Below are 57,346 nucleotides of genomic sequence, written 5' to 3' on the forward strand. Positions count from 1 at the left end.
TGACCATAGCGTCTGTGACCCACCCGATCCCATCCCGAACTCGGCCGTGAAACCAGACTGCGCCGATGGTACTGTGGCTCAAGCCCCGGAAGAGTAGGGCGTCGCCAGGCATTGAAGCTTGCGCTTTAGGAAATAAAACCCAATCACATGTTCACAAAAGGGCGGCCCATAAAGCCGCCCTTTTGCCTTTGGTGGCGCGGGATGGAGCAGCCCGGTAGCTCGTCAGGCTCATAACCTGAAGGTCGCAGGTTCAAATCCTGCTCCCGCAACCAACATTCCCACAACAAAAGCCCCAGCGCTCAAACGCTGGGGCTTTCGTGCGTCTCCGGCCTCACCCACGCACACTGATCGCAGCGGCTCCCGCAACCTCCAACTGCCAAAACAACCCACCACAACCCAAAGGCCACCGAACCGATACCGCTACCGCTACCGCCCCATGACGCAGTCCAATGCCGCAGATGCTGGCAATACTGCCCGGTTCCAGGCGGCCCGCCTGCCCCACCGCCGCGCAGGTAGAATCTTCGAGCCAACGGTTAACCGCGCAAGGTGCGCTGCATTTGATAAGACTTCTCTTCCTGCCCGGAAGCTGCTGCTCAACTGCGTACTGACGCCATCTGCCCGCTTCTGTCGAGTGAATGGCCGTGGCTAGAGCGCGCTGCGTTTAATCGGACGCAGGTCGCGTGCTCCAGTTTTTTGTTATCGCATCCTTTTTAAGCGCGTTCCCACTTTTTGCGCACGATGCTCTACCGCAATCCGTGATCAGGCGCCGCTCCCCTTATCTGAGCCGGGCACCTGTCCAGGCCTAGGGCATGCTCGGTTCACTCCGCCGCCAGCAGCGCCTCTGCTCCGTTCAGGTTCACCGACACCAGCCGACTGACTCCGCGTTCCACCATCGTCACGCCGAACAGCCGGTGCATCCGCGCCATGGTGACCGCATTGTGGCTGACGATCAGGTAGCGCGTGTCCGTCTGCTCCACCATCGCGTCCAGCAGATCGCAGAAACGCTCGACATTGGCGTCGTCCAGCGGCGCGTCCACTTCATCCAGCACGCAAATCGGTGCCGGGTTGGTCAGGAACAGGCCAAAGATCAGCGCGACCGCCGTCAGCGCCTGCTCCCCGCCTGACAGCAGCGTCAGCGCGGCAAGTTTCTTGCCCGGCGGCTGCGCCATGATTTCCAGCCCCGCCTCTAACGGATCGTCGCTGTCGATCAGTTCCAAATGCGCCTGCCCACCATTGAACAGGGTGGTGAACAGCCGACGGAAATGCCCATCCACCGCTTCGAAGGCGGCAAGCAGCCGTTGCCGACCTTCGCGATTGAGGCTGCCGATCGACCCGCGCAGCCGGTTGATCGCCTGCGTCAACTCCTCGCTTTCGGCGCGGCTCTTGGCCTGCGTCGACTCCAGTTCATCCAGTTCCTGCGCCGCCACCAGATTGACTGGCCCGATGCGCTCGCGCTCCGTCGACAGCCGGTCAAGCTCTGCCTGCTCCGTCTGGGCTATCCGTACGTCAGCGCTCGCAAAGCCCAGCTTTTCTGGCAGCAGCGGTGGCGGACATTCAAATCGTTCGCCCGACATGCGGGTGGCTTCGACCCGCTTTTCGTCTGCCGCCTCCGCGCGGGCGACGCTTGTCGCGCGCCGTTCACGCGCCTCGGCAAGTTTTTCCGCAGCATCGGCAGCGCGCCCTTCCGCGATGCGCAAGGCGGCCTGCGCCTCCGCTTCCACAAGCTGCGCTGTTTCGGCTGCCTGAGCCAGTCCGCTGTCCCGCTCGCTCAACTGGGCAATCGCGGCGGCCAGCCGGTCGGGTTCAGCGGCGATGTCGGCGCGTTCCTTCGCCAGGGCTTCGCCACGATCGACCATTGCGCCGATCCGCTTGGCGGCTTCCCCCGCCCGCGCCCGCCATCCCTTCGCTTCGGCGTCGGCGGCGGCCATGCGTTCGCGGTCGGCGGCCAGCGCGCGGTCGGCCAGCGCCTGATCCGCCTGAAGCTGTCCGACCGACGTCCGCGCCCTTTCACTCTGCTGCAACAGCGATGCCACCAGCGCGCGGGTCTCTGCGCCATCGGACGTGACGGCGCGGGCCGCCTTTGCCCGGTCATGTTCGACCCTGGCAGCGTTCAGGTCGGCCTGAGCCTGGCAAAGCCTTTCTTCAATGGCCTCGCGGCGTCCCGACAAACGTTCCAGCGCGGTCGTCGCTTCATCGCCTGCGCGCAAAGCGGTGCGTAGCCGTTGCTCCGCGCTCGACAGCGCGGCGCGTCCATCGGTCAGCGCCTGCGCCGATTCGCGCTCACGGGTCGCCGCTGCGTCTTGCGCGGCGCGTGCCGCCTCCACCTCTGCCTGTGCGGCAGGGTGAGCCGCTGCGATCGCTTCCAACCGGTTGAGCCGGATCAGCCGTTCAGCCGCAGCCGCGCCGCCTTCAACCGCGACATAGCCGTCCCACCGGCGCATCTGGCCGTCTTTGGTCACCAGCCGCTGGCCCGTGGCAAGTGGTTGCCCTTCATCCCTGTCCGCAACCGCGATCTGCGCCAGCCTGCGGCCCAGTTCGGCAGGCGCGGTTACATGATCGGCAAGGGGCGAGCAACCTGACGGCAGGGGCGGATCGCCCTCCAACGCAACGGACCCAGCCCAGCGCCGCGCGCCATCGTCCCCGATCCCCGCTTCCAGATCGTCGCCCAGCGCAGCGGCCAGGGCCCTTTCATAGCCGGGGCTGGCCTTCAGCCGATCCAGCGCCCGCACATGGGCGCTGCTGCCCAGATCGACCGCGCGCCGGATCGCCGCCGCCTCACTGTCCAGCGCCGCCAGCGCCGCACGTGCCGACGCCAGTCTGGATTCGGCGTTGGCCCGGCTTTCCGCAGCGGTCTGGCGCGCTGCGTCTGACCGCTGAATTGCGGCCTCGGCGGCGTCGCGATCGGCGGACGCACGCTGCTGCTCGGCCAGCGCCTCTGCGCCCTTTTGCTTCAGAGGTGCGATGTCCGGCAGAGCCGCCGCTTCGGCCTCCAACCGCGCAGCATCCCGCTCGGCCCGCTCCATCTGGCTGCGGGCCGCGGTCAGGGCGGCTTCGGCAACGCGAAGTTCCGCTTGCTCACCCGCCTGGCGCGCCATCGCCTTGGCCAGTTCCAGTTCGGCGTCGCGCGCTGCATCTTCGGCCCCCGCGATCCGGGCGGCGAAGTCGGGGCGCTTTGCTTCGGTTTCCGCGATGCGCGCTTTCAGCTTACGGGCTTCATCGCCCAGGCGCGTGATCGCATCCGCCGCGTCATTGGCCAGCGCGCCTTCGCGCAGCCGGTCCTCTTCCAGCCGGTCGGCCTGCTGCGCCAGGTCATGCAGCCGCCGGACCACGCCGTCGCGCTCCGATCGCAGCGCCGCCAGCCTGTGCCTTGCCTCATTCGCCTCATCGCGGGTGGCCTGTGCTGCTGCGCGCCTGCGGGCCAGTTCCTCCACCGCCGCGTCGGCGTGGACGGCGGCTGCCCGCTGCGTCTCCTGCGCGGCGATGACGGCGTTCTCGGCTTCCTTCGCCTCCGTCCGCGCAGCCTCGGCGCTTGCCGCTGCTTCACGCCAGCGGGCGAACAGCACGCGCCCTTCCGCGCTGCGTATCTGTTCCGACAAGCGGATATAGCGCTCAGCGGCCTTGGCCTGGCGGCGCAGGCTGCTGGCCCGCGCCTCCATGTCGGACATGATTTCGTCCAGCCGGACCAGATTGGCCTCTGCCGCGCGCAGCTTTTGTTCGGCATCCCTGCGGCGAACGTGCAGGCCGGAAATGCCCGCCGCCTCCTCCAGCATGGCGCGCCGTTCCTGCGGCCTCGCGGCGATGACGGCGGCGATCCGCCCCTGGCTGACCAGCGCCGGGCTGTGCGGCCCGGTGGCGGCGTCGGCGAAGATCAGCGTGACATCCTTGGCCCGGACATCGCGGCCATTGGCGCGATAGGCGCTGCCTGCGCCGCGCTCGATCCGGCGCGTGACTTCCAGCTCGCCGTCATCGCCGACCTCAACGGCGTTGAACAGTTCGCCCTGTTCCTGCACCGTCAGCAGCGACACTTCGGCAAAGTCGCGCTGCGGCCGGGTTGATGTGCCCGCGAAGATCACATCTTCCATGCCGCCGCCGCGCATGGAGCGGGCGCTGGATTCGCCCATCACCCATCTTATGGCTTCCAGCAGGTTGGACTTGCCACAGCCATTGGGACCGACAATGCCTGTCAGCCCCGGCTCGATCCGCAGTTCCGTGGAGTCCACGAAACTTTTGAAGCCGGATAGTTTGAGCCGCTTTATCTGCACGGGGCGGCTTCAGGGCAAGGCTGCGCAGCCACGCGCCCTGCCGAACAGGAACAGTGGAATGTCAGCCCCCCGGATGACAATCAGAGACCCGCTTGCTTCAACTTGGACTGCAAAGTCGCCCAATTTGCGGTGTTTTCCAGCACGGTGCCGTTCAGGATGAAGGTCGGCGTGCCTTCGATCTTATATTCCGACGATGCGGTTTCGACGCCCTTCGCCAGCTTTTCGGCGGCGGCGGTGTCGGCCAGGCACTGCTTGGCCTGATCTTCGGCGATGCCGCGCTGCTTGGCGAAATCGATGAGGCCGATGGCGTCGGCAAGCTGGCCAAAGCGCTGCGCAGGGGGCGCGCTCATCAACTGCTGATATTGCGCGTCACCCAAAGCTTGCGCCTTTTCGAACATCGCATTCTGGTTGGCGAAAAACTGATCGGACAGCGGATAGAACAGGTCCTTGCCGCCGCACCGCGCCAGCAGAGACGTGGATATGTCGATGGGATCGCGTACGAAGTTGCGCAGTTCATAACTCATCTTGCCGGTGTCGACGATCTTGCGGATTTCGTCCGATGCTTCGGCGGCGAAGTCGCGGCAGTGGCTGCATGTGTAGGACGCGAATTCCAGCAGCTTCACCTTCGCCTGCGGGTTGCCCATGACGAAGTTGCCGTCCGGCGTTGCCGTCACCGTCGATGACCAATTGGTGCCGGCGGGGGCCGCAACGGCGTCCACGGGGCTGGCGGCGGTCGAATTGCCCGCGTCCGTTTTGCCGCAGGCGGCCAGGGTCAGGGAAAGGGCGATCAGGGCGATTCCGGCAATGGCTTTCACGTAATTCAGGCTCCGCTTGTGGGCGTGTCGTTCGGCTTGTTTAGTTTACTGCGCGGTGGTCGGCAATGCGGCGCGCAAGTCCGTCCAGCTCGATCCGCCAGCCAGTGCCCCGTTGATGGTGAAGGCGGGCGTGCCGCCAATCTTCACCTTTTTCCAGGCTTCGTCGGTCATCGCTAATATCTGCTTCATCGACGCTGCATTGCCGATACATGCGTTGAGTTGCGCGGGGGAAAAGCCGCGCTTCGCCATCAGCGCATACAGCCCGGTCTTCTGCCCGATGTCGCGCAACGCCGCCTTCTGCTCCTGCGGCTTGGCGGCGTCCCGGTCATAGACCTGCAGCTTTTCCATCCAGGCATTCTGGTTGGCGAACAGGGCCTCATGATTGCCAAAGAACCGCTTTGGCCCCCCGCACCGCGCCAGCAGGGCGGCGGTCAGGTCATATCTGTCGCGAACCGCGTTGCGGACCTCCACGCTGACCTTGCCGCCTTGCACATAGCCGGTCTTGAGCGGCCCGCTCGCCTCCGCCACGAAATGGGCGCAGTGGTTGCAGGTGTAGCTGACATATTCGACCAGCTTGGTCGGCGCTGCCGGATTGCCCAGCACATGGCCGCCGATCGGCGACATGGCGACGTGGCTGGTCCACGCGCCCGGCGCTGCGGCCAGCGTGGCGGGAATAGCAGCCAGGGCAAGCGGCAGGATAAATTGTCTCATATGCCGGTTCATAGGGCGCGCGTCCTGAATGGAAGCCGAAGCATTGCTTACGTGATCTTGGGCAAGCCGCTGGAATTGACAAGCCCCTGGGCCAGCGATTCCAGCACCGCGCGCAGTTCGGGGTCGCCGATGCCACGCAGCGAATCGCCCAGTTCCACCGGCACGGGTTTCAAATTGCGGGGCGGCGGGCGGCGCTCGCCGGGCGTGGCGCGCACCTCCCCCTGCCGCATCGCTATCTTGGCCACGGCGGCATAGCCGAAAAAGCGGTTCACCCGTTCGATGATGTCGGGCAGCACATGCTGGATCATCGGGGCATAGCCGCTCATCACCGTCAGTTGCAGCGTGCCTTCCGCCTTTTTTCCCACCGGAAAACGGATCGATTCGGGCGCGGAAATATCGGCATAATGCGCGCCCACGATTTCGGCCCATCGCGTCACGATGCTGGACTGGACGAAACCGAACTTGCGGAAAGCGGCGGCGCCGATCTGGGGCATCAAATCGGCAATCTGCCTTGGCCCGCCCACGCGCGGGCGATCGCTGCCCTTGGCATCGCGGTTTTTCATTTTCGGCGTTACGGGGCGTTCCGTCATCGCTCGCTTAATGGCATAGCGCCGCCATGCGCGTCGAGGGTCGTCACATAAAAATCGCCGGGGACCTGCTGGCGCATTATGACCTTCATGCCCGCCGCCTGCCGTGGCGCGCGCCACCGGGAAGCAACGCCGCCGACCCCTATCGCGTGTGGCTTTCCGAAGTCATGCTGCAACAGACGACGGTGGCCGCGGTCATCCCCTATTTCAGGAAATTCACCGAACGCTGGCCAACGGTCGAAGCGCTTGCCACTGCCGATGATGCCGACCTGATGGCGGCATGGGCTGGGCTTGGCTATTATGCACGGGCGCGCAACCTGCTCGCCTGCGCCCGCGTCGTGGCGGCGGAGCATGGCGGCGCTTTCCCATCGACCGAAGCAGGCCTGCGGGCCTTGCCGGGCATCGGCGATTATACCGCCGCCGCCGTCGCTGCGATCGCCTTTGGCCGCCGGGCGGTGGTGGTGGACGCTAATGTCGAACGGGTGGTGGCGCGGCTTTTTGCCATCGAAACGCCGATGCCCGCCGCCCGGCCGGAAATACGCGCGGCGGCGGACCGCGTAACGCCCGACAGCCGCGCAGGCGACTTTGCGCAGGCGATGATGGACCTGGGCGCGACCATATGCACGCCGCGCAATCCTGCCTGCGGTATATGCCCTTTGCGCCCGGACTGCGCCGCGTTCCGCACTGCCGATCCTGCCGCCTTTCCGGTCAGGCTGGCGAAGAAGCCACGACCCCACCGGCTGGGCCATGGCTGGTGGATCGAACGCGCCGACGGGCATGTCTGGTTGGTCCGCCGTCCTGCCAGGGGCCTGCTGGGCGGGATGCGCGCATTGCCGTCGTCGGACTGGAACGCCGCACCCGAAGCAGCCCCGCCGCTGTCCGCGAAATGGACGACAATCACCGACCCCGTGGCCCATGTCTTCACCCATTTTTCGCTCAGCCTGACCGTGCACGTGGCGCATCTGCCGCTGGACATCACGCCGCCGGGCGATGGCGAATGGTGGCCGCTTGATCAAATTGCGGAGGCAGGACTTCCAACCCTGTTCCGTCGCGCGGCAGAGGTCGCGATGAAGGAGAATCAGCTAAATGCCTGACCACAGCCGCCCCTTGCGCGAACAGCTTGGGTTCGTCGGGGGACAGATCGACCGCGCCGATCATATCCGCACCCGCTCGGAACTGGTCGCGCAGGCCTTTGCATCGCCCCAGGCGCGGCTTGTGATGCTCGACGGGCTGGACCCGGTCACGGCGGACGGGCATCTGGCGATGGCAGCGCTGCAGCCGGATGCGAAGGCGCAGGACCATGTGCTGCTGGGCCTCGATGAAGACCAACGCCCCATCTTCGTCCGTCTGTCGAACGTGGAAGGCGGCTTTTTCCCCACCGAACGCAGCCACGCCATCGCAACCCAACTGTCCGCGCACGAGGTCGCGCTATATGGCACGGCCCGCAGTCTGGTTCACTGGCATGCCCGCCATCGCTTCTGCTCTGTCTGCGGGTCGCCGTCTCATCCTGAAAAGGCAGGCTGGGCGAGGCGCTGCGGCGCCTGCAATTCCGAACATTTCCCGCGCGTCGACCCAGTCGCGATCATGCTGGCCGAACATGACGGACGGGTGCTGGTCGGGCGGCAGCATCGCTGGCCGGATCGCTTTTATTCAGCGCTCGCCGGTTTCATCGAACCGGGCGAGACGATCGAGGAAGCGGTCGCGCGTGAGATCAAGGAGGAAGCGGGCGTTACCGTCCATTCCGTCCGCTATGTCATGAGCCAGCCCTGGCCCTTCCCATCGTCGCTGATGATCGCCTGCATTGGTCAGGCGCAGGATGATGCGCTGACGCTGGACGAAACGGAAATCGAACATGCCTTCTGGTGCGATGCGGCTGGGGTGCGCGCGGCGCTTGCCAATGATCCCGCCGCGCCCTTCATTGCGCCCCCGCCCATGGCCGTCGCTCACCATCTTCTGAAACACTGGCTCGACGCACAGCTTGTCCCGCCCGGACCAAGCGCGTAAGGCCCTGAGCCTCCACCCCGCCCCAAACAGGATCATCGCAAAGCTATGCTCAGCCTCGAAGAAGCCCAGTCGCGCACGCAGGATCTGGTGACGGCGGCACGCAGGGCCGGGGCGGACGCGGCCGATGCGGTCTATTCCGGCAATGCATCGACCACCGTGTCGGTCCGTTTGGGCGCGCTGGAAGATGTGGAGCGGTCGGAAGGCGAAGAAATCGGCCTTCGCCTCTTCGTCGGTCAGCGGTCGGCCAGCATCTCCGCCTCCGACATGAACCCGCAGACGCTGGGCACATTGGTCGAGCGCTGCATCGCCATGGCGCGCGAGGCGCCGGAAGACCCCTATGCAGGTCTCGCGCCTGAAGATCGCCTGCTGCGGCAACCGCCTGCCGACCTTGACCTGGCCGACGCATCGGAACCTGAACCAGCGGCGCTGCGCGAACGCGCCCATATTGTCGAGGAAGCCGCGCGCGCCGTATCCGGCGTAACCAATAGCGAAGGCGGCGGCGCATCCAATGGCCGCAGCCAGATGGCGCTGGTCACCAGCCATGGTTTCGCCGGGGCCTATGCGGGCACCAGTCATTCGACATGGGCCAGCGTCCTGGCCGGGACCGGCGCGGACATGCAGCGCGACCATGCCAGCCATGGCGCACGCTATCTGCAGGATCTGGAAGATGCGGTGGCGATCGGCACCAGGGCCGGGGAAAGGGCGGTCGCGTCGCTCAACCCGGTCAAGGTCGAAAGCAGCGTGATGCCCGTGATCTTCGATCCTCGCGTCGGGTCCAGCCTGATCGGCCATCTGATCGGTGGCATGGTGGGGCCAGCCATCGCGCGGCGGTCCAGTTTTCTGCTCGATTCGCTGGGCCAGACGCTGTTCGACAGCGCCGTCACCATCATCGATGATCCGCTGCGGGTGCGCGGCTTGCGGTCGCGGCCATTTGATGGGGAAGGGCTTCCCGTCGCTCGCACGGCGCTGATCGAACGGGGCGTGCTGACCGGATGGCTGCTCGACAGCGCATCGGCGCGCCAACTGGGCCTTGAACCGACCGGCCATGCGAGCCGGGGCGGCGGGTCTGCCGGGGTCAGCAATGTGCATATGGAACCGGGCAGCCTCTCGCCCACCCAGTTGATGGCGGACATCAGGCGCGGGCTTTATGTCACCAGCCTGATCGGCATGGGCGTCAACGGCGTCACCGGCGATTATAGCCGTGGGGCAGTGGGCTTCCTGATCGAAGATGGCGTGATCGGTCGGCCTGTGTCGGAAATCACCATCGCGGGCAATTTGAAGGACATGTTCCGCGCGATGACGCCCGCGAACGACCTTGCATTCCGCCACGGCATGAATGTTCCCACGCTTCGCGTTGACGGCATGACCATTGCCGGGGGCTGACATCGACCTGCGCGCTATCGTCGGCGCGGTATCGGACGCGGCGGACCGCGCGTTGACGCTCTGGGCGGGCGGGCAGACGCTCGTGCGCCAATGGGAAAAAGTGCCCGGCCATCCCGTCTGTGAAGCGGACCTGGAAATAGACGAAATGCTGCGGCGAAGCCTGGGCGCGATTGATCCGGGTGCTGGCTGGCTTTCGGAAGAAACTGCCGACACGGTGCACCGGCTTGACCTGTCGCGTGTGTGGGTCGTCGATCCGATCGATGGCACCCGCGATTATCTGCGCGGTCGCACCGGCTGGGCCGTGTCGGTGGCGCTGGTCGAACGGGGCGCGGTGCGCGTCGGCATCCTCGCCGCGCCCGCCCGCAACCAGCTGTGGCTGGCGCAGGCGGGGCAGGGGGCAAGCCGCAATGGGCGGGCGCTCACCGCCGGGACGCGCAACCGCCTGCCCGGCGCTCGCGTCCCCGCCGATCATCTGCCCCGCTACGACAGCGACCTTGTCACCGTTGAAAAGCCCAACAGCATTGCCCTGCGCATGGCAATGGTCGCCGCGGACGAGGCGGATCTGGTCGCCACCGTGCGTTGGGGCAATGAATGGGACGTCGCCGCCGCCGCCCTGATCGCGCAGGAATCGGGCGCGATCGTCACCGATGCTCTGGGCGACCCGCTGTCGTTCAACCGTCCACAGCCCACCGCCTTTGGCCTTCTCTGCGCGGCCCCCGGCATCCACCGCGCCGCCGCCGACCGCCTCGCCCCCCGCGCCCGCGACCTGCTGGCGCGCGGCTGATGGGCGGGTCTTAACCTAAACAAAAGCGTCTCGCCTTAATGTCCCGCCTTCGTAAGGCATGGACATCTGACTTGGCGAAGAACACCCCCTCTATCGATCTGCTGAAAGGGCTGCTCATCCTGCTGGTGATGGGTGGCCACGTGATGGAGATCACCCACGTCAGCAACTCGGCCTTCTGGATCGGGTCAGGCTTCCGCATGCCTTTGATGGTCGGCATTTCAGGTTATCTTCTGAACGTCGCACGAACACGCGAAGACGCGCCCGGCACTTTGCTGTTTCGCTACGGTCGCCGGATGCTGCTCCCTTGGGCGGTCGCGACGTCCATCTATGTGACGGTCAGCCATGTCCCCCTGTCCTGGACCGCGCCCGTCGACCTGTTTCTGCGCCCGGTCTTCCACCTCTGGTATATCCCGGCATTATTCTGTTTCATTCTTTCAACACGACTCCTGCCCTTTTCCCCGCTCACACTTCTCGCGCTCAGCGCCCCCGTCAGCCTGGCGGCGATGTACGGATTTGGCCTTGGTCACGCAGCGGTCGGGCAGGGGCTGTTCGCTCCCGACAGTCGTTTCCTCTATTATCCGGTCTATTTCTTTTTCGGCATGTGGATGGCCGCGCGTCCTCTCTCGCGGCAGCATATCTGGATGGCATCGATCGCGGCGGGGCTGGGGCTTGTCTGGTGGGCGGCGCTTTATGGCAGCGGCGATCAACTCGCCTATGTTCCCGCGCGCCTGTTGATGTGCATCGGCCTTATTGCCCTCCTGCGCAGTTGGACAGAGTGGCACTGGCGCTTTCCGGCGGTTGAGGCGATTGGGCGCGGCAGCCTGTTCTTCTATCTATGGCATCCGCTCGTCATGAGCCTGGCCATATTTGCAGGCTGCAACGCCCTGACGACGTTGGCGCTGGCCATTCTGCTGCTCGCCATGGCGCACGTCGCTACCGGACGCAGTCCTCTTCTCGCCTTACTATTGGGCGCTCGGGAACGGAGCAGCGTAAAGGCGTCGCGCCAGCTTTCGAAACTTCAGCCAGCGGACGCCTGAACCGTCAGAGTTTGCCGTATTTGGCTTCGAATCCTGCGAGGTCGCCCGCCGCCAGATATTTCGCCTGGTCGACCCATTGGTCACGCACAGGCCGCCCCTTGAAGTTGCCGAGCTTCCCATCGATCGCCGCAATGTCGGCGTCGGTCCAATTCGCAATCTGGGCATAGCGCGTGACCCCCAGGTCAATCAGTTGCTGGTTGAGCTTGGGGCCGACGCCCTTCATCCGCAGCAGATTGTCACCTTCCCCCGCAGGCATGGCGACCGACGGAGAGGTTGGGATTGTGGTCGGCGCTACCACTGATTCCACCGCAATCACTGGCTCTGGAGCCGGAGAGGCAACTGGTTCAGCGACCGGCGCGCGCACCGGGGCAGTGGGGACGGGGGCTGTGTCGGGGGCACTTGCCTTCAGCGCTGCAACCTGCGCATCCTCCCCGCGAACATCGGCTTTCCCGCGTCCCGCCAGCAGGAACACCAGCGCGATAATGACCAACAGCCCGACCAGCAGCCAAAGGCCGTAGTTCATGAAGAATTCCTGCATTTCTTGGGTCCTCCCTGTTCTGGCGGCTATCTAAGAACGCCCGGCGGTCTGTAGCAAGTGCGGTCTTGCCTTTTATCGCGTCTCTCTTTCGACTTCGCGCCAGCCAATGTCGCGGCGGCAGAACCCGGTGGGAAAGTCGATGGCGTCAACGGCACGATAAGCGGCGGCCTGCGCAGCGCCGACTGTATCGCCGGTCGCCGTGACATTCAGCACGCGTCCGCCATTCGCCACCAACGAACCATCCTGTTGCGCGGTCCCTGCGTGGAAAACCCGTGCGCCGCTGGCCTGCGCTGCATCTATTCCACGAATCTCGCCGCCTTTTTCGGGCGTACCGGGATAGCCATTCGCCGCCATGACGATGGTGAGAGCGGCCCGGTCCGCCAGTTGCACCGGCCCCTGATCCGCCAGTTGACCCTGCGCGACAGCAAGCAGCAGCGCGGCAAGGTCGCCGTCAAACCGCATCATCAGCACCTGGCATTCCGGGTCGCCAAAACGCGCATTATATTCGATCAGCTTGGGACCTTCGCTGGTCAGTATCAAACCGGCATAGAGCACCCCGGAATAGGGCATGCCTTCGGCGGCCAGCGTATCGACGGTCGGCCGGATGATCTTTTCCATGACCTCCGCCTCCAATTCGGGGGTCAGCACGCGCGCCGGGCTGTAGGCGCCCATGCCGCCCGTGTTGGGCCCGGTGTCGCCGTCGCCTACCCGCTTGTGGTCCTGCGCCGAACCAAAGGGCAGGATGGCGCTTCCGTCGGTCAGTGCGAAGAAGCTCGCTTCCTCGCCCGTCATGAATTCTTCCAGCACGACTTCCGCGCCCGCTCCGCCCAACGCGCCGGAAAACATGAAGTCCAGCGCATCTACGGCCTCTTGCCGCGTCTCCGCTATGATCACGCCCTTGCCCGCCGCCAGACCGTCGGCCTTGATGACCACGGGCAGCCCGAAGTCATCGAGCGCGGCCATTGCGCCGCCCTTGCTGTGGACTCGCTCATAGCCCGCAGTGGGGATGCCCGCCCGCTTGCACAGGTCCTTGGTAAAACCCTTGGACCCCTCCAGCTGCGCCGCCTTCTTGCCCGGCCCGAACACTGGATAGCCTTTGACCCGCAGATTGTCGGCAAGTCCGTCGACCAGCGGCGCCTCCGGCCCGATCACGACCAGCCCAATCGACTGGCGCAGGCAGAAATCCACCACCGCGCGATGATCGCCCACGTCAAGGTCGACCAGCGTGGCGTGCTGGGCTATGCCCGGATTGCCCGGAGCTGCATAAAGGGTCTTTAGCAGGGGCGATTGCGCCAGCTTCCAGGCCAGCGCATGTTCGCGGCCACCACCGCCAAGCAGAAGGATGTTCATTTCGCCCATGTCCCCGGAATTTGAAGCTGGTATCGATGCGTCGGGCCGCCTGTTAGCCGAGGAACGGGCAGGGGACAACGCGCCGCCGCTATCGGTGAGCGAATTGTCCGCGATATTGAAGCGCACGGTGGAGGATCGTTTCGGTCATGTGCGGCTGCGCGGTGAGATTTCCGGCTTCAAGCGGGCTGCGTCGGGGCATATCTATCTGTGCCTTAAGGATGACAATGCCGTGATCGACGGTGTGATGTGGAAGGGCGGGGCGGCCCGGCTTCCTTTCGCACCGCAGGACGGCGTTGAAGTGATCGCCACCGGCAAGCTCACCACCTATCCGGGCCGGTCCAAATATCAGATCGTCATCGACCGGATGGAACTGGCGGGTGAAGGCGCGCTCATGGCGTTGCTGGAAAAGCTGAAGGCCAAACTCAGCGCCGAAGGATTGTTCGACGGCAGCCGAAAGCGGCAATTGCCCTTCATGCCCCGGACCATCGGCGTGGTGACGTCACCTACCGGCGCGGTCATCCGCGACATCCTCCACCGGCTGGAGGACCGTTGCCCCACCCATGTGCTTGTGTGGCCTGTGCTGGTGCAGGGGCAGGGCGCCGCCGAACAGGTCGCGCGGGCGGTGCGCGGCTTTAGTGCGATGGAACCAGGGGGGGCGGTGCCACGTCCTGACCTGGTGATCGTGGCGCGCGGCGGTGGATCGATAGAGGATCTTTGGAGCTTCAACGAAGAAATCGTCGTCCGCGCCGTGGCTGAATGCTCGATCCCCATCATCTCTGCGGTGGGCCATGAAACAGATACTACGCTGTGCGATCATGCCGCCGACATGCGCGCGCCGACGCCGACGGCGGCAGCTGAAATGGCGGTCCCGGTGCGCGCCGACCTTATGGCCATGTTGAAAGAGCAAGGGCTTCGCATGGAACGCGCCGTGCGCCGCTGCGCCGGACAGGCGCGAGAGCGGCTGGACATGCAGATTCGGTTGATGCCGACGCTGGACACGCTGCTCGCCCCGCAACGGCAAAGGTTGGACCAGCTGTCGGACAATCTGGGCAATGGCCTGCGCCACCGCCTCGCCGACGCCCGTGCGGCCCTGAACCAGGCGGGTGGCGCCCTTCGCCCGGCGCTGCTGCACCAGCAGCTCAGTCGGGCCAGGGAGCGCGTCGACCGCCTTCGCTTGCGCCCTGATTATCTCACTCGCATCGTCCATGATCAGGCGACGGCATTCGACCGGCTGTCGCGGCTATTTATATCCGTCAATCCCGACCTGCCGCTTCGCCGGGGTTTCGCGCGGGTCATGGCGGGCGGGCAATTGGTCAAATCGGTAGCGGGGGCGCAGGCCGCCGGGACGGTAACACTGCATTTCTCCGATGGCGCGATAGGCGCGGCTATCGAAGGAGGTCCGCCGTCCAGCCCCCTTGAGAAGCCGCAGCCTCCGGCTATATCCCCTGCAACCCGTCCGTCGCGCAAGCCGCGTGAGGGCGAAGAACGGCGACAGCAGGACCTGTTTTCTTGATGCCGCATGATTTGGAAAGAGGCCGATTGAACCCATGCTGATGACCGACCGCGATCGCCCGGCCCGGCTGCATTACATGGCCTACAGCTTCCGCGTGCTGCAGGCGGGCGACCATGTCGTCTGCGCGGTGACAGGCCAGAAAATCGCGCTCGATGACCTGCGTTATTGGAGCATCGCTCGGCAGGAACCTTATGCAAGCGCTGAAATCTCTGCCCAGGCCGAATTGAAAGCGCGGGGTGAATAGACGGTTGGGAATTGCCGGGACCTACAATCGATTTGCTATGCTGCTGCGGATATTGGTCGCGGCGCTGGCGGTTTCGGCGATTGTCGCGCCATCATCGGCCTCACCGACGGCGAGCGTGGCGGACATCATCCTGTCGGGGCCAGCCTTGCAAGGCGGCGTTCTTCAGGGAACAGCGCCAGCTGGCACTGTGGACCTGCGGCTGGATGGTCAGCCAGTGCCGATAGATACAGATGGCCGCTTTCTCATCGGGTTTGACCGTGACGCCTTGCCTCAGGCACGTCTTGCGGCGCGCTTTGCTGACGGACGGACGACAGACCGTTTGATCGCGGTGTCGCCAGGAAGCTGGCGGATCGAGCGGGTGAACGCGCCCTTGCGTGCAGGCCGGAGCAGTGAAGCCTTCCTTGCCTTGCGCCGATCCGAACTTGAACAGATCGCTGCGGCCCGAAAGAAGGTCACGGGCGCGCAGGGGTGGCGTCAGCCATTTAAGTGGCCGCGTGTCGGACGTATAAGCGGCCTGTTCGGGTCACAGCGCATATATCAGGGGGTGCCGGGCTCTTATCACGGCGGAATCGATATAGTTGGCGCGACCGGAGAACCGGTCGTTGCGCCTGCCGATGGCGTGGTCATACTGGCCGCCGATCACCCCTTCACTCTGGAAGGGCGTTTGCTGATGATAGACCATGGCCACGGCCTCAGCAGCGCTTTCCTGCATCTTTCCAGAATCGACGTGAAATTGGGCGATGCGGTGCGGCAGGGGCAACGGATCGGAGCGGTCGGCGCGACTGGCCGGGCCACGGGACCGCATCTTCACTGGGGTCTGCGCTGGCACGAAGCTCGGATCGATCCGCTGCGCCTCGTGGGCGCAATGCCTTCTCAGTGACAGCTTAGTTCACCCGCAAAGCAATTTTATCGCATCTGCGGGTAGCCTGCCGAGCTCAAAATTTCCTCGACCTTGTCAGCGATATAACAATGTTATTGAACTGCTGCACAACAGGCCTGCGCGCCACTTGTGGTAAATTTACGACAGTATAATAGCAAAGTGTGCAGGCTCGCCTGACGTTGCTTTACACTCTTAAAACGACTGCGCAGACTGCCCTGCAGCGCGCATGGGGAAGGGTTGCTGTCGGGCTTTCCATCCTTTTCCAGCGCCAATAAAAATGCCGCAGGACTCCCCTGCGTGCTTCCAGAGCAAGGGACTGGATCGTGAAACATTTTATCAAGTCAGCGCTGCTGTCCAACGGCGCCGCTGCCACCGCCATCGCGGTGGCGACCCTGGGACTGCTTACGTCCTTCGAAGCAGTTGCGCAGGACATTGCGCAAGCTGGCGCCGTAGAGGAAGAGCCTGCAACCATCATCGTGACCGGATCTCGTATTGCCCGGCCCGACCTGACATCGAACTCCCCCATTTCGGTGATTTCGGCCGATACGATCAAATTGTCCGGCGCCACATCGGTCGAAGATGTGCTGCGTGACATCCCCCAGGCGGTTCCAGGCATCGGCGGCCAAACGAACAATGGCAATGAAGGCGCGGCGACGATCGATCTGCGCAACCTGACTGAGCAGCGGACGCTGGTCCTGATCGATGGCAAGCGATTTGTGCCATTCAACAATGATGGCGTTGTCGACGTCAACATGATCCCCGCAGCTTTGATCAAGCGCGTGGACGTCGTGACCGGCGGCGCTTCGGCTGTTTATGGGTCCGACGCGGTGGCGGGTGTCGTCAATTTCATCCTCGATGACGAGTTCAAGGGTTTCAGGGCGGACGCGCAATATGGCATCACCAGCCGTGGTGACGCGCGGACGTTCGACGCCAGCCTGACCTACGGCACCAGTTTCAACGAAGGGCGCGGCCATATCGTCGTGAACGGAGGATATACCAAGCAGGCCGCTCTCAGCCAGGGGCGGCGCAGATTCTCCGAATTCGCGTTGGGGCAGGCGGATCTTCAACCCTCAGGCAGTCTGACCGACACGCCGGGCAATATCTCCGACAGCTTCCCCACCATTTGTTCGCAGGCCGATATCGACGATGGCAACTGCTACGCCCAGTTCAGGCCGAATGGGGATTTGGGGCCGCTTGTCGGATCGTTCAATTTCAATCCCTACAATCTCTTCCAGGTGCCGCAGGAACGATATCAGGCGCACGCCCTGCTCAAATATGAATTTTCCGACTTTGCCCGTTTCTTTGGTCGGGTTTCCTATATCGATACCAAGGTGCAGACGGTCCTCGCGCCGTCGGGCACCTTCTTCTTCCCCTTCACCGTGAACCTCGACAATCCCTTCCTGTCTGATCAGGCCCGCAGCGTTCTGTCGCCACTGGATACCGATAATGACGGCAATGTAGACATCGCGTTCGGTCGTCGCACCACCGAACTGGGCACGCGCGATTCCATCTATCGCAATAAGGCTCTGCAATTTGTCGGTGGCCTGCGCGGAGATATTACCGATTCCCTCAATTATGAAGTCTTCGCGCAATATGGCCAGGTGAAGCGCAGGCAGCAGTATCTGAACGATATTGATTTCGCCAAGACGCAGCAGGGGCTGCTGGTCCGCAATGTGAACGGCGTGCCCACCTGCATCGACCCCAGCAATGGCTGTGTGCCCGTCAACCTCTTCGGTGCGGGCAATCTGACGCCAGAAGCGGGGCAGTTCATCCGCCTCGACCTCGAAGCGAATGACAAGACGACGCAGTTCGTGGCTGGCGGCTCGCTCGCGGGCGATCTGTTCACGCTCCCCACCGCGACGTCCGCCGCTGGTTTTGCGGTCGGCGCGGAATATCGCCGGGAAAAGACGGTATCCCGCCCGGACGCAAATCTGGTCGCGGGCAATTCGCCTGGCTTCGGGTCGCAGTCGCCCATCGACGCCAAATATACGGTGAAGGAACTGTTCGCGGAAATCCGTGTCCCCCTGCTTGAGGACATGCCCTTCGCGCAGGCCCTGACATTCGAAGGTGGCCTGCGTTATTCCCGGTATAACAGCGATGTCACCAACCTCGTCACCGGGGGCACATTTGCAAACAGCTTCACCAACTGGACGTTCAAGGCTGGCGGTGAGTGGGAACCGATCCAAGGCCTGCGCGTGCGCGGTCTTTATCAGCGGGCGGTGAGGGCGCCCAATCTGCAGGAACTGGGTGAACCGCGCACGTCCAGCACCGGGGACCTTGAAAGCGATCCCTGCGCGGGCGCCAACCCCGTGGGCAACGCGGCCCTGACGCAGCTATGCCTCGACACCGGCGTCCCTGCTGGGCGCATTGGCACGGTCAACGGCCCGATCGCCGGACAGATCAACAATTATATTGGCGGCAACCCCACCCTGACGCCGGAAAAGTCCGATACGTTCAGTATCGGTCTGGTCCTTGAGCCGCGTCAGCTGCCCGGCTTCACTGCCTCGGTCGATTATTTCGACATCAAGGTGAAGAATGCCATCACCCAGTTTTCCGAACAGGTCATCGTCGATGCCTGCTATGAACAGGAACAGGATCCCAATGGATTCTTCTGTCAGCTGATCAGCCGCAACCCCATCAACGGGTCGCTTAGCGGAGGCACGGAAACCGGCGTGGACGCCAGCACGCTCAATGCGGCATCGCTGAAGCGCACGGGTATCGACTTCGCCGCCGCCTATCATTTCAAGATCGGCGAAGATGCTCGTCTGCAATTCGGCATCAACGCGACCCGCGCGATCAAGTCGGTGGATCAGCCAGCCGCTATCTTCCCCTCCTATGACTGTGTCGGCCTGGTGGGTAAGACCTGCTTGCGCCCCCAGCCCAAATGGCAGTTCGTTCAGAATACGCAGCTTGATTACGGTCCGATCAGCCTGCTGCTGCGCTGGCGCTATATCGGCAAGCTGACCAAGGATGACATTGTCCTCAATGGAGCCGACCCGGCCGACTACGTCGTTCCGGTGATCGGCGCCCGCAGCTATTTCGACCTCAGCGGCACCGTTCGCGTCGCTGAACGCTTCCAGCTGCGCGGCGGCATCAACAACCTGTTCGACAAGCAGCCGCCGATCGTTGGCAATGATTATGGCGGCACCGCCGAAAACAGCGGAAATACATTCCCGGCCACCTATGACCCGCTCGGCAGGTCATTCTTCATCGGCGCATCGGTCACATTCTGATGGCCTGAGGGTCGAGCTAGGGAGGGGCGGCAGCACGACTGCCGCCCCTTTTTCATGCGATGCTCAGCTTTAAGGCGCCGTCACCTTCATCCACCTTCACCGTCGATCCATCGGGCACTTCGCCGCGCAGGATCAGGTCGGCGAGCGGATCTTGCAGGTAGCGTTGCACTGCCCGCTTCAATGGCCGTGCACCATAGACCGGATCATAGCCGACCCGTCCCAGCCAGGCCCGCGCGCCATCCGTCAGCTCCAGCGTCACCTTGCGGTCCTTCAGCAGCTTGCCGATCCGCGCGACCTGAATATCCACGATCGGCGCCATATGGGCCGCGCCCAGCCGGTGGAACAGGATCACCTCATCCAGCCGGTTGAGGAATTCCGGCCGGAAATGGGCGCGGACGATGTCCATAACCTGATCCTCGACCTTCTCCACCGGCTCGTCATCGGCAAGGCTGGCGATGAACTGGCTGCCCAGGTTGGACGTCAGCACGATGATCGTGTTGGTGAAATCAACCGTGCGCCCCTGCCCATCGGTCAGGCGGCCATCGTCCAGAACCTGCAGCAATATGTTGAATACGTCGCCATGCGCCTTCTCGACCTCGTCGAACAGGATGACCTGGTATGGCCGCCGTCGCACCGCTTCGGTCAGCACGCCGCCTTCCTCATAGCCGACATAGCCCGGCGGCGCGCCGATCAGCCGCGCGACCGAATGCTTCTCCATGAACTCGCTCATGTCGATCCGCACCATCGCGCTGTCGTCGTCGAACAGGAAACCGGCTAGCGCCTTGGTCAGCTCGGTTTTGCCGACGCCGGTCGGCCCCAGGAAAAGGAAGCTGCCCAGCGGCCTGTTCGGGTCCTGTAATCCCGCGCGTGAACGGCGCACGGCGGTCGACACGGCCTTCACCGCATCGGCCTGGCCAATGACGCGCTTGCCCAGTTCCTCTTCCATGGCCAGCAGCTTTTCGCGTTCGCCTTCCAACATCTTGTCGACCGGGATGCCGGTCCACCGGCTGACGATCGATGCGATGTCTTCGCTCGTCACTTCCTCGCGCAGCATCGCGCCTTCGGTAGCGCCTTCCGCGTCTGCGATCTTGCGCTCCAGGTCGGGGATGCGCCCGTAAGCCAGCTCGCCCGCTTTCGCCAGGTCGCCAGCCCGCTGCGCCTGCTCCAGCTCCATTCGCGCGGCGTCCAGCTGTTCCTTCAACTTGCTTTCGCCTGCGATCTTGTCCTTTTCCGACTGCCAGCGCTGGGTCAGTTCCGCCGACTGCTGTTCAAGGTTCGCCAAATCCTCTTCCAGCGACGCCAGGCGATCCGCCGACGCCTTGTCGCTTTCCTTCTTCAGCGCCTCTCGCTCGATCTTCAACTGGATGATCCGCCGGTCAAGCGACTCGATTTCCTCGGGCTTGCTCTCCACCTCCATGCGCAGGCGGCTGGCTGCCTCGTCCATCAGGTCGATGGCCTTGTCGGGCAGGAAGCGGTCGGTGATGTAGCGGTTGGACAGCGTCGCCGCCGACACGATCGCGCCGTCGGTGATCCGCACACCATGATGCAGCTCATATTTTTCCTTCAGGCCGCGCAGGATGGAGATGGTGTCCTCCACCGTCGGCTCGCCCACGAACACCGGCTGGAATCGCCGCTGCAGCGCCGGGTCCTTTTCGACATGCTTACGATATTCGTCGAGCGTCGTCGCGCCGATGCAATGCAGCTCGCCCCGCGCCAGCGCTGGTTTCAACAGGTTGCCCGCATCCATCGCGCCTTCGGATTTGCCCGCGCCGACCAGCGTGTGCATTTCGTCGATGAACAGGACGATCTGGCCTTCCGCGCCCTTCACCTCGTCCAGCACGCCCTTCAACCGCTCCTCGAACTCGCCGCGATATTTTGCGCCCGCGATCAGGCTGCCCATGTCCAGCGCCATCAATGTCCGGTCCTTCAGCGTATCGGGCACGTCGCCGTTGGCGATGCGCAGCGCAAGGCCCTCGGCAATGGCGGTCTTGCCGACGCCGGGGTCGCCGATCAGCACAGGATTGTTCTTGGTCCGGCGGGCGAGAATCTGGATCGTGCGGCGGATTTCTTCGTCGCGACCGATGACGGGGTCCAGCTTGCCCTCGCGCGCGGCCTCGGTCAGGTCGCGAGCGAATTTCTTGAGCGCATCATAGCGATCTTCCGCCCCTGCCGTATCGGCCGTGCGCCCGCCGCGCAGATTGTTGATCGCGGCGTTCAACCCTTCGGCGGTGACGCCCGCCGCGTTCAGCGCCTTGCCTGCCGCGCTGGTGGTGGCAAGGGTCAGCGCAAGCAACATCCGTTCGACGGTGACGAAACTGTCGCCCGCCTTGGCTGCCACCTGTTCGGCACTGTCCAGCACCCGCACGGCGTCATTGTCCAGGCCTGGCGTCTGTTGAGCGCCGCCGCCCGAAACCACGGGCACCTTTGCCAGCGCGGCATCCGTTTCTCGCAGGGCCACGGCGGGGTCGCCGCCAGCGGCCTTGATAAGGCCGGACGCCATGCCCTGCTGATCCTCCAGCAACGCCTTCAGCAGATGCTCCGGGCTGATCCGCTGATGACTCATGCGGATCGCGACGGTTTGCGCCGACTGGAGAAATCCCTTGGCGCGGTCAGTGAATTTTTCGAGGTTCATAGAGAAGCCCTTCGTGAAACTTGCCACGATGTAATGTTGCATAAAAGCAACACAAGAGGCGTTACGCAAATATCCTTAGCCCCATTCTAGCAGCAGACTGACTTATTGGAAGGAAAGCCGGTGGCCGAAGGCGCGGGCAAAGAAATTCCCCTTGATTGAAATGGATAAGCTGGTCGCGAGGAACAGGGGGAGGGGCCTAAAGCGTATTGCGCCGCTAAAGCGCCTTGCTATGCTGCCACCGTTCGCAGCTGCTTCTGGCGGCATGATCCCCCGGATCTTTGATGAAGGCGCTCATGACATCTTCCTTCCTGTCGGGCCGTCTGGCTCTGTCGCTCGGCCTCTCCTCATTCGCGTTGGCGATCCCCGCCGTGCCAGCCCTGTCGGCTCCGGCAACGCCCGCGCCGCTCTCCCAGTTGGTGGCGGCAGTGGACATCCCGTACGAACAATTCACATTGAAGAACGGGCTGCGCGTCATCGTCCATACCGACCGCAAGGCCCCGGTGGTGGCGGTGTCGGTCTGGTATCATGTGGGGTCGCGTTTCGAACCCAAGGGCAAGACCGGCTTTGCGCATCTGTTCGAACATCTCATGTTCTACGGGTCGGAAAATGCGGACGGGCCGTTTTTCGGACGGCTGGAGGATATCGGCGCGACGGACTGGAACGGCACGACCTGGTTCGACCGCACCAACTATTTCGAAACGGTGCCGACGGGCGCGCTCGACCGGGCGCTGTTCCTGGAATCGGACCGCATGGGCCACTTGCTGGGCGCAGTCACGCAGGCGAAGCTCGATACGCAGCGCGGCGTGGTCCAGAATGAAAAGCGCATGGGCGAAAATGAGCCCTATGGCCTAGTGGAATATGCGCAGCTGGCCGCCATGCTGCCGGAAGGGCATCCCTATCGTCACTCCACGATCGGATCGATGGCGGACCTGAACGCCGCCAGCCTTGCCGATGTGCAGAACTGGTTCAGAACGCATTACGGGCCGAACAATGCCGTGCTGGTGCTGGCGGGCGATATCGATGTGCCCACCGCCAGGGCAAAGGTCGAAAAATGGTTCGGTAAAATTCCGGCGGGTCCGGCACCCGTGGATGTCGACGCGACGGTCCCGACGCTGGACCAGGATGTTGAAAAGCTGATGCACGACAATGTCGCGGCGACCCGGCTCTACCGCAACTGGATCGTGCCCGGCGTCAATTCGGACGACCTGCCGCAGCTCGACCTTGCCATGTCGGTGTTCGGCGGGCTCAGTTCGTCGCGGCTCGACAATATATTGGTGCGCGGCGAAAAGGTAGCGGTGGGCGTGAAGGCCAGCATCCAGTCCTTCGAAAAACTGTCGATTGCCGAGATAACCGTCGATGTGAAGCCGGGCCAGGACCCGATAGCCGTCGGCAAACGGCTGGACCAGCTGCTCGCCGATTATCTGAAAAATGGCCCCAGCGCTGATGAAGTCCGGCGCGCGGCGACACGCCAGCTCTCCGGCACGATCGGCGGATTGGAAAAAGTGGGCGGCTTCAGTGGCAAGGCGGTGACTCTAGCCGAAGGCGCGGTCTATTCCGATGACCCGGCCAAATATAAGAAGGACCTGGCCGCCTACGCCGCCGCGACGCCGCAGTCGGTGGGCGGCGCGGCGCGCAAATGGCTGGGGCGACCAGTATTCCGCCTGACCGTGGCACCGGGGCAGCGGTCACCAGAGGATAATGCGCTGGCAGGCAATGCGACCCACCACCCCGCCTATTTCCGTGACCCCAATAAGCCACCGCCTGCTGCCGCAGCGCCGCCAACGCCAACCAAAGTCGCGGAGCCGGAGATTCAGCCGGTCAAGGACCTGGATTTTCCGGCTGTCGAACATGCAAAGCTGAAAAATGGCATTCCGGTGCTTTTCGCTCGGCGCGCCACCGTGCCGGTCGTACGCGTATCGGTATCGTTCGACGCCGGTAATGCGGCGGATGACAAGGCGAAGCTGGGCGTTGCGGCGCTGACGACCGCATTGCTGGACGAAGGGACGGCGACCCGCACCTCCATCCAGATCGCCGAAGAGCAGGAAAGGCTGGGTGCCTCGATCAGCGCGGGCAATGGCATGGATAGCACCACTGTCGGGCTATACGCGCTCAAGCCCAATTTGGACGCGTCGCTGGGCCTACTTGCCGACGTCATCCGTAACCCCGCCTTTGCACCGTCAGAGGTGGAGCGGCTCCGGGGCCAAATGCTGACCCGCATCGCGGCGGAAAAGACCGAACCGATGCCAATCGCCCAGCGGCTGCTACCGCCCCTGCTCTATGGACAGGCGCATCCCTACGGCATTCCTTTCACCGGGTCCGGCACCGAAAGCGGCGTGAAGGCAGCGACGCGGGCCGACCTCGTCGCGTTCCACGACACATGGATGCGGCCCGACAATGCGACCATCTTCGTAACGGGCGACACGAACCTGGCGGACGTCATGCCCCTGCTCGAAAAGCGCTTCGGCGACTGGAAGGCTCCAGCAGTCGCCAAGGGTAGCAAGCTGTTCCGCATGGACCGCATGATGCGTCCGGCGCGCATCATCCTGGTGGACAAGCCGCAAAGTCCGCAGTCGATGATCCTGGCGGGCCTGCTGACCAACAAGCGCGGCATCGATAATCCAGTGACGCTGATCACCGCGAATGAAGTGCTGGGCGGCAGTTCGACATCGCGGCTGATCATGAACCTGCGGGAAACGAAAGGCTGGGCCTATTATGCGGGCAGCGCTCTGCCCGGCGTGAAGGAAACCATTCCGTTGCTGATCTATGCGCCGGTGCAGACTGACAAGACTGGTGAATCGATCATCGCGGCACGCCAGGATGTGACGGATTTCCTGACGGCGAAGGGCACGACGCTGGCTGAGCGCAACCAGACGATCAACAGCCAGATACTGTCGCTGCCCGGCAGTTTCGAAACATCGTCCGACCTGCTGGGGGCGATCATGCGCAACCGCCTGCTGGGGCGGCCTGACGACTTCTATGAAAAGCTGCCTGATATCTACCGGGCCATGACCCCGGCGGACCTTGACGCGGCGGCGCGGGAAGCGATCAATCCTGACCGGCTTATCTGGGTCGTGGTTGGCGACGCAAAGCTGGTGCGCCCGCAACTTGACGCGGTGGGCCTGCCCGTTGAAATGGGTACACTTGCCGATTGATGGCAGCAGAGGAGATTGCATGATGCCGAATGTCGATGGCGCCTATGACTGCGTTGCGAAAACGCCCTTGGGTGATCAGAAGGGCGTTTTCACCGTCATCAGCAATGGGGGCAGCTTTAACGGCACCTTTGCCGGCATGATGGGGTCGCTGGACGTGACCGAGGGCCAGGTCGACGGCGACAAGCTGACGTGGAAGATGAACATGACGATGCCCATGCCGATGACCATGGATTGCGAGGCGGTCGTGGACGGCGATGCGATCAACGGCACCATGCAGCTGGGCGCTTTCGGTGCGGCTGGCTTTTCCGGTACGCGGCGCGCGTGAAGGGGTGCGGCGGCGCGGCGAATAATATCGCCTCTCCCTTGCGATAATGTCCCGTTCTGACCTGACAAATTCGCTGGTTCAGAAAATGCCGCAGGTGGCGCGCAGCTGGCGGCACCTGACGGACGAAGCATTGGCGCAATTCCGGGTGTCGGCCAGCGCGGGCTGGTGCCTTGTGCACCTTGCCCGCCTGGGTCCCGATGTGCGGCAATCGGACCTTGCCGAACAGCTGGGCATCACGCAGCCATCGCTGGTTCGAACGCTGGACCAGCTTGCCGCATCGGGTCTGATCCAACGCCTGCCACATCCCACGGATAAGCGATCGAACCGCGTGCAATTCACTCCTGAGGGCAGCGACCTGGCCGCGCGGATCGAGGCGCGGCTGAATGACCTGACGCGCGATTTGTTCGACGGTCTGCCCGACACAGCCGTCGAAATTACCGTGAATGTCATGGAATTGATCGAACGCCGCATCGCGGAGCGCCGCAAGCTGCCGTAGCAGGTTCATCGCGCGGCGAGCCGGAATAGAAAAGCCCGCCGGTCGGCATGACCGGCGGGCTTCCTGGAGCAAGCAGCGGGATATGTGAATCGCGCTGCTTGCTATATCTTTGTTGCCGCATCGCTTTTTGCGGAAAACCGGTTCCCACTTTTCCGCGCGATGCTCTAAAGCCTGGTGCGACCCGACGGCTTCAATATTGGACGGTGACGGTCACCGCGCGGCGGTTCTGCGCCCATGCAGATTCGTCGGAACCCAGGGCAGCGGGGCGTTCTTTGCCATAGCTCACCGTGTTGATCCGGCTTGGGTCGATGCCCAGCGATGCCAGATAGTTTTTCGCGGCATTGGCGCGGCGCTCTCCCAACGCGATGTTATAATCGCGCGTACCGCGTTCGTCGGCGTGACCTTCGATGGTGACACGGACGTTGGGGTTCTGCTGCAGCCATGCGGACTGGCTCTGCAACGTCTGTTGGTCCTGCGCATCGACATCATATTGATCGGTATCGAAGAAGATGCGGTCGGAAGAGACTGACGCGACGAAATCTTCCTGGCTGCCCTTGACCGGGCCGGTGGGCGTCGTGCCGATGCCGGTCTGCGCGCTCGTGTCACCGGCGGGCGGGGGTGGCAGGTCCTTGGGCGCCTTCTTGCCGCAAGCGGCGAGGGCAAGGACCGAAACGGCAATCAGAAGCGGGCGGGACAGTTTCATCGGGATCTCCTGTGAAGCGAGTTGAAATCCGCAGCGTTGATCATGTCGTTACGCTGTCGGGACGATCTGGTTCCATATCAGGGAAGCAATGGACCCCAGGCGGGGTCCGAACCGCTCAGCGGCGTGGGGATGCGGCGTTCGTTGACGCCGGTCAGATCGACCTGCCAGACTTGACTGCTGCCCTGGCGACCGGCGCTCGTGCGGAAAAATTGCAGCACGCGCCCATTGGGCGACCAGCTTGGCTGTTCGTCCTGCCAGCCATTGGTCAAGATACGCTCATTGTCACCGGTCGGCGTCATGACCGCGATCTTGAAATCGCCCGCGATCTTGGTGAAGGCAATCAGGTCGCCGCGCGGGCTCCATTCCGGCGTCGCATAGCGGCCACCGCCATGGCTTATCCGGCGCTGGCCCGATCCGTCAGCGCTCATAACGTAGATTTGCTGGCTGCCCGACCGGTCGCTTTCGAACACGATCTTCGTCCCGTCAGGGGAATAGCTGCCGCCAACATCGATGCCGGGCGCGGTGGTGAGCCGCACCGGCGTCCCTCCACCGGCAGATACGCGATAAATGTCGGTGTTCCCTGCGACGGCCATGGAAAACAGGATGTTGCGGCCATCCGGGGACCAGCGCGGCGCAAAGGTCGGATTGTTGCTTTCTGTCACCAACCTCTGCCTGCCGGTGCCGATGTCATAGACATAGATGCGCACCTTGTTGTTCAGATAGCTGACATAGACGATCGACTTATAGTCGGGGGAAAAACGGGGCGTGAGCGCGAGCGACTGGCCATTGGTGATGAAGCGGTGGTTCGCACCATCCGAATCCATGATCGCAAGTCGCTTGGTGCGGTTCCCCTTCGGCCCGCTCTCCGCGATATAGGCGATGCGGCTGTCGAAAAAGGGGCTTTCCCCCGATAGCCGGGCGTAGATGGCGTCGGCGCATTTATGCGCGGCCCGCCGCCAGTCGCGCGGGGCGACGACATAGCCCTGACGGGTCAGTTCCTGCTTCAACGCCACGTCATAGAGATAACAGCCGACGGTGATATCCGCTTCGCCGCCGGCGGTGCGCACGAACCCCTGCGCCAGCGCCTGATAGGCGCCCCATTTATCGTAAGCCGGGTTGGTGACTTCCGGGAAAGCGATGGTAGGGATGCCGCTTGGCCCGGAAGGGTCGAACAGGCCGGACCCCTTGAGGTCGGTCGCGATAACCTCGGCGATCTTGCGCCCCAGTTCGGTCGATGATCCTGCGGGCGTGGAAACTTCGGCCTGCGCGGGAAGCGCCGGGACAACGATCTTGAGATTGCTGTCAATCTCCCCCGTAACATCGACGGACAACTGGGCCAGGGCAGCGGGTGCGATGGCCAGGGCGATCAGGGCGGCGGCGGCCGCGCTCAGGCGGTGCAACAGGGTCGTCTTCATCGGTTCAGCCTCGCATCAAAACGAAGTGGCCGCAGCCATTTCCATTGTTCGTAAAATTCGGACGGCAAGTTGCGAAAGGGCGAAGCCAGCTTCACTGCCTGGATTGCGCGTTCCGCATGGATTTGTGCCTGCGGGCGGTTGCTGGCCGTCACGCCGCGCTGCTCGATCACCTCCGGTGAGCCGACGACACGGCCATTTTTGTCCAGCCGCACTTCCAGCAGAGTGATGAGCTGATCCGCATCCGCGCCAGAAGGCGGACGCCAGTGGGGTTTAAGCTGACGGCGGATTTCCGCATCCAGCGCGGCCTTTTGCGCTGGACCCAGCGTTGCGGCCGGGGCTGGCGCAGGCTTGCGCGGTGCGTCGGCTTCGGTGTCGATGCCCTTCAGAAAATCCTTGCCCAGCAGCGATCCGCGCGGTTTCTGCGCCTTCCCCTCGCCAGACGCGCGCGCGGGTGCGTCCGCCTTGGGCTTGGCCTTCGCCTTTTGCTGCGCTGGGACCGGCGCTGCTGCGGCCTTTGGCCTCGGCGGCGTCGGCTTGGCTTTTACAGCCGGTTTTTCGGGCGCAGCTTTGGGTTTGGGCGCAGCCTTGGGCACGTCCTTGCGCGGTGGCGAGGGCTTTTTGGGCGGCGGCGCGGGTGCGGGTTCAGGCTCCGGCGCGGGAGCAGGCTCTGGCATCGCAGCAGGCGCGGCGTCTTCGGTCGGCCCTTCGTCCGGCGCGACACTGGGCGGCGGCGGTTGAGTGGACAGGCGGGGTGCCATCGATTCCAGCGCGACCTCGTCGACCAGGCTCACGTCCATCGGCGGCGAATTGAGCTTCAGCGGATTGGGCGTGGCAAGGAAACCGGCGGACAGGAGCCCGAACAGCAGGACATGTCCTGCCGTCGCCACGCCAAGGCCGATTTTCTCTGCGCGCTCCATCCTCGGTCCCTATGGCCCCTATTCTGAAACGCTGCTGACAGGGGCGGCGGGGGTGTCGCCGCCATCGGCACCCGTGCTGACGAGCGCGACCTTGTTCAGGCCCGCGCGGTTCAGTTCCCCCATCACCCGCATCACCCGGCCATAATCGAGCGCGGTGTCGGCGCGCAGGAAAATCTGCGGCGGATCAGGTTGTCCCGCATTGGCCGACACGATCTCAGCGAACCGGTCGGGCAGGTCGGCGTCGCTCACCTGATCGTCGTCAATGAAGATCGCGCCATCGCGATCGACGGACACCACCCTGGGCTTCTGATCCTGGTCCAGGCCCTTGGCGCGCGTTTCGGGCAGGTTCACGGGCACGCCGGTCACCAGCAACGGGGCCGTCACCATGAAGATGATGAGCAGCACCAGCATGACGTCGACCAACGGGGTGACATTGATGTCCGCCATCGGCGCACGACCGCGCCCCCGGCGGCCGGAAGGAGGTCCCGACATGGCCATCAGGCGTGCCCTCGCTCGATCAGATGCAAATCTCCCCTCGTTCGGGCTGAGCCTGCCGAAGCCCTCTCCTTTCGCTGAAGATAAGGAATGGGCTTCGACAGGCTCAGACTGAACGGAAGGAGGAAGTCGTACATCACCGCTGCGCCTCCAGCTCGCGGCTCAGCGTCGAATAGAAGCTGTCGGCAAAGCGGGTCAGCTTGGCTTCCATCCGGTTGATGCCGTGACTGAAGCGATTATAGGCGATGACCGCCGGAATGGCCGCGAACAGGCCGATGGCGGTCGCGAACAATGCTTCCGCAATGCCGGGCGCGACGACGGCAAGCGAGCTATTCTGTTCAGCCGCGATAGCGGTAAACGCGCGCATGATGCCCCATACCGTGCCGAACAGGCCGACAAAGGGCGCGACCGCACCGATGGTGGCAAGGATGTTCAGCCGGTCGGACAGGCGATCGATTTCCGCCGCGATCGTGCTCGACATGCTGGTCGACAGGCGATCGCGCGTGCCTTCCCGGTCGATGACCTTCTGCGCGGTTGAGCGCCGCCATTCGGTGACGCCTGCGGCCATCACCTTGGCAGCGGGGAAATCCGCCTTCCCCCGCGCTTCAAAGAAGCGGTCGATATCCTCGGCTTTCCAGAAATCATCCTCGAACGCGCTGCTCTGGCGGCTGGCGCGGCGCAGGGTAAAGGTAAAACCGATGATCATCGCCCAGGTCCAGATGCTGGCGAGCAAAAGCCCCAGCATCACCACCTTCACGACAATGTCAGCCTGCAGGAACAGGACGAGCGGCGAAATAGTGGCGGCTTGCGCGGCGGCCCCGGCTGCTGCGCCGATGTCGGGCATCATAAGGCTCATGGATTGATGTCTTCCCCTGTCATCAAACGGCTAAAAATGTCGATCCAGGGCCTGGGTTGCCGCTGCGGGCGGCCCTGTTGCGTAAGGAAGGCGACCGAAACTTCGCCATCCGTCAGTATTTCCTCGCCGCGCCTGACTGTCTGATGAATGGCGCAGGTCGCAGCGCCAAAACCAGTCACGCGGCTTTCCACCATCAGGTCATCGTCCAGCCGCGCCGGACGGCGATAGCGGACCTTTATGTCCGTGACAGCGTAAACGCCATCGCCTGCTTCATGTGTCGCTCGCTGGTCGATCCCGGCGACGCGCAGCATGTCGGATCGTGCCCGCTCCATATAGCGCAGGTAATTGGCGTGATAGACCAGACCCGACAGATCCGTATCCTCGAAATAGACGCGCAGGGGAAAATGATGCGTCGCGCCGATGAACCTTCCGGTCGCCGGCGCGGGCATTGGCACAGAAGCGGACATGCGCGGCTTTTAGCCATCATGCAGCCGCAGCGCAAAGACGGAAATAACCGTCATGAAACCAATTAGCCGGGCAGGTGGGGCCTTTTGTCGCACAGCATCTTATGCTGGGCTCTACGAGCCGACGCCAGATCGCAAAACCGCTGGCCGCGTCTGCGCCTTGTCGCTAGGGCAACGTCCAAATCAATCAGGGCAGAGGTAAGGCTGTGACCGAAATCCGGGTAATAGGTATCATTGGCGCCGGTCAGATGGGCGCAGGCATTGCGCAGGTTTCGGCTCAGGCCGGTTATGACGTCATATTGTGCGACGTCGATCTGGCGCGCGCTGAAACGGGCCGCGATGGCGTCGCCCGCCAGCTTGGCAAGGCGGTGGAAAAGGGCAAGCTGGCCCAGGCCGAAGCCGACTCCGCCATGGCGCGCATCCGGGCCAGCGGCGAACTTGCCCCGCTGTCGCAAGCGCAACTGGTCATCGAAGCAGCGACCGAGCGGGAGGATATCAAGCGCACCATTTTCGCCAATGTCGGCGGCGTGCTGGCCCCCGGCGCGATCATGGCGTCGAATACCTCGTCCATCCCCATCACGCGCCTGGGGCAGGCTGTGCCGGACAAGGGACGCTTCCTGGGCGTTCACTTCTTCAATCCGGTGCCTGCCATGGCATTGGTGGAGGTCATCCGCGGACTGGCCACGTCGGCGGAGGCGGTCGCCGCGGTCGAAACCTATGTGAAGCGCCTGGGCAAGAAGGTCGTGCACGCGTTCGACGCGCCCGGCTTCGTCGTCAATCGCATCCTGCTGCCGATGCTCAATGAAGCTGTGTTCGCCCTGGGCGAAGGCGTGGCCAACATGCAGGACATCGACACCGGCGTCCGCCTTGGGCTCAATCATCCCATGGGTCCGCTGACCCTTGCCGACTATATCGGCCTCGACACCTGCCTGGAAGCGCTCAACGTGCTGCAGACGACGACGCGCGATCCCAAATATCGGCCCGCGCCGTTGCTCGTCAAATATGTCGAAGCCGGTTGGCTCGGTCGGAAAAGCGGGAAGGGCTTCTACGATTATTCGGGTGCGGAGCCGGTGCCGACGCGCTGAAATAGCCTATTCGCTGGTTGGAGGCGATTGCCGCTGGCGTCGACATCTGATCGGGAAAAGCGGCTTTCGCGCGCCGCTTTTCCCCCTATATGACGGTTATGACCGATCTACCCGCCCTTGCCGATCTCCAGGAAGAATATGAATTTCTGGATGCTGACGATCGCTATCGGCTGCTAATCGACCTTGGCAGGGCGCTGGAACAGATGCCCGACGCGCTCAAGACGGACACGACGCTGGTGCGCGGCTGTTCGGCGGCTGTATGGGTCTATCCCACGGTGCTGGATGACGGGCGTCTCCATTTTCTGGCGGACAGCAACGCTGCCATTACCAAGGGGATAATCGCCCTGGTGCTGCTGACGGTGCAGGACCGTCCGCCCGCCGCGATTGGCGCGACCGATATTGAAGGCGCGCTTGCCCCCTTCGACCTTAAAAATCAGCTCAGCTCCAATCGGACCCAGGGCATTCCCAACATGATCGCCCTGATCCGCCAGACGGCTGCGCGCTACAGTTGAACCGAGGAAACTCGTCAGCCGTCGCGCGTTCTCCTTCCGTAACGAAACGGAAGCGAGGAGAAGGCTGATGCGCGGCATCATGGCGCTGGCGACAATCGGGTTGATGACGGCCTGTTCTCCAGCAGAGAAGGAACCGACCCAGCGCGACCAGATCGGCCAGCAATGGAAATATGAAGGCGGCGAAGGCGCGAAGCCCAGGGTCGCCTATATCGGCAGTACCAACAGCGTCTCCACCATGACGGCGCCGGACAGCTTTTCGGTGTTGCTGGTCCAGCCGATGAAGGAGGGGGGAGCGCAGGTGACCGTCAAGCTGGTCGGCGCGCCTTTCACCTGCGATCTTTCCAACTGCAGCGTCACGGCGACGACCGACGACGGCAAAACGCATGAATGGAAAGGCCGGATGACCGAGAATAAGGACGGCATCGCAGTGCTGCCCGCGTCGAAAGCCTATGAGGCGATTCAGGGTAGCGAAACCCTGAAGGTCAATCTGGTGGTCGGTCCCAAGGACGCAACCTTTCCCTTCGCATTCGACGTTGCCGGTCTGAAACTCGATTGAGCAGACTTGCTCCGCCCCAGGTCCCGCTATTCCTGCAAGGATACGCCGGGGCTGCGCGGATCGGCAGCGCCGACCCAGCGCCCGTCATCCCCACGCTCCGCGGCGTTGGCTTTCAGGCCCATCGGTGCAATCGTCACCCTGTGGCCCAGCTTTTCCAACGGAACCTTCAGCGCTTCGAGAGACGTTCCCTTTTCCAGCACCAGTCCGTCGACGTTATAGAACTCCAGTCCCAGCGCGATTGACTCCTGCGCCGACAATCCCCAGTCGAAATGGGCGATCAGCGCCTTGGCGACCTGCATGATGATGGTGCGCCCGCCTGCTGCGCCGATGGTGAAAACGGGCGTGCCCTGCTGGTCATAGACAATGGTTGGCGACATGGATGAAAGCGGCCGCTTGCCCGGCTCCACCCTATTGGCGACCGGCGCGCCGTCCTTTTCGGGCGTAAAGCTGAAGTCGGTGAGTTCATTGTTCAGGATTACGCCCTGGGCAATCAGCTGGCTGCCAAAAAAGCTCTCGATCGTCGATGTCCAGCTGGCGATGTCGCCATCCCGGTCCACCGCCACGAAATGACTGGTGCCGCTCTCAGGCTGGGGAACGGTCGTGGTGCGGGGGGCGGCGGTCGGCGGCGTTCCGGGCATGTAGCTGCCCAGCGCGCGGTCCATCGAAATCAGCGCGGATCGACGCTTCAGATAAGCAGGGTCGATCAGGCCCGCCACGGGCACCTTCACGAAATCGGGGTCGCCCAGCCATGTGTCGCGGTCGGCATAGGCCAGGCGCATCGCTTCGCCGATGACATGCCAGGACCGCACATCGTCCTTGCCCCAGCGCGCCAGCGGGAAATGTTCGACCATGCCCAGAATCTGCAACACTGTGATGGCGCCAGCGGAGGCCGGCCCCATGCCGCATATGCTATAGCCGCGATACGGTCCGCACACGGGTTTGCGCGGCTTGGCACGATAGGACGCCAGGTCCTCCTGCGTCATGGGCACCGGATTTCTGGGTGCCGACGTGACGGTATCCGCGATCGCCTTGGCTGTCTCTCCACGATAGAAGGCGTCCGGCCCTTCATCGGCAATGCGGCGGAACAGGGCGGCCAGAGGCGGATTTTTGAGCGTTGTCCCGATCGGTGCGGGCGCTCCGTCGATCCAGAAATATTTCTGAATCTCCGGGAAATCCACCCAGACCGGCGCTACCGCCTTCATCGCGGCCGCCAACCGCTGCCGCACCTCGAACCCCTCGCTGGCCAGGCGGATCGCAGGGTCGAACAGCGTCGCCCAGGGCAGCTTTCCCCATTTCCGGTGCGCCATCCAGGCGAGCCGCAAATTGCCCGGCACGCCAACGGAATAGCCGCCGGGCCAGGCATTGCGGAAGGTCATCGGCTTGCCATCGGAATCCAGAAATCGGTCGGGCCGGGCGGCGGCGGGTGCGGCCTCCCGCCCATCGATCGATTCCAGCACCCCCGTCTCACCATCATGGTGCATCAGGAAACCGCCGCCGCCGATGCCGCTATTGTGCGGTTCGACGACGTTGAGCGCCAACATCATCGCAATGGCGGCGTCCGTCGCGCTCCCCCCCTGACGCAATATGTCCTGACCAGCCGCCGCCGCGCGTGGATCGGCGGCGGACACGGTGGCGTTGGTAGACACAGGTTCCCGCGCCTGAACGGGTCCGGCGGGAAGGATGATAAGGGCGAAGGCAGCGGCCAGCGGGCCGACAAGGCGGAACATCATGGCCGCACCTTATCGTTGCAACCATTTGGGGCAAGCCACTGATCGTCCTGACGGAATCAGGCGTCGACCCCCACGGCGTCGCTCACATGGGCAAATCCGTCCCGCGCCAGCAGGGCTTTAAGGCCGCTGTTGATCCGCCGGGGCAAGGTGGGGCCTTCATAGACCAGGGCGCTGTATATCTGGATCAGGCTGGCCCCGGCGCGCAGGCGGGCATAGGCCTGCTCCGCCGTCGCGATCCCGCCCACGCCGATCAGCGGCACACGCTTGCCCAGGATGCGACGGAAGTCGCGCAGCCGCTGTAAAGACAGGTCCGTCAGGGGCGCGCCCGACAGCCCGCCTGATTCGCCCGCATCGCGGGACTGCAGCTTTGGCCGCGATATGGTCGTGTTGGATATGATCAGGGAATCGACGCGATGGTCCAGGCAGGCGGCGGCGATATCTTTCACATCCGCCTGCTCCAGATCCGGCGCTACCTTCAGGAAAATGGGCGTGCGATCGGCCCCCCGCGCCGCCATGACCGCGCCCAGCAACTGGTCCAGCGCTGCGCGGTCCTGCAAGGCCCGCAGGCCTGGGGTGTTCGGGGATGAAATATTGACCGTCAGATAGTCGGCCAGGGGGGCCATGCAGACGACACCGGTGACATAATCGGCGATTCTGTCCGCCGCATCCTTGTTCGCGCCGATATTGATGCCGACAATCGGCCCGCCATCCCTGCGGCGCTTAGCGACTCGTTCCGCTGCCGCTGCCTGGCCGCCATTGTTGAAGCCCATCCGATTGATGACGGCACGGTCCTGCGCCAGCCGGAACAGTCGGGGCTGCGGATTGCCCGGTTGGGGCAAGGGGGTCAGCGTCCCAAGTTCGGCAAAGCCGAAGCCAAAGCCGTGCATCTTGTGCGCGACCAGTCCTTCCTTGTCATAGCCGGCGGCAAGGCCCACCGGATTGGGGAAGCGGAGGCCCGCGACGGTTTGCGCCAACATCGGGTCCGCCTGCGCCATTGCGGGCGTGGGCATCATTCGTAGCAGCGCGATGGACAGATTGTGCGCGCGCTCAGCGTCCATCGAGAAGAAAAGGGGGCGGATCAGGTGGTAAAACATGGCCGCGCTATGCCAGCGCATCTTGGCCGCGTCGAGTCGCTGTTGCGCTGGTGCAACAGTCGCCTCAGAATGGCGAACATCGTCCAGATTCTGCGTCTATCGTCCCGATTCGATCCAGCGAATGTCCGATCCATCCAATCATGATTATCCGATTCGGACGTATGAAAGCCATGCGACCCGAAGGCTCTAAGCCATTATGGCAGACGAGACCTTTCACTGGCTCGGCAGCATTGCTGCCGAGCCTTCTTTTTTCCAGCATCAGAAAAAGTTAGCGGACGCTGACATCCCCTCTTGCACGTTCGGCGCTATGGCTCATAGTGAATGCAAGGGGTGAGTATGAGCCGACTTTATGGCGATGCGCCCGGGGGGGCGCGAAGTGTATCGGAAAAGGATGGCGGCCCGCCGCTCTCCTATACTGTGGAAGCTTCAGACGGCCCTGTCCGTTTACAATATTTTTCTCCACCCGAACATTTGCGGCCCTATTTCGGGTCCTTCTATCTCTTCAGCGAAACGCTTGATTCATATTCGGATGTGACCCGCGCCGACGTCCCGCAATTGCGCCTCATGTTGAACGGAGGCGGCACATATCATTTTCACGATGAAACAAGCGCCGTCACTCCCGAAATCTGCCTGTTGGGTCCCACGCTTGGCGCGACCAACTTCCGTCTCGACGGCCCGGCGCATGTCGCTGGCATTTCCCTGCTACCCGCAGGCTGGCTTAGCCTGCATGGCGGGGACGCCAGCATGCAGGCGGACCGGCTTTCCACGATGAGCGGCGCGAAGATTCGCATTTTCGAAGATTTGCTTCGCCAACTGCGCGAGATGGACGATGCCCCAGCCATGGCCGCTCTATGCTGGTCAGTCCTCACGGATCTGGTGAGCCTGCTTCCCGATTCCACCTGGAGGCTGCTGGAAGCAGTCGATGGCTGGCTGATGGGGGAAGGGTCGCCGCGAATCGAGGCGCTGGCGCAAAAGACGGGGTTGTCGCCGAGGCAACTCGCGCGCTTGACCAATCGCCATTATGGCTGTCCGCCCAAACTGCTCGCCCGGAAATACCGCGCCTTGCGTTGCAGCGCGCGGATCGCGCTCGACGGGCATAGCTGGCAGGAGCTTTGCGAGGATGGCCGTTTCTACGACCAGTCGCACTTTATCCGGGAAATCAAGCATTTCATCGGCTTGACTCCCCACCAGTTGCAGACCGAACCCACCGCGGTCGCGCAACTGACATTGTTGCGCCGCTCGCTGGGCGGCGATGTCGCGACATTAAACCGGCTGAGCTGAACGCCACTCGAAAAATCCCTTGATTCCCGGCACGGCTGGGACCACATGCGCAATCGGATGGATTCGATCCGATTTGAGAATGGTTCGCAAGGTGGAGCGCTCGTTACCGGCATGAAGCTTTCGAGTTTTGCAGATTATGCCGTGGTGCTGATGTCGGCCGCCGCGCGTCATTGCGGGGCGACCCGCATGAACGCGACTACGCTGGCCGCTGAAACGGGGATTCCGCTTCCGACGGCGCAAAAGCTGGTAAGTCGGCTGTCGGCTGCTGGCCTGCTTGAATCCAGCCGGGGCACGGGCGGCGGTGTGCGGCTGTCGCGCCCGCCAGCGGCGATCACCCTCGCTGACGTGGTGGAGGCGGTGGAGGGTCCCATCGCTATGACCGCCTGCGCAGATCATGGCGCGCATGATTGCCTGCTGGAACAGGATTGCCGGGTGCGTGCGCATATGAATGTGGCGAACAATGCGATTCGTTCGGCTCTGGCCGGGGTGACGATCGCCAGTTTGACCCGAGAATTGGCCTGACACGAGAAATGGCATGACCGAAGAGACGACCACGATCCGTAATCAGGAAGCACATGACGCGGCAGACCGCGCCTCCACCTATGAGCATGGCTGGTCCTCCGCCATCGAGCAGGATTTCGCGCCCAAGGGGCTGAACGAGGACACGGTCCGCTTCATCTCTGCCAAGAAGAACGAACCGGAATGGCTGCTGGAATGGCGGCTGAAGGCTTTTGCCCTGTGGCAGAAGATGGAATCGCCCGACTGGGCCAAGCTCAATATTCCCCCGATCGACTATCAGGACGCCTATTATTACGCCGAGCCGAAGAAGAAGGCGGAGCTGAATTCGCTGGACGAAGTCGACCCGGAAATCCTGGCCACCTATCAAAAGCTGGGCATCCCCATTGCCGAGCAGGAGATGCTCGCCGGGGTGAAGGGCAGCCGCAAGATCGCGGTCGATGCGGTGTTCGACAGCGTCTCGGTCGCCACCACCTTCCGCAAGGAACTGGAAGAAGCGGGCGTCATCTTCCGCTCCATCAGCGAAGCAGTGCGCGAATATCCTGACCTGGTGAAGAAGTGGCTGGGCAAGGTCGTGCCCATGCATGACAATTATTTCGCCACGCTCAATTGCGCGGTCTTTTCGGACGGGACGTTCGTTTATATCCCCAAGGGCGTGCGCTGCCCGATGGAGCTCTCCACCTATTTCCGCATCAACGCGGAAAATACCGGGCAGTTCGAACGCACCCTGATCGTCGCGGATGAGGGCAGCTATGTGTCCTATCTCGAAGGCTGCACCGCGCCGATGCGCGACGAAAATCAGCTCCACGCCGCCGTCGTGGAACTGGTCGCGCTGGACGATGCGGAGATCAAGTACAGCACCGTCCAGAACTGGTATCCCGGCGACGAGAACGGCAAGGGCGGCATCTATAATTTCGTGACCAAGCGGGCGCTGTGTCAGGGGCGGAACAGCAAGGTCAGCTGGACACAGGTCGAAACCGGGTCTGCGATCACCTGGAAATATCCGTCTTGTGTACTGAATGGCGAGAATAGCGTCGGCGAATTCTACTCGGTCGCGCTGACCAACAATCTGCAACAGGCCGACACGGGCACGAAGATGATTCACAATGGCAAGGGGTCGCGATCGACCATCGTATCCAAGGGAATCAGCGCGGGCCGGTCAAACAACACCTATCGCGGCCTGGTGCGCGTGGCGCCGGGCGCGGAGGGCGTGCGCAACTTCACCCAGTGCGACAGTCTGCTGCTGGGCGACCAATGCGGCGCGCACACCGTCCCCTATATCGAAGTGCGCAACCCCAGCGCGCAGATCGAGCATGAGGCGACGACCAGCAAGATCAGTGACGACCAGCTGTTCTACGCGATGCAACGCGGGCTTGATCAGGAAACGGCGGTAGGCCTGATCGTCAATGGCTTCGCGCGCGAAGTGCTGCAGCAATTGCCGATGGAATTCGCCGTCGAAGCGCAAAAGCTGCTGGGCATCAGCCTTGAGGGGTCGGTTGGATAGGCCCTGCTTAACACCGTCATGCCGGACCTGATCCGGCATCCCGCTGATCTTGGACGGCAGCGGGACCCCGGATTGAGTCCGGGGTGACGAAAGACAGACAATGAGGACGGTAATTTGAGCGACGAAGACGATATCCAGGATGCCCTCGCCGATTTCGCGGAGGATGTTGGCAACGGCCAGTCATGGACCGCCGCGATCCGCATCCTGACCGAGGATTATGAACTGGAAGAGGGCGAGCTGGAACCGCGCGCGCGCGCCGATTTCGGCGATCTCGACGCATTTGAGGCGGAAAGCCGCGCGGCCCTGCAAAAGGCGGACGCGGCCATGACCGAGAAGCTGCGCACCGACAAGGCTTTCCACAAGGCGAAGGCCCCTAATCTCGCCCGCATGGGTCCGGTCAGCGAATTTGTTGTCGCCCTGCTGGAAAAGGGCGCGCCCGAACCCGGTGCCGACTGGTGGCCTTACATGCCGATCAAGCGCCACATCGACACGCTGTTCCCCGCGCCGGGCGACGTGCGGGACATGGCTTTCTGGACCGCGCGGACGCTGCAACGCGCGCATAAGGGTTGAACGATGCTGACGATTGAAAATCTGACCAACGAGATCGACGGCAAGGCAATCCTGAAGGGGCTTTCACTTTCGATCAACGCGGGTGAGGTGCACGCGATCATGGGGCCGAACGGGGCGGGCAAATCGACCCTTGCCTACACGCTGGGCGGCCGTCCGGGTTATGAAGTCACTGGCGGCAGCGCCTCTCTGGACGGTGTGAACTTGTTCAGCTTGGACCCGCATGAGCGCGCTGCCGCAGGCCTTTTCCTGGGCTTCCAATATCCGGTCGAGATTCCCGGCGTGTCCAACCTGCAGTTCCTGCGCGAAAGCCTCAATTCCCAGCGGCGCGCGCGCGGTGAAAAGGAACTGAACGGCGGAGAGTTCATCAAGCTCGCCAAGGAAAAGGCAGCTCTGCTAGGCTTGGATATGGAAATGCTGAAGCGGCCGGTAAATGTCGGCTTTTCAGGCGGTGAGAAGAAGCGCGCCGAAATGGTGCAGATGGGCATTCTCGATCCTAAGCTCGCGATTTTGGACGAAACGGACTCCGGGCTCGATATTGATGCGCTCAAGGTCGTGGGCGCGGGGATCAACGCGATCATGCGTCGGCCGGACAAGGCAGTGCTGCTCATCACCCACTATCAGCGCCTGCTCGACTATGTGAAGCCGGACTATGTCCATGTGCTTGCTGGCGGCCGGATCGTGAAGTCCGGCGGCCCTGAACTGGCGCTGGAACTGGAACGCGAAGGCTATGCCGATGTCGTCGGGGCAGAGGTGGAGGCGGCGTGACCACGCTCACCCTTCCCACGCGCAAGGCAGAGGAATGGCGCTATAGCGACCTGGAAGCGCTGGCGACCATCTGGCCGACACGCGCGCCCACGCGCATCGACGTGGGTGCTGGCGAAACCGCGCACCATCATCTGTTGCAGGATGCAGGCGAAGGTGCGGCGGCGGTGCATGACTATGTCATCAGCATTGCGGACCGCGCGCGTTGCGATTTCCATGTCCTCAACATCGGCGGCAAATTTGGCCGCGTGACCTTCGCCGTCACGCTGGGCAAAGGGTCCCATTTTGAACTCAACGGCGCGATCATCGGCGGCGGCGAACAGGTGCTGGAGATCATCACTACCGTCACGCATGCCCAACCCGATGCGACCAGTGGCCAGACGATCCGATCGATCCTTGGCCAGCGCGCCACGGGCAGCTATCTTGGCTCGATCAACGTCGCGCGCAATGCGCAGCGCACCGACGCCTTTCAGTCGGTCAAGGCGATGCTGCTCGACCGCACCGCTACGGCGAACGCCAAGCCGGAACTGGAAATCTATGCTGACGACGTGAAATGCGCCCATGGCGCCACGGTCGGCGAACTGGACCGCCAGGCGCTGTTCTACATGGCGTCGCGGGGCATGGACCCGGCGACGGCCAAGACCCTGTTGCTGAAAGCCTTTGTCGCGGGCGTGTTCGACGATGTCGCCGATGAGGCGATCAAGGACCGCTTCGAAGCGGCTGCGATCGCCAAGCTGGAGACCCTCGTATGACCGTCGGCACCTTCGACCGACTTTCGCTTCGCCATGATTTCCCCGGCGTCGGCGACTGGCACTATCTCGACAGCGCCGCCACGGCGCAAAAGCCCAACGCAGTGATCGACGCCATCGCCCGTGCCTATGGCCCGGATTATGCGACCGTCCATCGCGGCGTTTATGAGCGATCGGCGAACATGACGCTGGCCTATGAAGCCGCGCGGCGAAAGGTCGCCAGCTTTATCGGCGCAGGCTCGGACAGCGAAATCGTCTATGTCCGTGGCGCGACCGAGGGGATCAATCTGGTCGCGCACAGCTGGGCGGGAACGCAGTTGAGGGCAGGCGACCGCATCCTGCTGTCCATGCTGGAACATCATAGCAATATCGTGCCGTGGCAGATCGCCGCCGAAAAAATGGGGGCGCAGATCGACGTCGTACCGTTGACTGCGGATGGCAAAATCGACCTCGACGCCATGGCCGCGATGATCACGCCTGCGCACAAGATGGTGGCGCTCGCCCATGTGTCGAACGTGCTGGGCAGCGTGCTGGACGTGCGCCGCGCCGCCGACATCGCGCATGGCGTGGGCGCAAAAATCCTGATCGACGGCTGCCAAGCGGTGCCGCGCCTGGCCGTCGATGTGCAGGCGCTCGACTGCGATTTCTACGTCTTTTCCGCGCACAAACTTTATGGCCCGACGGGTCTTGGCGTGCTCTGGGGCCGCAAGGAATTGCTCGACGCGATGCCGCCCTATCAGGGGGGTGGGTCGATGATCGACAAGGTGACCTTTGAAAAGACCACCTATGCACCCGCACCGACCCGGTTTGAGGCCGGGACGCCCCATATCACGGGCGTCGTCGGCCTGTCCGCGGCGATCGATTATGTCCAGGCGATTGGCCTCGACGCGATCCACGCCCATGAATGCGCACTGGTCGGCAAAGCCCGCAGCGCGCTGGAAAACCTTAACAGCGTGCGCCTGTTCGGGCCGGAAGACAGCGCGGGCATCCTCTCGTTCGAGGTTGAGGGGGTGCATCCGCACGATGTCGGCACCATATTGGATGAAACGGGCGTCGCGATCCGGGCGGGACATCATTGCGCGCAGCCGCTGATGCGCCACCTGGGCGTGGAGGCGACCGCGCGGGCCAGCTTCGGCATCTACAGCGACGATAGTGACGTCGATGCTCTGGTCAAAGGCATAGAGCGAGTGAGGAAGATTTTCGCCAATGACTGAGGGAAAATCCGGGGAACGCAGGATCATGGTGGAAGAGGTCGAGGCGGTGGACGTGCCGCCCAAGGCGCGGGTGGACGACGCCCCGCGTGAGCGCGATTATCTGGAAGGATTTCTGGCGCAGAAGCCCGCAGAGGTGCCTTCGGTCGAGCCGGGCGGCAATCTTTACGACGCGGTCATCGATGCGTTGAAAGAGATTTATGACCCGGAAATTCCAGTCAACATCTATGACCTTGGCCTTATCTATGGTGTCGACCTGACCGACGATGGCCATGCCGTTGTCACCATGACCCTGACAACGCCCCATTGTCCGGTCGCTGAATCCATGCCGGGCGAAGTTGAGCTGCGCGTTGGGGCGGTGCCGGGCGTGGGCGATGCCGAAGTGAACCTCGTCTGGGATCCGCCATGGGACCCACAGAAAATGTCGGACGAGGCCAAGCTGGAACTGGGAATGCTGTGATGACAACTGAGACCAAGCCGCGCGCTCTTCCCGCCGCTGTCATCCTGACGCCGGGCGCCGAAGCGCGCATCGCCGACCTGATGCGCCAGGCGCCGGAAGGGGCGATCGGCGTCAAGCTATCGACGCCCCGCCGGGGTTGTTCTGGCCTCGCCTATTCGGTCGATTATGTGACCGAAGAAGCGAAGTTCGATGAAAAAATCGAAACGCCCGGCGGCACCTTCTACATCGACGGAGCGTCGGTGCTCTATCTGGTCGGCTCGACGATGGACTGGGTGGAAGATGATTTTACCGCTGGTTTCGTCTTCAACAATCCCAATGCGAAGGGCAGCTGCGGCTGCGGTGAGAGCTTTACGGTCTAGGACACGGCTACCGCACGGTCCGGTCACGCTCGACACGAACGGGGGTCGTCATGCCTCATATGCTCATCATCGGCATGGGCTATACTGGGTCCCGCCTCGCCACCCGGCTGGGTAGCGATGGCTGGCGGGTTACGGGCGTCCGGCGCGCGGCGGACAGCGAGATGATCGCCTTCGATGATGACCGTGCGGTTCGCGCGGCCTTGGGGCAGGCCACGCATATCCTGTCGTCCGTCCCGCCTGAAGGCGACGTCGACCCTGTCCTCGTCCGCTACGGGGCAGACATCGCAGCTGCCCCCGCGCTATGGAGCGGCTATCTTTCTTCCACCGGCGTGTATGGCGACGCCGCCGGAGCATGGGTGGACGAAAATAGCCCGGTCGGCTCCGGTCGACGCGGGGCGCGGGTGCAGGCGGATGCGGACTGGGGGGCGCTCCGTGTCGACATGCGCCGCTTCCGATTGCCGGGTATATACGGGCCGGGCCGATCCGCGCTGGACCGGGTGCGGGCAGGGCGGGCGCATCGCATCGACTTGCCCGGACAGATATTCAGCCGCGCCCATGTCGATGATATCGTCGCGGGCATCATCGCGTCCTTCAATGGCCCGCCCGGCGTCTACAATCTGGCGGACGACCTGCCCTGTGCGCAGAACCGTCTGATTGAAGCGGCCTGCGCGATGCTGGGTGAACCGCTGCCGCCACTCTTGACGCTGGGAGAAGCGCAGCTTTCGCCGATGGCGCGATCATTCTATGCCGAAAACCGGCGCGTCGCGAATGGCCGGGCAAAGCGGCTGCTGGGCTGGACCCCGCGATATCCGACTTACAGGGAAGGACTATCGGCCTGTTTGGTTGAAGGGCAGTAGATCGGCTCGGCGCAAAGCGGCAACGTCGCTTACGGCTCGTTAACCAAGAGCCGCGATGGAGGGACCTGCCAACTTCGCAGGGACAGACCATGGATCGCATCGAACATGTTTTCGCCGCACTCAGCCATCGCATGACCAGCATGCCCCTGCCCGATCGTCCTGCCAGTGCCCCTGAACCGATCGCCTGCCTGATCGCCAAGGTGAACGCGGCCAAGCGCACCTATGAGCCCGACTTTCGCCCACGCGGATTCTAGCGGCTCGAACAACGCGCTAAGCCGCCTTCGACCGCAGCGCGATCCCCATGCCCACTACCGCCAGCAACCCTCCGACCAGACTGAGCGGGGTCCAGCGATAACCCTCTGTCACCGTCGAAATCAGCATGGCGATCACCGGGATCAGCACGCTGGTATAGGCCGCCCGGCCCGGACCCATGCGCTGGATCAGCTGAAAATAGAGCGGGAAGGTGATCACCGACCCTGCGATTCCCAGCCAGGCGATGCCGAACAGATATCCTGCGCGCCACTCCACCACTGGCGGCCCGACCGTGATCCAGGCGAAAACAGCGTCGATCCCGCTGCCGATCAGCATCGCCCATGTCAGCACGGCGACCATCGGCAGGCGTCGGGCTATGTCCATGCCCTGCATCACATTGGCGGCGGACGCGCTGAACAGGCCGGCAGCGCTCAAGGCGATGCCCAGCAGCACCGCGTCAGCAGCGACCGGCGCGGCGCGATATTCGCGCAATAACAGCATCGCGATCCCCACGATCGCGACCATCGACCCCATAATGAAGGATCGGCTGACTGGCTGGCGAAATGCGATCCAGGCGAGCAGGCTGTTGGGAATCAGCAGCAGGGCGTACACGGTCGCCACCACGCCCGACGTCAGATAATGTTCGGCGCGGTAGACGAAGTTGAAGTTGAGCACGAACTGCGCCAGCCCCAGCAATGTCGCGAACGCCACGCCCCTCCATGGCAAAGCAAGCGGCACGCGCCGCCACCGGGCGAACAGCGCCATGCCGATGCCGCCCAACAGAAAACGGTAACAGACCGACCAGCTGGGCGGCACAGTGGCCAGCTGGTCACGGATCACGATCCAGGTCGAACTCCAGATCAGCACCACCAGCAGGAACGGAAGGATGACGCCGCGGTTCGCGCTTGCGCCCATCATCCCAGCGCTCTCATTGCATCGGCCATTGGCCGCACGCTCGCATCATTCTGCGACCAGTTGGTGACCAGCCGCGCCGCGCCTTCGCCCCAATCGTAAAAGTCGAAACCGGCGGCGCGCAGCCGGGCGGCTTCCACTGGGGTCAGGCGGATGAACAGCTCATTTGTTTCGACAGGATGGATCAGCCGATCGCTGGCCGCGTTTGCAAGCGCCTGCGCAGCGGCATTGGCCGCGCGGGCGTTCGACAACCAAAGGTCGCCTTCGACCATGGCGAGCAGTTGGGCCGCGAGATAGCGTCCCTTGGACAGCAAATGCCCTCCGCGCTTGCGCCAGCGTTCGGCCTGCGCCGCTCGCGCCTGCGCTTGGGGTCCGAAAAAGACGAGCGCTTCGCCCAGCATGCCGCCATTCTTCACGCAGCCAAAGGACAATATATCGACGCCCGCGCGCCAGGTGATGTCGGCGGGACCGCAGCCCAGAAACGCCACCGCATTGGCAAAGCGGGCTCCATCCATATGCAGCCCCAGCGAATGTGCCCGCGCCACGGCCCCCAATGCGGCAACCTCGTCGGGCGTATAGGCCAGGCCATATTCGGTGGCCTGGGTGATGCTGATCGCGCAGGCGGGGATTTGATGCACGTCAGGGCGGATAAGCCCCAGGCGATCCCTGACCGCATCGGGCGACAGCTTCGCGCCTTCGCCCGGCAGCGTCATAAGGGCCGCGCCGTGGGTGTAGAAACCGGGCGCACCGCACTCATCCACCACGATATGCGCTTCTTCATGGCAGATGACGCCGCCATAGGGCGGACACAGGCAGGCGAGCGCGATGCTGTTCGCGGCAGTGCCCGTGGTGATCCACAATGCCTTTACCGGCGCGTCGAACAGGGCGGAAAATGCCTGGTCCAGCCTTCCGCTCCACGCGTCGCCATCATAGCCGTGGTCCGCCTGGTCGGCGGCGGCGACGGCCGCCATCACCTCAGGGCAGACTGGTGTCGCATTGTCGGAGAAAAACTGCATGCATGGGCAATAGATTGCAGCGATGACCGCGCCAAGGTGCCATCTCAAATAGACCCGCCACCAAGAATCAGTGGTATTAGGTCAGCAATGGTGACACATTGTTTCGCAGGGTCGTTTGTGACATAGGCGGCCCGTCATCCCAGGGAGCAACCAACATGGACGTCCAGCAGAAGTCGCGCTTTACAGTCAACCAGAGCAGCAAGGCTGTATCGGCTGACCAGCGCGCGGTAATGCTGGAAGATCCTGGGTTCGGGCGCTTGTTCACCGACCATATGGTGACGATCCGTTACAGCGAAGGCCAGGGCTGGCACAGCCACCACGTCGGCCCGCGCGAACCGTTCCAGCTCGACCCTGCCTGCGCCGTCCTGCATTACGCACAGGAAGTGTTCGAAGGGATGAAGGCATATCGGCTGGCGGACGGCACGGTCGCCATGTTCCGGCCAGAGGAAAATGCGCGTCGTTTCGCCGAGTCCGCCCAGCGCATGGCAATGCCGGTCCTGCCGGAGGATATTTTCCTGGAGGCGGTCGAACAACTGGTGAAGATCGATGCCGACTGGATCCCCGGCGGTGAAGGCAGCCTGTATCTGCGCCCTTTCATGTTCGCCAGTGAGACATTTCTGGGTGTCCGGCCATCGGCTGAATATATTTTCTGCGTCATCGCCTCCCCCGCAGGCGCCTATTTCAAGGGCGGCAAGAAAGCGGTAACCCTGTGGGTGTCGGATCATTATACCCGCGCGGCGCGGGGCGGGACAGGTGCGGCCAAATGCGGTGGCAACTATGCCGCCAGCCTAGTCGCGCAGGCCGAAGCGACCAGGCATGGCTGCGACCAGGTCGTTTTCCTGGATGCCGCGGAACATCAATGGGTCGAAGAACTGGGCGGCATGAACGTCTTCTTCGTCATGGACGACGGATCGCTGATCACGCCGCCGCTGGGCGGCACCATCCTGCCCGGCATTACCCGCGACAGCGTCATCAAACTCGCCCGCGCCAAGGGGCATGATGTGCGTGAAGAACGGTACAGCTTTGCCCAATGGCGCGCCGATGCCTTGAGCGGTAGGCTGCGCGAAGCCTTCGCTTGCGGGACGGCGGCGGTCGTTACGGCGATCGGTACGGTGAAGAGCGTCGATGGTGACTTCACCGTCGGCAATGGTGAGGGCGGATTGGTGACCGAAACGCTGCGCGCGGAACTCACCGGCATCCAGCGTGGAACGGTCGCCGACCCGGCGGGCTGGGTGCGCAAGCTGTAATATAGGATGACATGCTCCTGCGAAGGCAGGAGCCCAATCCCGCCGTTTCCACAGGACTCCTGCCTTCGCAGGAGCGCCGTCAATGATGGTTCCCTGAGCTTCCCAATCGCGTCCCGACCCCCTACAAGAGCCTTCATGCAACGCTTCGACGTCGTCATTCTGGGCGGAGGCCTGGTAGGCCTTACCCTTGGCATCGCTCTTTCGGGACATGGCGTGCGCTGCGCCGTGGTCGATCCGGTCGATCCTGTAGTAACCAACACGACCGGGTTCGATGGTCGTGTGTCCGCCATTTCGTCGACCAGCCATGCGATGCTGTCGGCCATCGGCGTGGCCCAGCGGCTGGACGGCAAGGGTTGTCCTATCGATCGCATCTGGGTCAGTGACGGGCTGGAGCCGGGGGCGCTGGACTTCGCGCCCGACCCCGATGATGGCGTTATGGGGATCATGTTCCCCAACCGCGACCTGCGCGTGGCGCTGACCCAGTCGGCAGAGCAGGCCGACAATCTCGTCCGTTTTCAACCCGACCGCCCCACCCATGTCGATCGCAATGCCGATGGCGTAACCGTGACGCTTTCCAGTGGGCAAACGATCCAGGGCGCGTTGCTGGTCGGGGCTGAAGGGCGCAACAGCCCCACGCGTGAGGCGGCCGGTATTCGGACGACGCGCTGGAATTACAAGCATGTGGCGATGGTGACCGCGATCGACCATGCAGTGCCGCACGCCAACACGGCCTATGAGATCTTCTATCCCGGTGGTCCGTTTGCCCTGCTGCCAATGCTGCCCGGCACACGGTCGGCGGTTGTGTGGACGGTCCCGACCGACCAGGCGCCCGCCATGCTCAAGCTGTCCGAACGTGCATGGCTGGCCGAAGCGCAAAAGCGCATGGGCGGGTTTTTGGGCGACATCTCGCTGGCGGGGCCGCGCTCATCCTATCCGCTCGGTTTCCACCATGCCGCCCGTATAACGGACACGCGCCTGGCTCTGGTGGGCGACAGCGCGCATGCGATCCACCCGATTGCCGGGCAGGGCCTCAATTTGGGCCTGCGCGACGTGGCCGCCCTGACCGAAGTGCTGGTCGAAGGCATGCGTCTGGGCCTTGACCCTGGCGATGCTCAACTGATGGCGCGATACCAGCGTTGGCGCGGCATGGATGCGCTGTCGGTCAGCGTGGCGATGGACGGGCTGGTCCGGCTGTTCGACGTGCCCGGCAGAATTCCGTCGGCTGTCCGCCGTTTCGGGCTGGCGGCGGTCCAGCGCACGTCCCTGCTCAAGAATCGGTTCATGGCCGAAGCACGCGGCGAATCAGGCGCGCTGCCCCGTTTGTTGATCGGTGAGATGATCTAAGACGCTCCTGGGGCCTGTGCAGGAGCAGCCACTGCTGCCCCTGCCTCATGATTCTTAGCTCTGCCGATTTGCCACCAGATCTTCCACGACCAATGGATCAGCCAGTGTGCTGGTATCGCCCAAAGCCTGCGCCGACACTTCGCCTTCCGCGATTTTGCGCAGGATGCGGCGCATGATCTTGCCAGACCGCGTCTTGGGCAGGCCCGGAGCGAACTGGATGACATCGGGGGTCGCAATCGGCCCGATTTCGGACCGGACCCATGCGACCAGTGTCTTGCGAAGATCCTCGCCCGGCGCTTCACCGCTGTTCAGCGTGACATAAGCGTAGATGCCCTGACCCTTAATGTCGTGCGGGAATCCCACCACCGCCGCTTCCGCCACGGCTTCGTGCAGCACCAGCGCGCTTTCGACTTCCGCCGTGCCCATGCGATGGCCTGATACGTTGATGACGTCATCAACGCGGCCAGTGATCCAATAATAGCCGTCCGCATCGCGCCGGGCGCCATCGCCGGTCGTGTATTTGCCGGGGAAGGTGGTGAAATAGGTCTGGAAAAAGCGTTCATGGTCGCCCCAAACGGTGCGCATCTGCCCCGGCCAGCTTTGGGCGATCACCAGATTGCCCTCTGCCGCGCCTTCCATCACCTTGCCGTCGCTATCGACGATCTGCGGCACTACGCCAGGCATCGGCAATGTCGCGGATCCGGGCTTCAAATCGGTTGCTCCCGGCATCGGCGCGATCATCGCCGCGCCGGTTTCGGTCTGCCACCAGGTATCGATGATCGGGCAACGGTCTTCCCCCACGACATGGTGATACCAGCGCCACGCTTCGGGGTTGATCGGCTCGCCCACGGTCCCCAACAGGCGCAACGATGTGCGGCTGGTGCGGGTCACATATTCGTCCCCTTCCTTCATCAGCGCGCGCAGGGCGGTGGGGGCCGTGAAGATGGTCTGCACCTGATGGCGATCCACCACCTCCCAGATGCGGCTGGGCGTCGGATGATTGGGCACGCCTTCATACATCAGCGTGGTCGCGCCGTTCGCCAGCGGGCCGTAGACGATATAGCTGTGGCCCGTGACCCAGCCGATATCGGCCGCGCACCAATAGATGTCGCCGGGACGATAGTCGAAACACAGTTCGTGGGTCAGGCTGGCCCACAACAGATAGCCGCCCGTCGTGTGCAGCACGCCCTTGGGCTTGCCGGTCGATCCTGAGGTGTAGAGGATGAACAGCGGGTCTTCCGCATTCATCGGTTCAGGCGGGCAGTCGGGCGAAACTCTGGCCGCTTCTTCATGCAGCCAAAGATCGCGGCCATCGGCCATGTTGATCGTGCCACCCGTGGCCTTGACCACGACGACCTTCTTGACGCTGGGGCAATCCTTCAGCGCCGCATCGACATTGGCCTTCAACGGCACCTTCTTGCCCGCGCGGCAGCCTTCGTCCGCGGTAATCACCAGTGTCGAATCGCAGTCGATGATGCGCCCCGCCAGCGCTTCGGGCGAAAAACCGCCGAACACGACGCTGTGGATCGCGCCGATCCGCGCGCAGGCGAGCAGGGCGAAGGCGGCCTCGGGGATCATCGGCAGGTAGACGGTGATGCGATCGCCCTTTTTCGCGCCCGCGCCTTTCAGGACGTTGGCCAGGCGGCATACTTCCTCATGGACCTGCTTGTAGGTGTAGCGACGCGGCTCAGCATCGGGCGAATCGGGTTCCCATATGATAGCGGTCTGTTCGCCGCGTTCGGCCAGATGCCGGTCGATGCAGTTGGCGCTGACATTGAGAATGCCGTCGGAAAACCACTTCACCCCGAAATCGGCCTCGGCAAAGCTGCTTTCATTGGTTTTGGTGGGAAAATGCATCCAGTCCAGCCGCTTGGCCCGCTCCAGCCAGTAGGCGTCCGCATCTTCGATCGACCGGCGATAATCCGACGCACGTCCGTCCCGGTCGAGCAGCGCGGAGGCTGCCCATTCAGAAGGAACCGGGAAAAAATCGTCAGACATCAGGCATCCTTTCCATTGCGAAACCCTCGCTGCGCTGACCTCTAGTGCATCAAGTGCGAAAGTGGGACCCGGTTTGTGCGAAAATGGCGTCGTCAGGCACTGGCGCCGGGAATCGGCAGCGTGCTTTGAAATCCACCATGTCGATCGACGGGGCGGGGCGCCTTCATTTCATCAATTTGAACGCCGCTCACCATTTGCCGCTTTTCGCGCTGACCGGCTCCGCTTAACAGGGCGCATATGTGGCAACTCTTCCAATTTCCCCTATGTCCCTTTTCGCGCAAAGTGCGCCTGCTCCTCGGTGAAAAGGGCGTCGGCTACGATCTGGTGCGCGAATCGCCCTGGCTGATGCGGGACGAATTTCTGGACCTCAATCCTGCGGGCACCACGCCGGTGATGGTGGATCAGGAAAAGGGCATCACCCTGATCGACAGCCAGGCCATCTGCGAATATTTTGAGGAGACGGTGGAAAAATTCCCGCTGATCTCCGGCACTGCCGCGGGGCGGGCCGAGGTGCGGCGGCTGACCGCCTTTTTCGACCAGAATTTCTATGGCGACGTCGTCGGCCCCCTGCTGCATGAACGGATGAAGAAGCGGCTGATCGAACGGGCGCCGCCTGACGCCCGCGTGCTGAGAGAAGCGATGAAGCGCGCCAATGTCCATATGGATTATATGGACTATCTGCTGGATCATCGCAGCTGGATGGCTGGAGGGACGCTCAGCCTCGCCGATATCGCTGCCGCTGCGCATATTTCAGTCGCGGACTATCTGGGCGGCATCGACTGGGCCGGGCATGAGACGGTGAAGCGCTGGTATGCGGGCTTCAAATCGCGCCCTTCCTTCCGTCCACTGCTGTCTGAACGGATGGAGGTGATCACGCCGCCCGCTCATTATGAAAAGCCGGACTTCTAAGGCGTTCGCCGGGGCTTGGCGGCTCCTTGACGGACGGACCTATTCGGCCTCCAGCGCCAGATATACGCGGTTGCGACCATGTTCCTTGGCCAGGTAAAGCGCCCGGTCCGCCGCCTTCAGTGCGCTGCGTGGATCCTCGTAGAAGAACACGTTGGCGACCCCCGCTGAAAAGCTGACCCGCTCCATGCGTTCGCCATTGCTGCGATTGACCAGGCTGCGGGTGGCCAGGTCCTCGCGCACGCCATCGACCGCCTCGCAGGCCTCCGCCGCCGTCTTGCCCCGGAACAGCATGACGAATTCCTCGCCGCCGTGCCGCGCCACATGGCAACGATCATTGCTGATTTTCGCGAGCAACCCGGCGACGAATTTCAGGACGCGATCGCCCGTATCGTGACCGTGAATATCGTTGATCTGCTTGAAATGATCGATGTCGCAAAAGGCCACCGACAACTGCTCATTCTGTTCCTTGGCCAGCGTCACTTCCTGCTGCAGCGCCGCTTCAAAGGCGCGCCTATTGGGCAGGCCGGTCAGGTGGTCATGTTCGGCTGCGCGACGGGCGCTCTCCAGGCTGGATTTCAGGGCCAGATTCTGTTTCTGGTTCTGACGCAGCTGGTTTTCGACCTGACGCGTCTTTTCGACCATGGACCGGGTCAGCGCCACCAGCCGACTAAGCACTGGTTCGTTGTTCCCGCCGGACGCCAGGCCCTTCACCTCTTCCTGCAGGGCCGTACCATAATCCTTCGCCGAATTGCGCGATTCGACCATCAGCCCGGTGAATTCGGTCAGATTCTCTTCCACCTTGCTCAGCATGGTGGCCAGCGCTTCGGGTGTCACTTCGTCGGTGCGCTGTTCGGCTACCACGGTTTCGACCCAACCGTTGGTGATTCTGCCGCGTTCGGTAAGAACCGCCTTCACGGCCTTTTCCACCCCGATATGGGATCCGGTGATATAGTCGTGCGCCACGCCGAAGTTGAGCGGCGTCAGGTCCAGATCATGCGCGAACAGGAAATCGCCAATATCTTCGTAAAGTTTGCGCCTCCGGGTAATTTCGCGATGCGCGATGCTGCCCAGTCGGGATCGGTGAGGGTCTGAATCCTCAACGTCGCTTTGGATCTCGCTTTTGCCCGAAAGACCTCTGGCCCAACGTGTCAGCCTGTCTGTCAGGCCGTGCTGCGGGCTTGCCGCCGATGATGATGCCGCGTTCATGAACCCTATAACGGAACGGCGCAGCCAGGGTTAAGTCCTGGGTAGGCAAAAATAGACAAGCTGTTTGAAGGGCTGGAATCTTTCGCTGTCAGATATCCGCCCCGACCAGCCAGTCCCGAAAAATGCGCACGGCACGCGTTTGAAGCGCGCGGGGACGACATACGAAGAAATAGCGGTAGGGGCTTTCCACCCGATGCTCAGGAAACAGGCGCACCAGTCGTGAATCTTCGGCTTCGTTGAAATGGCTGGCGTGCATGACCGCAACACCCAGCCCCTGCGCCGCCGCCTCAAGCATCAACTGGCCGGAATCATAATTGTCGATGGCCAACGGTTGAAGATCGGGCAGGCCCACCGCTTCCTTCCAGGCCTCGAAAGCCATCACCATGTCGCGGTGGAGCAATATGGTGTGCTGGGCGAGGTCGGCGGGCGATGCCAGCGCCTGCGCCGGTTCCATCAGCGCCTTGCGGCCTATCAGATAGACTTCGTCATGATCCAGTTCATGCGCATACAGCGCGGGATCGATATCCTTGGCCAGCACGATCGCCGCATCCAGGCCTTCGCCCAGTCGCGCGACGGCATGGGGCGTGGTTTCGATGTCGATATGCAACTGCGGATGCCTCTCCCGCAATGCTCCCAGATGCGGGAACAGCCGCTGCGTTGCGAACAGGGGCATGACCGCCAGCCGCAGGCGCAACTGGTTGCCGCCACTCTGGATATTTTCCAGCGCCTGGCTCATCGCATCCAGTGCGGGGGCGATGTCGTCCAACAGCCGTTGACCGTCGGAGTTGATTTCCAGCGCCTGGTGCTTCCGGTCAAAAAGGGCGCGACCGATGAAGCGCTCCAGAGCCTGGACACGTCGGCTGAGCGCAGGCGTGGACAGCGCAAGTTCTTCCGCCGCTGCCTTCACCGAACCGAGGCGAGCGACCTGAACAAAAGCCTCAAGGGCGGTAAGGGGCGGCAATCTGCGCATAATAGGTCAATCTATATCAGCGATGCGCTGCGACGCGGCATCCCTTCCTCTCTAACGAACTGTTCCAGCTTTCTTTCTTATCCGCTCCCCCATGAGCAGTAAAATCGCCTGTTTGGCAAGATGCAAAAGTTGCAACTCCTCCATCCTTTTCGCACTTGCGAAGATGATTTTCGCCGGGCAGAGGGGCCGCGCCTTTCAGGCATCCTCTCCTTAACCTTTTTGGGCTGGCCTTCGGGTCGGCCCTTTTTTTGTTCGTGCCGCCTGCGGGTTCGGGCCTTCTCATGGCGTGCAACGTTACCTATCTCGTTACGCGGCGACAAGAATGGGGATGGCGATGGCCGATCAAGAAAGTCCGGGACGAAAGATTCAGGTAGCCAACGCACGGCCGGAAGATGCGGGGCGCGGACTCGCGCGCCTGCCCGTGGCGGCGATGGCTGAACTGCAACTCGTCGAAGGCGACGTGGTCGAAATTGCCGGAAAGCGCTCCACCCCCGCACGCGTCGTGCGTCCTTATAAGGAAGATGAGGGGCTGGACGTGCTTCGCCTAGACGGGTTGCAACGCGCCAATGCCGGGGCAGGGTCGGGCGATTTCGTCCATATCCGCAAGATAGAGCCCAAGGCGGCGCAACGTGTCGTCTTCGCGCCTGCACAAAATAATCTGCGGCTTCAGGGCAACCCCGATGGGCTGAAGCGCGTCTTTTTCCAGCGCCCCCTGGCCGCGGGTGACGTGGTTGCAACGGCGGGGCAGCAGCAGGTGCCGCCTAACGACATGCCCCCTCATCTGCGGCAGATGCTTGCGGCCCCGGCCTATGCGCTCCAGGAAATTCGGCTGGTCGTCGTGTCGACCGTGCCAAAGGGCTTTGTCCAGATCGATGCCGATACCGAGATAGAGTTACGCGCGGAATATGAAGAGCCGCGCGAATCGCGGCGCGCCGACGTTACCTATGATGATGTCGGCGGCATGGCGGATGCGATCGATCAGCTGCGCGAGATGGTGGAGCTGCCGCTGCGCTATCCCGAACTGTTCGAACGGCTGGGCGTGGACCCGCCCAAGGGGGTGCTGCTGCACGGTCCGCCGGGAACCGGCAAGACGCGGCTCGCCCGCGCCGTCGCCAACGAATCGGAAGCTGAATTTTTCCTGATCAACGGGCCGGAAATCATGGGCTCTGCCTATGGTGAATCGGAAAAGCAGCTACGTGAAATTTTCGAGGCCGCCACCAAATCAGCGCCGTCGATCCTGTTCATCGACGAGATCGATTCCATCGCTCCCAAACGCGGGAATGTGACGGGCGAGACGGAAAAGCGTCTTGTCGCCCAGTTGCTGACCCTGATGGATGGGCTGGAGCCTCGCACCAATCTGGTCGTCATCGCCGCCACCAACCGGCCAGAGGCAATCGACGAAGCCCTACGCCGACCCGGACGGTTCGACCGCGAAATTATCGTCGGAGTCCCCGATGAGCGCGGGCGGCGGGAGATATTGGGCATCCATACACGCGGCATGCCGTTGGGCGAAGGCGTGGACCTGGGTGAACTGGCCCGGATGACCTACGGCTTCGTTGGCGCTGATCTGGCGGCGCTGACCCGCGAGGCAGCGATTGAGACCGTGCGCCGATTCATGCCGCGCCTCAATCTTGAGGAGGGAACGATTCCCCCCGATGTGCTGGAGGAATTGTCCGTTTCACGCGACGACTTCATGTCCGCGATCAAGCGCGTCCAACCTTCGGCCATGCGCGAGGTGATGGTGCAGGCGCCCAATATCGGCTGGGCTGACATTGGCGGCCTGGACGATGCGCAGATGCGCCTCAAGGAAGGGGTGGAGCTGCCGCTGAAGGACCCCGACGCCTTTCGCCGGATCGGTATCCGCCCGGCCAAGGGGTTTCTGCTCTACGGCCCGCCTGGCACTGGCAAGACATTGTTGGCGAAGGCGGTTGCGCGGGAAGCGCAGGCGAACTTCATCGCCACGAAATCGTCCGACCTTCTGTCCAAATGGTATGGAGAAAGCGAACAACAGATCGCCCGGCTGTTCAGCCGTGCCCGACAGGTCGCTCCTACGGTCATCTTCATCGATGAACTCGACAGCCTTGTCCCCGCCCGGGGCAACGGGCTTGGCGAACCGCAGGTGACGGAGCGGGTGGTGAACACCATCCTCGCCGAAATGGACGGGCTGGAAGAGCTACAGTCGGTGGTGGTGATCGGCGCGACCAACCGGCCTACGCTGGTCGATCCGGCATTGCTGCGGCCGGGTCGTTTCGACGAACTGATCTATGTGCCTGTGCCTGACGAAAGCGGACGTCGCCGCATCCTGGCGATTCACACTGCCAAGATGCCGCTGGCGGACGATGTCGATCTTGATCTGCTTGCAGCGCGCGCGGAGCGCTTCACCGGCGCTGATCTGGAAGATCTGGTACGCCGGGCGGGCCTGTTCGCACTGCGCCAGTCAATGACGGTGGAAAAGGTCACTCAGGCGCATTTCCTGGCCGCGCTGGATGAAACCCGCGCTTCCGTCACTGCCGAGATGGAGCATGAATATGAAAAGATACAGTCCCAACTGAAGCAGAGCGCGATGCGGGTCGATCCGATTGGTTTCGTATCGCCCGGCATGGTGCGGTCGCGTGAACGGGACGCTTGATCGGGTCGCGCGGTGGCGGATTGAACCGATCCGCCGTCTGCGCGTTCGCTTAGCCAGTCGGAAAACCCGGTCTTTTGTCCGGGTTCCTTGTAAAGCGGCTTGCAAGCCATGCCGCGATTTGCAAGGCCGTGAAAAGAAGGCAATCAGGCGAGGGTAAATGGCCTCCACTCCCGTGAATAAAGACAGGTTTTCGGCACGTGGCCGGGATGGTTCCACGACCTTCCTCAGTCAGTGGAGCATGTTTTTCCGCCAGTTTGTGAAGCATCCGGGCATGATCGGATCGATCATTCCGTCTTCATCCACGCTGGTCGACAGTATGTTGTCCGGCGTTGATTGGCACCGCACGCGCCTGTTCGTGGAATATGGTCCGGGGGTTGGCACCTTCACCCGCACGATATTGGACCGGATGCACCCGGATGCCACGCTGATCGCGATCGATCTCAACCTGGATTTCGTCGCCTGGCTGGAGGCGCGCATCGTCGACCCGCGCCTTCGCGTCGTACATGGATCAGCTGCCGACGTTCGCCGTTTCATCGCGGAGGCCGGGCATCGGCAGGCGGATTATATCCTGTCCGGCATCCCATTTTCCACATTGCCTGACGGAGTCGGCGATGGGATCTGCGCTGAAACGCGCGCGGCATTACGGCCCGGCGGAGAGTTTCTGGTTTATCAATATTCCGCCTATGTGCGGCGGCTTCTTTCCGCCCAGTTCGATGACGTCGTCGAAAAAGTGGAATGGCGCAACATTCCGCCATGTCGCACCTTCCGGGGGCTTGTGACGGAAGGGCTGGCACAGGCGGCCTGACCGTCGCTAGCCGTGT

At 63.1% G+C, this 57,346-nt stretch carries 51 protein-coding genes, 1 tRNA gene and 1 rRNA gene; 33 read left to right on the top strand and 20 right to left on the bottom strand.

Going from position 1 to position 57,346, the window contains the following annotated elements; translation table 11 throughout:
• Nucleotides 1–110, top strand: a 5S ribosomal RNA gene (gene rrf / locus ACI3KQ_RS11455); the annotation flags it as partial.
• Between the two features lie 85 nt (nt 111–195).
• A tRNA-Met gene (locus tag ACI3KQ_RS11460) sits at nt 196–272 on the top strand.
• 546 nt (nt 273–818) lie between these two features.
• Here the strand turns inward: ACI3KQ_RS11460 and ACI3KQ_RS11465 are convergent.
• The 4 genes from ACI3KQ_RS11465 to ACI3KQ_RS11480 form a co-directional block, all read right to left on the bottom strand.
• Complete coding sequence (locus tag ACI3KQ_RS11465; protein ID WP_404957698.1) at nt 819–4,262, bottom strand: chromosome segregation SMC family protein; 3,444 nt, start codon at nt 4,260–4,262, stop codon at nt 819–821.
• Nucleotides 4,263–4,342: 80 nt separating this feature from the next.
• Entirely contained in the window at nt 4,343–5,077 is a 735-nt protein-coding gene (locus ACI3KQ_RS11470) for a thioredoxin domain-containing protein (RefSeq protein WP_404957700.1), read from the bottom strand.
• A 45-nt stretch (nt 5,078–5,122) separates the two neighbouring features.
• Nucleotides 5,123–5,788: a thioredoxin domain-containing protein gene (locus ACI3KQ_RS11475; RefSeq protein ID WP_404957702.1), complete on the bottom strand. Its 666-nt coding sequence runs from the start codon at nt 5,786–5,788 to the stop codon at nt 5,123–5,125.
• 47 nt (nt 5,789–5,835) lie between these two features.
• Nucleotides 5,836–6,378, bottom strand: a complete 543-nt coding sequence (locus ACI3KQ_RS11480) for a DUF721 domain-containing protein (RefSeq protein ID WP_404957704.1) — start codon at nt 6,376–6,378, stop codon at nt 5,836–5,838.
• 26 nt (nt 6,379–6,404) lie between these two features.
• Between ACI3KQ_RS11480 and mutY the strand changes: the two genes are divergently transcribed.
• The 5 genes from mutY (at nt 6,405) to ACI3KQ_RS11505 (ending at nt 11,583) form a co-directional block, all read left to right on the top strand.
• Nucleotides 6,405–7,469: an A/G-specific adenine glycosylase gene (mutY, locus tag ACI3KQ_RS11485; protein ID WP_404957706.1), complete on the top strand. Its 1,065-nt coding sequence runs from the start codon at nt 6,405–6,407 to the stop codon at nt 7,467–7,469.
• A complete protein-coding gene (nudC, locus tag ACI3KQ_RS11490; RefSeq protein WP_404957708.1) occupies nt 7,462–8,379 on the top strand; it encodes an NAD(+) diphosphatase in 918 nt (305 codons plus the stop codon). The genes mutY and nudC overlap by 8 nt, the downstream gene beginning before the upstream one ends.
• Before the next feature lie 45 nt (nt 8,380–8,424).
• Nucleotides 8,425–9,762: a TldD/PmbA family protein gene (locus ACI3KQ_RS11495; RefSeq protein WP_404957709.1), complete on the top strand. Its 1,338-nt coding sequence runs from the start codon at nt 8,425–8,427 to the stop codon at nt 9,760–9,762.
• Nucleotides 9,749–10,546 carry a 3'(2'),5'-bisphosphate nucleotidase CysQ gene (locus tag ACI3KQ_RS11500; RefSeq protein WP_404957711.1) on the top strand — a complete coding sequence of 266 codons (798 nt, stop codon included), beginning with the start codon at nt 9,749–9,751 and terminating at the stop codon, nt 10,544–10,546. Before ACI3KQ_RS11495 ends, ACI3KQ_RS11500 begins: the two co-directional genes overlap by 14 nt.
• 71 nt (nt 10,547–10,617) lie before the next feature.
• The gene (locus tag ACI3KQ_RS11505; RefSeq protein WP_404957713.1) at nt 10,618–11,583 is read left to right on the top strand and encodes an acyltransferase family protein; all 966 of its coding nucleotides are present in this window, start codon (nt 10,618–10,620) and stop codon (nt 11,581–11,583) included.
• Nucleotides 11,584–11,587: 4 nt separating this feature from the next.
• Here the strand turns inward: ACI3KQ_RS11505 and ACI3KQ_RS11510 are convergent, their stop codons facing one another.
• Nucleotides 11,588–12,121: a hypothetical protein gene (locus ACI3KQ_RS11510; protein WP_404957715.1), complete on the bottom strand. Its 534-nt coding sequence runs from the start codon at nt 12,119–12,121 to the stop codon at nt 11,588–11,590.
• A gap of 72 nt (nt 12,122–12,193) precedes the next feature.
• A complete protein-coding gene (gene purD / locus ACI3KQ_RS11515) occupies nt 12,194–13,471 on the bottom strand; it encodes a phosphoribosylamine--glycine ligase (RefSeq protein ID WP_404957717.1) in 1,278 nt (425 codons plus the stop codon).
• A 7-nt stretch (nt 13,472–13,478) separates the two neighbouring features.
• Here purD and xseA point away from each other — a divergent pair, with 7 nt between their 5' ends.
• From xseA to ACI3KQ_RS11535, 4 genes are all read left to right on the top strand, one after another.
• On the top strand, nt 13,479–14,984 hold the full coding sequence (gene xseA, locus ACI3KQ_RS11520; RefSeq protein WP_404957879.1) for an exodeoxyribonuclease VII large subunit: 1,506 nt from the start codon (nt 13,479–13,481) through the stop codon (nt 14,982–14,984).
• Nucleotides 14,985–15,018: 34 nt separating this feature from the next.
• Complete coding sequence (locus ACI3KQ_RS11525; protein ID WP_404957719.1) at nt 15,019–15,228, top strand: DUF2093 domain-containing protein; 210 nt, start codon at nt 15,019–15,021, stop codon at nt 15,226–15,228.
• Between the two features lie 37 nt (nt 15,229–15,265).
• The gene (locus tag ACI3KQ_RS11530) at nt 15,266–16,108 is read left to right on the top strand and encodes a M23 family metallopeptidase (RefSeq protein ID WP_404957881.1); all 843 of its coding nucleotides are present in this window, start codon (nt 15,266–15,268) and stop codon (nt 16,106–16,108) included.
• Between the two features lie 323 nt (nt 16,109–16,431).
• Nucleotides 16,432–19,341, top strand: coding sequence for a TonB-dependent receptor (locus tag ACI3KQ_RS11535; protein WP_404957721.1), 2,910 nt, complete (start codon nt 16,432–16,434; stop codon nt 19,339–19,341).
• A 52-nt stretch (nt 19,342–19,393) separates the two neighbouring features.
• Here the strand turns inward: ACI3KQ_RS11535 and clpB are convergent, their stop codons facing one another.
• Nucleotides 19,394–21,973 carry an ATP-dependent chaperone ClpB gene (gene clpB / locus ACI3KQ_RS11540; protein ID WP_404957723.1) on the bottom strand — a complete coding sequence of 860 codons (2,580 nt, stop codon included), beginning with the start codon at nt 21,971–21,973 and terminating at the stop codon, nt 19,394–19,396.
• 293 nt (nt 21,974–22,266) lie between these two features.
• Between clpB and ACI3KQ_RS11545 the strand changes: the two genes are divergently transcribed.
• Genes ACI3KQ_RS11545 through ACI3KQ_RS11555 form a run of 3 tightly spaced genes read left to right on the top strand, consistent with a single transcriptional unit; the run spans nt 22,267 to nt 25,946 of the window.
• Nucleotides 22,267–25,125, top strand: coding sequence for a M16 family metallopeptidase (locus ACI3KQ_RS11545; protein ID WP_404957725.1), 2,859 nt, complete (start codon nt 22,267–22,269; stop codon nt 25,123–25,125).
• A gap of 22 nt (nt 25,126–25,147) precedes the next feature.
• Nucleotides 25,148–25,450: a hypothetical protein gene (locus ACI3KQ_RS11550; protein ID WP_404957883.1), complete on the top strand. Its 303-nt coding sequence runs from the start codon at nt 25,148–25,150 to the stop codon at nt 25,448–25,450.
• Between the two features lie 46 nt (nt 25,451–25,496).
• Entirely contained in the window at nt 25,497–25,946 is a 450-nt protein-coding gene (locus tag ACI3KQ_RS11555) for a MarR family winged helix-turn-helix transcriptional regulator (protein ID WP_404957727.1), read from the top strand.
• 190 nt (nt 25,947–26,136) lie between these two features.
• Here ACI3KQ_RS11555 and pal read toward each other — a convergent pair whose 3' ends face one another.
• The 6 genes from pal to ybgC form a co-directional block, all read right to left on the bottom strand.
• Complete coding sequence (pal, locus tag ACI3KQ_RS11560) at nt 26,137–26,649, bottom strand: peptidoglycan-associated lipoprotein Pal (protein WP_404957729.1); 513 nt, start codon at nt 26,647–26,649, stop codon at nt 26,137–26,139.
• 77 nt (nt 26,650–26,726) lie between these two features.
• Nucleotides 26,727–28,064, bottom strand: a complete 1,338-nt coding sequence (tolB, locus tag ACI3KQ_RS11565) for a Tol-Pal system beta propeller repeat protein TolB (RefSeq protein WP_404957730.1) — start codon at nt 28,062–28,064, stop codon at nt 26,727–26,729.
• Nucleotides 28,061–28,981, bottom strand: a complete 921-nt coding sequence (locus tag ACI3KQ_RS11570) for a cell envelope biogenesis protein TolA (RefSeq protein WP_404957732.1) — start codon at nt 28,979–28,981, stop codon at nt 28,061–28,063. The genes tolB and ACI3KQ_RS11570 overlap by 4 nt, the downstream gene beginning before the upstream one ends.
• An 18-nt stretch (nt 28,982–28,999) precedes the next feature.
• Nucleotides 29,000–29,479: a protein TolR gene (tolR, locus tag ACI3KQ_RS11575; RefSeq protein ID WP_404957734.1), complete on the bottom strand. Its 480-nt coding sequence runs from the start codon at nt 29,477–29,479 to the stop codon at nt 29,000–29,002.
• Between the two features lie 133 nt (nt 29,480–29,612).
• The gene (gene tolQ, locus ACI3KQ_RS11580) at nt 29,613–30,332 is read right to left on the bottom strand and encodes a protein TolQ (protein ID WP_404957736.1); all 720 of its coding nucleotides are present in this window, start codon (nt 30,330–30,332) and stop codon (nt 29,613–29,615) included.
• Nucleotides 30,329–30,799: a tol-pal system-associated acyl-CoA thioesterase gene (gene ybgC, locus ACI3KQ_RS11585; protein WP_404957738.1), complete on the bottom strand. Its 471-nt coding sequence runs from the start codon at nt 30,797–30,799 to the stop codon at nt 30,329–30,331. The genes tolQ and ybgC overlap by 4 nt, the downstream gene beginning before the upstream one ends.
• A gap of 203 nt (nt 30,800–31,002) precedes the next feature.
• Between ybgC and ACI3KQ_RS11590 the strand changes: the two genes are divergently transcribed.
• The 3 genes from ACI3KQ_RS11590 to ACI3KQ_RS11600 all read left to right on the top strand — a co-directional run bounded on the left by ACI3KQ_RS11590 (nt 31,003) and on the right by ACI3KQ_RS11600 (nt 32,949).
• On the top strand, nt 31,003–31,881 hold the full coding sequence (locus ACI3KQ_RS11590; RefSeq protein ID WP_404957740.1) for a 3-hydroxybutyryl-CoA dehydrogenase: 879 nt from the start codon (nt 31,003–31,005) through the stop codon (nt 31,879–31,881).
• Nucleotides 31,882–31,970: 89 nt separating this feature from the next.
• Nucleotides 31,971–32,393, top strand: coding sequence for a SufE family protein (locus ACI3KQ_RS11595; RefSeq protein WP_404957742.1), 423 nt, complete (start codon nt 31,971–31,973; stop codon nt 32,391–32,393).
• A gap of 67 nt (nt 32,394–32,460) precedes the next feature.
• Nucleotides 32,461–32,949, top strand: a complete 489-nt coding sequence (locus ACI3KQ_RS11600) for a hypothetical protein (protein ID WP_404957744.1) — start codon at nt 32,461–32,463, stop codon at nt 32,947–32,949.
• Between the two features lie 26 nt (nt 32,950–32,975).
• Here ACI3KQ_RS11600 and ggt read toward each other — a convergent pair whose 3' ends face one another.
• Nucleotides 32,976–34,679 carry a gamma-glutamyltransferase gene (ggt, locus tag ACI3KQ_RS11605; RefSeq protein WP_404957746.1) on the bottom strand — a complete coding sequence of 568 codons (1,704 nt, stop codon included), beginning with the start codon at nt 34,677–34,679 and terminating at the stop codon, nt 32,976–32,978.
• A gap of 56 nt (nt 34,680–34,735) precedes the next feature.
• Entirely contained in the window at nt 34,736–35,773 is a 1,038-nt protein-coding gene (locus ACI3KQ_RS11610) for a quinone-dependent dihydroorotate dehydrogenase (protein WP_404957748.1), read from the bottom strand.
• 336 nt (nt 35,774–36,109) lie between these two features.
• On the opposite strand from ACI3KQ_RS11610, the gene ACI3KQ_RS11615 reads away from it, so the two are divergent.
• The 11 genes from ACI3KQ_RS11615 (at nt 36,110) to ACI3KQ_RS11665 (ending at nt 44,296) form a co-directional block, all read left to right on the top strand.
• Nucleotides 36,110–37,054 carry a helix-turn-helix domain-containing protein gene (locus tag ACI3KQ_RS11615; protein WP_404957750.1) on the top strand — a complete coding sequence of 315 codons (945 nt, stop codon included), beginning with the start codon at nt 36,110–36,112 and terminating at the stop codon, nt 37,052–37,054.
• A gap of 111 nt (nt 37,055–37,165) precedes the next feature.
• Nucleotides 37,166–37,576 (top strand): RrF2 family transcriptional regulator, encoded by a 411-nt coding sequence (locus tag ACI3KQ_RS11620; RefSeq protein ID WP_404957885.1) that lies wholly within the window; start codon nt 37,166–37,168, stop codon nt 37,574–37,576.
• A gap of 13 nt (nt 37,577–37,589) precedes the next feature.
• The gene (gene sufB, locus ACI3KQ_RS11625; RefSeq protein ID WP_404957752.1) at nt 37,590–39,074 is read left to right on the top strand and encodes a Fe-S cluster assembly protein SufB; all 1,485 of its coding nucleotides are present in this window, start codon (nt 37,590–37,592) and stop codon (nt 39,072–39,074) included.
• A gap of 114 nt (nt 39,075–39,188) precedes the next feature.
• Nucleotides 39,189–39,644, top strand: coding sequence for a hypothetical protein (locus tag ACI3KQ_RS11630; protein WP_404957754.1), 456 nt, complete (start codon nt 39,189–39,191; stop codon nt 39,642–39,644).
• 3 nt (nt 39,645–39,647) lie between these two features.
• The gene (gene sufC, locus ACI3KQ_RS11635) at nt 39,648–40,409 is read left to right on the top strand and encodes a Fe-S cluster assembly ATPase SufC (RefSeq protein WP_404957755.1); all 762 of its coding nucleotides are present in this window, start codon (nt 39,648–39,650) and stop codon (nt 40,407–40,409) included.
• Nucleotides 40,406–41,158, top strand: a complete 753-nt coding sequence (locus ACI3KQ_RS11640) for a SufD family Fe-S cluster assembly protein (protein WP_404957757.1) — start codon at nt 40,406–40,408, stop codon at nt 41,156–41,158. Before sufC ends, ACI3KQ_RS11640 begins: the two co-directional genes overlap by 4 nt.
• Complete coding sequence (locus tag ACI3KQ_RS11645; protein ID WP_404957759.1) at nt 41,155–42,369, top strand: aminotransferase class V-fold PLP-dependent enzyme; 1,215 nt, start codon at nt 41,155–41,157, stop codon at nt 42,367–42,369. Before ACI3KQ_RS11640 ends, ACI3KQ_RS11645 begins: the two co-directional genes overlap by 4 nt.
• Nucleotides 42,362–42,826 carry an SUF system Fe-S cluster assembly protein gene (locus ACI3KQ_RS11650; protein WP_404957761.1) on the top strand — a complete coding sequence of 155 codons (465 nt, stop codon included), beginning with the start codon at nt 42,362–42,364 and terminating at the stop codon, nt 42,824–42,826. Before ACI3KQ_RS11645 ends, ACI3KQ_RS11650 begins: the two co-directional genes overlap by 8 nt.
• The gene (locus ACI3KQ_RS11655; protein WP_404957763.1) at nt 42,826–43,185 is read left to right on the top strand and encodes a HesB/IscA family protein; all 360 of its coding nucleotides are present in this window, start codon (nt 42,826–42,828) and stop codon (nt 43,183–43,185) included. The genes ACI3KQ_RS11650 and ACI3KQ_RS11655 overlap by 1 nt, the downstream gene beginning before the upstream one ends.
• Nucleotides 43,186–43,235: 50 nt before the next feature.
• Complete coding sequence (locus ACI3KQ_RS11660; protein ID WP_404957764.1) at nt 43,236–44,042, top strand: SDR family NAD(P)-dependent oxidoreductase; 807 nt, start codon at nt 43,236–43,238, stop codon at nt 44,040–44,042.
• Between the two features lie 89 nt (nt 44,043–44,131).
• Nucleotides 44,132–44,296, top strand: a complete 165-nt coding sequence (locus ACI3KQ_RS11665; RefSeq protein WP_404957766.1) for a hypothetical protein — start codon at nt 44,132–44,134, stop codon at nt 44,294–44,296.
• A 16-nt stretch (nt 44,297–44,312) separates the two neighbouring features.
• Here the strand turns inward: ACI3KQ_RS11665 and ACI3KQ_RS11670 are convergent, their stop codons facing one another.
• Nucleotides 44,313–45,212, bottom strand: coding sequence for a DMT family transporter (locus ACI3KQ_RS11670; protein ID WP_404957768.1), 900 nt, complete (start codon nt 45,210–45,212; stop codon nt 44,313–44,315).
• Nucleotides 45,209–46,222 carry a threonine aldolase family protein gene (locus tag ACI3KQ_RS11675; protein ID WP_404957769.1) on the bottom strand — a complete coding sequence of 338 codons (1,014 nt, stop codon included), beginning with the start codon at nt 46,220–46,222 and terminating at the stop codon, nt 45,209–45,211. The genes ACI3KQ_RS11670 and ACI3KQ_RS11675 overlap by 4 nt, the downstream gene beginning before the upstream one ends.
• 155 nt (nt 46,223–46,377) lie before the next feature.
• Between ACI3KQ_RS11675 and ACI3KQ_RS11680 the strand changes: the two genes are divergently transcribed.
• Nucleotides 46,378–47,469 (top strand): branched-chain amino acid aminotransferase, encoded by a 1,092-nt coding sequence (locus ACI3KQ_RS11680; RefSeq protein ID WP_404957771.1) that lies wholly within the window; start codon nt 46,378–46,380, stop codon nt 47,467–47,469.
• A 135-nt stretch (nt 47,470–47,604) separates the two neighbouring features.
• Complete coding sequence (locus tag ACI3KQ_RS11685) at nt 47,605–48,813, top strand: FAD-dependent monooxygenase (RefSeq protein ID WP_404957773.1); 1,209 nt, start codon at nt 47,605–47,607, stop codon at nt 48,811–48,813.
• A 54-nt stretch (nt 48,814–48,867) separates the two neighbouring features.
• Here ACI3KQ_RS11685 and acs read toward each other — a convergent pair whose 3' ends face one another.
• Nucleotides 48,868–50,811 (bottom strand): acetate--CoA ligase, encoded by a 1,944-nt coding sequence (gene acs, locus ACI3KQ_RS11690; protein WP_404957775.1) that lies wholly within the window; start codon nt 50,809–50,811, stop codon nt 48,868–48,870.
• A gap of 237 nt (nt 50,812–51,048) precedes the next feature.
• Here acs and ACI3KQ_RS11695 point away from each other — a divergent pair, with 237 nt between their 5' ends.
• Nucleotides 51,049–51,720 (top strand): glutathione S-transferase family protein, encoded by a 672-nt coding sequence (locus ACI3KQ_RS11695; RefSeq protein WP_167302439.1) that lies wholly within the window; start codon nt 51,049–51,051, stop codon nt 51,718–51,720.
• A 39-nt stretch (nt 51,721–51,759) separates the two neighbouring features.
• Here ACI3KQ_RS11695 and ACI3KQ_RS11700 read toward each other — a convergent pair whose 3' ends face one another.
• Complete coding sequence (locus tag ACI3KQ_RS11700) at nt 51,760–52,926, bottom strand: diguanylate cyclase (RefSeq protein ID WP_404957777.1); 1,167 nt, start codon at nt 52,924–52,926, stop codon at nt 51,760–51,762.
• A gap of 88 nt (nt 52,927–53,014) precedes the next feature.
• Nucleotides 53,015–53,896: a LysR substrate-binding domain-containing protein gene (locus ACI3KQ_RS11705; protein ID WP_404957779.1), complete on the bottom strand. Its 882-nt coding sequence runs from the start codon at nt 53,894–53,896 to the stop codon at nt 53,015–53,017.
• Between the two features lie 334 nt (nt 53,897–54,230).
• On the opposite strand from ACI3KQ_RS11705, the gene ACI3KQ_RS11710 reads away from it, so the two are divergent.
• The gene (locus ACI3KQ_RS11710; protein WP_404957781.1) at nt 54,231–56,525 is read left to right on the top strand and encodes a CDC48 family AAA ATPase; all 2,295 of its coding nucleotides are present in this window, start codon (nt 54,231–54,233) and stop codon (nt 56,523–56,525) included.
• 157 nt (nt 56,526–56,682) lie between these two features.
• Entirely contained in the window at nt 56,683–57,330 is a 648-nt protein-coding gene (locus ACI3KQ_RS11715; protein WP_404957782.1) for a class I SAM-dependent methyltransferase, read from the top strand.
• The last annotated feature ends 16 nt before the right edge of the window (nt 57,331–57,346 follow it).

The sequence above is a fragment of the Sphingobium sp. ZW T5_29 genome (genome assembly GCF_044987515.1).
GTDB lineage: Bacteria > Pseudomonadota > Alphaproteobacteria > Sphingomonadales > Sphingomonadaceae > Sphingobium.

Coding starts and splice junctions, on each gene's coding strand:
- ACI3KQ_RS11695 (WP_167302439.1), top strand. CDS start 51,049: ATGTGGCAACTCTTCCAATTTCCCCTATGTCCCTTTTCGCGCAAAGTG.
- ACI3KQ_RS11670 (WP_404957768.1), bottom strand. CDS start 45,212: ATGATGGGCGCAAGCGCGAACCGCGGCGTCATCCTTCCGTTCCTGCTG.
- ACI3KQ_RS11510 (WP_404957715.1), bottom strand. CDS start 12,121: ATGCAGGAATTCTTCATGAACTACGGCCTTTGGCTGCTGGTCGGGCTG.
- ACI3KQ_RS11675 (WP_404957769.1), bottom strand. CDS start 46,222: ATGCAGTTTTTCTCCGACAATGCGACACCAGTCTGCCCTGAGGTGATG.
- ACI3KQ_RS11665 (WP_404957766.1), top strand. CDS start 44,132: ATGGATCGCATCGAACATGTTTTCGCCGCACTCAGCCATCGCATGACC.
- ACI3KQ_RS11650 (WP_404957761.1), top strand. CDS start 42,362: ATGACTGAGGGAAAATCCGGGGAACGCAGGATCATGGTGGAAGAGGTC.
- ACI3KQ_RS11555 (WP_404957727.1), top strand. CDS start 25,497: ATGTCCCGTTCTGACCTGACAAATTCGCTGGTTCAGAAAATGCCGCAG.
- ACI3KQ_RS11475 (WP_404957702.1), bottom strand. CDS start 5,788: ATGAGACAATTTATCCTGCCGCTTGCCCTGGCTGCTATTCCCGCCACG.
- ACI3KQ_RS11600 (WP_404957744.1), top strand. CDS start 32,461: ATGCGCGGCATCATGGCGCTGGCGACAATCGGGTTGATGACGGCCTGT.
- ybgC (WP_404957738.1), bottom strand. CDS start 30,799: ATGTCCGCTTCTGTGCCAATGCCCGCGCCGGCGACCGGAAGGTTCATC.
- ACI3KQ_RS11715 (WP_404957782.1), top strand. CDS start 56,683: ATGGCCTCCACTCCCGTGAATAAAGACAGGTTTTCGGCACGTGGCCGG.
- ggt (WP_404957746.1), bottom strand. CDS start 34,679: ATGATGTTCCGCCTTGTCGGCCCGCTGGCCGCTGCCTTCGCCCTTATC.
- ACI3KQ_RS11660 (WP_404957764.1), top strand. CDS start 43,236: ATGCCTCATATGCTCATCATCGGCATGGGCTATACTGGGTCCCGCCTC.
- ACI3KQ_RS11525 (WP_404957719.1), top strand. CDS start 15,019: ATGCTGATGACCGACCGCGATCGCCCGGCCCGGCTGCATTACATGGCC.
- sufB (WP_404957752.1), top strand. CDS start 37,590: ATGACCGAAGAGACGACCACGATCCGTAATCAGGAAGCACATGACGCG.
- ACI3KQ_RS11700 (WP_404957777.1), bottom strand. CDS start 52,926: ATGAACGCGGCATCATCATCGGCGGCAAGCCCGCAGCACGGCCTGACA.
- ACI3KQ_RS11645 (WP_404957759.1), top strand. CDS start 41,155: ATGACCGTCGGCACCTTCGACCGACTTTCGCTTCGCCATGATTTCCCC.
- pal (WP_404957729.1), bottom strand. CDS start 26,649: ATGAAACTGTCCCGCCCGCTTCTGATTGCCGTTTCGGTCCTTGCCCTC.
- clpB (WP_404957723.1), bottom strand. CDS start 21,973: ATGAACCTCGAAAAATTCACTGACCGCGCCAAGGGATTTCTCCAGTCG.
- ACI3KQ_RS11545 (WP_404957725.1), top strand. CDS start 22,267: ATGACATCTTCCTTCCTGTCGGGCCGTCTGGCTCTGTCGCTCGGCCTC.
- xseA (WP_404957879.1), top strand. CDS start 13,479: ATGTCCCCGGAATTTGAAGCTGGTATCGATGCGTCGGGCCGCCTGTTA.
- tolB (WP_404957730.1), bottom strand. CDS start 28,064: ATGAAGACGACCCTGTTGCACCGCCTGAGCGCGGCCGCCGCCGCCCTG.
- ACI3KQ_RS11710 (WP_404957781.1), top strand. CDS start 54,231: ATGGCCGATCAAGAAAGTCCGGGACGAAAGATTCAGGTAGCCAACGCA.
- tolQ (WP_404957736.1), bottom strand. CDS start 30,332: ATGAGCCTTATGATGCCCGACATCGGCGCAGCAGCCGGGGCCGCCGCG.
- tolR (WP_404957734.1), bottom strand. CDS start 29,479: ATGGCCATGTCGGGACCTCCTTCCGGCCGCCGGGGGCGCGGTCGTGCG.
- sufC (WP_404957755.1), top strand. CDS start 39,648: ATGCTGACGATTGAAAATCTGACCAACGAGATCGACGGCAAGGCAATC.
- ACI3KQ_RS11615 (WP_404957750.1), top strand. CDS start 36,110: ATGAGCCGACTTTATGGCGATGCGCCCGGGGGGGCGCGAAGTGTATCG.
- acs (WP_404957775.1), bottom strand. CDS start 50,811: ATGTCTGACGATTTTTTCCCGGTTCCTTCTGAATGGGCAGCCTCCGCG.
- ACI3KQ_RS11655 (WP_404957763.1), top strand. CDS start 42,826: ATGACAACTGAGACCAAGCCGCGCGCTCTTCCCGCCGCTGTCATCCTG.
- ACI3KQ_RS11610 (WP_404957748.1), bottom strand. CDS start 35,773: ATGTTTTACCACCTGATCCGCCCCCTTTTCTTCTCGATGGACGCTGAG.
- ACI3KQ_RS11680 (WP_404957771.1), top strand. CDS start 46,378: ATGGACGTCCAGCAGAAGTCGCGCTTTACAGTCAACCAGAGCAGCAAG.
- ACI3KQ_RS11550 (WP_404957883.1), top strand. CDS start 25,148: ATGCCGAATGTCGATGGCGCCTATGACTGCGTTGCGAAAACGCCCTTG.
- ACI3KQ_RS11495 (WP_404957709.1), top strand. CDS start 8,425: ATGCTCAGCCTCGAAGAAGCCCAGTCGCGCACGCAGGATCTGGTGACG.
- ACI3KQ_RS11685 (WP_404957773.1), top strand. CDS start 47,605: ATGCAACGCTTCGACGTCGTCATTCTGGGCGGAGGCCTGGTAGGCCTT.
- ACI3KQ_RS11620 (WP_404957885.1), top strand. CDS start 37,166: ATGAAGCTTTCGAGTTTTGCAGATTATGCCGTGGTGCTGATGTCGGCC.
- ACI3KQ_RS11595 (WP_404957742.1), top strand. CDS start 31,971: ATGACGGTTATGACCGATCTACCCGCCCTTGCCGATCTCCAGGAAGAA.
- ACI3KQ_RS11570 (WP_404957732.1), bottom strand. CDS start 28,981: ATGGAGCGCGCAGAGAAAATCGGCCTTGGCGTGGCGACGGCAGGACAT.
- nudC (WP_404957708.1), top strand. CDS start 7,462: ATGCCTGACCACAGCCGCCCCTTGCGCGAACAGCTTGGGTTCGTCGGG.
- ACI3KQ_RS11530 (WP_404957881.1), top strand. CDS start 15,266: ATGCTGCTGCGGATATTGGTCGCGGCGCTGGCGGTTTCGGCGATTGTC.
- mutY (WP_404957706.1), top strand. CDS start 6,405: ATGCGCGTCGAGGGTCGTCACATAAAAATCGCCGGGGACCTGCTGGCG.
- ACI3KQ_RS11705 (WP_404957779.1), bottom strand. CDS start 53,896: ATGCGCAGATTGCCGCCCCTTACCGCCCTTGAGGCTTTTGTTCAGGTC.
- ACI3KQ_RS11480 (WP_404957704.1), bottom strand. CDS start 6,378: ATGACGGAACGCCCCGTAACGCCGAAAATGAAAAACCGCGATGCCAAG.
- purD (WP_404957717.1), bottom strand. CDS start 13,471: ATGAACATCCTTCTGCTTGGCGGTGGTGGCCGCGAACATGCGCTGGCC.